Annotated in this window: 45 protein-coding genes and 1 pseudogene (2 of these 46 cut by a window edge); 12 read left to right on the top strand and 34 right to left on the bottom strand. The window is 54.1% G+C overall.

The window, feature by feature from the left end:
* The 4 genes in view from M6D81_RS02300 to M6D81_RS02285 are tightly spaced (at most 40 nt apart) and all read right to left on the bottom strand, a layout consistent with a single transcriptional unit that may run on beyond the window.
* Positions 1-357 carry the 5' portion of a cache domain-containing sensor histidine kinase gene (locus tag M6D81_RS02300; protein WP_262675185.1) on the bottom strand. 1,479 nt of this gene lie to the left of the window's left edge, so only the first 357 of its 1,836 coding nucleotides appear in the window; it begins with the start codon at positions 355-357; the stop codon falls past the left edge of the window.
* Entirely contained in the window at positions 354-1,376 is a 1,023-nt protein-coding gene (locus M6D81_RS02295) for a response regulator transcription factor (RefSeq protein WP_262675184.1), read from the bottom strand. Before M6D81_RS02295 ends, M6D81_RS02300 begins: the two co-directional genes overlap by 4 nt.
* Before the next feature lie 40 nt (positions 1,377-1,416).
* Positions 1,417-2,313: a carbohydrate ABC transporter permease gene (locus M6D81_RS02290; protein WP_262675183.1), complete on the bottom strand. Its 897-nt coding sequence runs from the start codon at positions 2,311-2,313 to the stop codon at positions 1,417-1,419.
* Positions 2,313-3,260: an ABC transporter permease gene (locus tag M6D81_RS02285; RefSeq protein WP_262675182.1), complete on the bottom strand. Its 948-nt coding sequence runs from the start codon at positions 3,258-3,260 to the stop codon at positions 2,313-2,315. The genes M6D81_RS02290 and M6D81_RS02285 overlap by 1 nt, the downstream gene beginning before the upstream one ends.
* 240 nt (positions 3,261-3,500) lie before the next feature.
* Here M6D81_RS02285 and M6D81_RS02280 point away from each other — a divergent pair, with 240 nt between their 5' ends.
* Together M6D81_RS02280 and M6D81_RS02275 are read left to right on the top strand one after the other, a co-directional pair.
* Positions 3,501-5,084, top strand: a complete 1,584-nt coding sequence (locus M6D81_RS02280; protein WP_262675370.1) for a type 2 periplasmic-binding domain-containing protein — start codon at positions 3,501-3,503, stop codon at positions 5,082-5,084.
* 106 nt (positions 5,085-5,190) lie between these two features.
* Positions 5,191-6,780, top strand: coding sequence for an extracellular solute-binding protein (locus M6D81_RS02275; protein ID WP_262675181.1), 1,590 nt, complete (start codon positions 5,191-5,193; stop codon positions 6,778-6,780).
* A gap of 76 nt (positions 6,781-6,856) precedes the next feature.
* On the opposite strand, the gene M6D81_RS02270 is transcribed toward M6D81_RS02275, so the two are convergent.
* The 4 genes from M6D81_RS02270 to M6D81_RS02255 all read right to left on the bottom strand — a co-directional run bounded on the left by M6D81_RS02270 (position 6,857) and on the right by M6D81_RS02255 (position 13,219).
* Positions 6,857-9,994: a discoidin domain-containing protein gene (locus M6D81_RS02270; RefSeq protein WP_262675180.1), complete on the bottom strand. Its 3,138-nt coding sequence runs from the start codon at positions 9,992-9,994 to the stop codon at positions 6,857-6,859.
* Between the two features lie 266 nt (positions 9,995-10,260).
* Positions 10,261-10,698: an RbsD/FucU family protein gene (locus M6D81_RS02265; protein WP_262675179.1), complete on the bottom strand. Its 438-nt coding sequence runs from the start codon at positions 10,696-10,698 to the stop codon at positions 10,261-10,263.
* Positions 10,699-10,727: 29 nt separating this feature from the next.
* Entirely contained in the window at positions 10,728-11,387 is a 660-nt protein-coding gene (locus tag M6D81_RS02260; RefSeq protein ID WP_262675178.1) for a class II aldolase/adducin family protein, read from the bottom strand.
* 50 nt (positions 11,388-11,437) lie between these two features.
* The gene (locus M6D81_RS02255; protein WP_410795684.1) at positions 11,438-13,219 is read right to left on the bottom strand and encodes an L-fucose isomerase; all 1,782 of its coding nucleotides are present in this window, start codon (positions 13,217-13,219) and stop codon (positions 11,438-11,440) included.
* 150 nt (positions 13,220-13,369) lie between these two features.
* Between M6D81_RS02255 and M6D81_RS02250 the strand changes: the two genes are divergently transcribed.
* Positions 13,370-14,383, top strand: a complete 1,014-nt coding sequence (locus M6D81_RS02250) for a LacI family DNA-binding transcriptional regulator (protein ID WP_262675176.1) — start codon at positions 13,370-13,372, stop codon at positions 14,381-14,383.
* Between the two features lie 20 nt (positions 14,384-14,403).
* On the opposite strand, the gene M6D81_RS02245 is transcribed toward M6D81_RS02250, so the two are convergent.
* The 14 genes and pseudogenes from M6D81_RS02245 to M6D81_RS02175 form a co-directional block, all read right to left on the bottom strand.
* On the bottom strand, positions 14,404-14,622 hold the full coding sequence (locus M6D81_RS02245) for a hypothetical protein (protein WP_262675175.1): 219 nt from the start codon (positions 14,620-14,622) through the stop codon (positions 14,404-14,406).
* Positions 14,623-14,730: 108 nt separating this feature from the next.
* On the bottom strand, positions 14,731-16,863 hold the full coding sequence (locus M6D81_RS02240; RefSeq protein ID WP_262675174.1) for a glycoside hydrolase family 31 protein: 2,133 nt from the start codon (positions 16,861-16,863) through the stop codon (positions 14,731-14,733).
* 29 nt (positions 16,864-16,892) lie between these two features.
* The gene (locus M6D81_RS02235) at positions 16,893-17,870 is read right to left on the bottom strand and encodes a Gfo/Idh/MocA family protein (protein ID WP_262675173.1); all 978 of its coding nucleotides are present in this window, start codon (positions 17,868-17,870) and stop codon (positions 16,893-16,895) included.
* A gap of 15 nt (positions 17,871-17,885) precedes the next feature.
* Positions 17,886-18,905 carry a glycoside hydrolase family protein gene (locus M6D81_RS02230; RefSeq protein ID WP_262675172.1) on the bottom strand — a complete coding sequence of 340 codons (1,020 nt, stop codon included), beginning with the start codon at positions 18,903-18,905 and terminating at the stop codon, positions 17,886-17,888.
* Positions 18,906-19,001: 96 nt separating this feature from the next.
* Positions 19,002-20,204, bottom strand: a complete 1,203-nt coding sequence (locus M6D81_RS02225) for a glucuronate isomerase (protein WP_262675171.1) — start codon at positions 20,202-20,204, stop codon at positions 19,002-19,004.
* 17 nt (positions 20,205-20,221) lie between these two features.
* Positions 20,222-20,380, bottom strand: coding sequence for an alpha-galactosidase (locus M6D81_RS02220; RefSeq protein WP_317259086.1), 159 nt, complete (start codon positions 20,378-20,380; stop codon positions 20,222-20,224).
* Between the two features lie 194 nt (positions 20,381-20,574).
* Positions 20,575-21,996: pseudogene (ltrA, locus tag M6D81_RS31760) on the bottom strand (group II intron reverse transcriptase/maturase).
* Positions 21,997-22,440: 444 nt separating this feature from the next.
* Positions 22,441-24,039 carry an extracellular solute-binding protein gene (locus tag M6D81_RS02205; protein WP_262675170.1) on the bottom strand — a complete coding sequence of 533 codons (1,599 nt, stop codon included), beginning with the start codon at positions 24,037-24,039 and terminating at the stop codon, positions 22,441-22,443.
* A gap of 151 nt (positions 24,040-24,190) precedes the next feature.
* Positions 24,191-25,060 carry a carbohydrate ABC transporter permease gene (locus M6D81_RS02200; RefSeq protein ID WP_262675169.1) on the bottom strand — a complete coding sequence of 290 codons (870 nt, stop codon included), beginning with the start codon at positions 25,058-25,060 and terminating at the stop codon, positions 24,191-24,193.
* Between the two features lie 39 nt (positions 25,061-25,099).
* Positions 25,100-26,005, bottom strand: coding sequence for an ABC transporter permease (locus tag M6D81_RS02195; protein WP_262675368.1), 906 nt, complete (start codon positions 26,003-26,005; stop codon positions 25,100-25,102).
* A gap of 69 nt (positions 26,006-26,074) precedes the next feature.
* Complete coding sequence (locus M6D81_RS02190; protein ID WP_262675168.1) at positions 26,075-27,856, bottom strand: glycoside hydrolase family 36 protein; 1,782 nt, start codon at positions 27,854-27,856, stop codon at positions 26,075-26,077.
* A complete protein-coding gene (locus M6D81_RS02185; protein ID WP_262675167.1) occupies positions 27,853-28,227 on the bottom strand; it encodes a cupin domain-containing protein in 375 nt (124 codons plus the stop codon). Before M6D81_RS02185 ends, M6D81_RS02190 begins: the two co-directional genes overlap by 4 nt.
* A 41-nt stretch (positions 28,228-28,268) precedes the next feature.
* Entirely contained in the window at positions 28,269-29,225 is a 957-nt protein-coding gene (locus M6D81_RS02180) for an aldo/keto reductase (protein WP_317259085.1), read from the bottom strand.
* A 246-nt stretch (positions 29,226-29,471) separates the two neighbouring features.
* Positions 29,472-30,371, bottom strand: coding sequence for an AraC family transcriptional regulator (locus tag M6D81_RS02175; protein WP_262675165.1), 900 nt, complete (start codon positions 30,369-30,371; stop codon positions 29,472-29,474).
* 179 nt (positions 30,372-30,550) lie between these two features.
* Here M6D81_RS02175 and melA point away from each other — a divergent pair, with 179 nt between their 5' ends.
* The gene (melA, locus tag M6D81_RS02170) at positions 30,551-31,849 is read left to right on the top strand and encodes an alpha-glucosidase/alpha-galactosidase (protein ID WP_262675164.1); all 1,299 of its coding nucleotides are present in this window, start codon (positions 30,551-30,553) and stop codon (positions 31,847-31,849) included.
* Between the two features lies 1 nt (position 31,850).
* Here melA and thpR read toward each other — a convergent pair whose 3' ends face one another.
* From thpR to M6D81_RS02155, 3 genes are all read right to left on the bottom strand, one after another.
* Positions 31,851-32,402, bottom strand: a complete 552-nt coding sequence (gene thpR / locus M6D81_RS02165) for an RNA 2',3'-cyclic phosphodiesterase (protein ID WP_262675162.1) — start codon at positions 32,400-32,402, stop codon at positions 31,851-31,853.
* Positions 32,403-32,507: 105 nt separating this feature from the next.
* Positions 32,508-33,290 (bottom strand): alpha/beta hydrolase, encoded by a 783-nt coding sequence (locus tag M6D81_RS02160; RefSeq protein ID WP_262675161.1) that lies wholly within the window; start codon positions 33,288-33,290, stop codon positions 32,508-32,510.
* A gap of 123 nt (positions 33,291-33,413) precedes the next feature.
* Positions 33,414-34,010 carry an ATP-dependent DNA ligase gene (locus tag M6D81_RS02155; RefSeq protein ID WP_262675160.1) on the bottom strand — a complete coding sequence of 199 codons (597 nt, stop codon included), beginning with the start codon at positions 34,008-34,010 and terminating at the stop codon, positions 33,414-33,416.
* 129 nt (positions 34,011-34,139) lie between these two features.
* Here M6D81_RS02155 and M6D81_RS02150 point away from each other — a divergent pair, with 129 nt between their 5' ends.
* From M6D81_RS02150 to M6D81_RS02140, 3 genes are all read left to right on the top strand, one after another.
* Entirely contained in the window at positions 34,140-34,349 is a 210-nt protein-coding gene (locus M6D81_RS02150; RefSeq protein ID WP_262675159.1) for an alpha/beta-type small acid-soluble spore protein, read from the top strand.
* A 206-nt stretch (positions 34,350-34,555) separates the two neighbouring features.
* Entirely contained in the window at positions 34,556-35,746 is a 1,191-nt protein-coding gene (gene fabV / locus M6D81_RS02145) for an enoyl-ACP reductase FabV (RefSeq protein WP_262675158.1), read from the top strand.
* A gap of 327 nt (positions 35,747-36,073) precedes the next feature.
* On the top strand, positions 36,074-37,009 hold the full coding sequence (locus tag M6D81_RS02140; RefSeq protein ID WP_262675157.1) for a ribose-phosphate diphosphokinase: 936 nt from the start codon (positions 36,074-36,076) through the stop codon (positions 37,007-37,009).
* A 1,488-nt stretch (positions 37,010-38,497) separates the two neighbouring features.
* Here the strand turns inward: M6D81_RS02140 and M6D81_RS02135 are convergent.
* Together M6D81_RS02135 and M6D81_RS02130 are read right to left on the bottom strand one after the other, a co-directional pair.
* The gene (locus M6D81_RS02135; protein WP_262675156.1) at positions 38,498-39,436 is read right to left on the bottom strand and encodes an aldo/keto reductase; all 939 of its coding nucleotides are present in this window, start codon (positions 39,434-39,436) and stop codon (positions 38,498-38,500) included.
* Between the two features lie 21 nt (positions 39,437-39,457).
* Complete coding sequence (locus M6D81_RS02130) at positions 39,458-40,477, bottom strand: Gfo/Idh/MocA family protein (RefSeq protein ID WP_262675155.1); 1,020 nt, start codon at positions 40,475-40,477, stop codon at positions 39,458-39,460.
* 131 nt (positions 40,478-40,608) lie between these two features.
* Here M6D81_RS02130 and M6D81_RS02125 point away from each other — a divergent pair, with 131 nt between their 5' ends.
* A complete protein-coding gene (locus M6D81_RS02125) occupies positions 40,609-41,466 on the top strand; it encodes a helix-turn-helix transcriptional regulator (protein WP_262675154.1) in 858 nt (285 codons plus the stop codon).
* A gap of 7 nt (positions 41,467-41,473) precedes the next feature.
* Here M6D81_RS02125 and M6D81_RS02120 read toward each other — a convergent pair whose 3' ends face one another.
* Genes M6D81_RS02120 through M6D81_RS02110 form a run of 3 tightly spaced genes read right to left on the bottom strand, consistent with a single transcriptional unit; the run spans position 41,474 to position 45,319 of the window.
* Positions 41,474-43,030, bottom strand: a complete 1,557-nt coding sequence (locus tag M6D81_RS02120; protein ID WP_262675153.1) for a glycine betaine uptake BCCT transporter — start codon at positions 43,028-43,030, stop codon at positions 41,474-41,476.
* 52 nt (positions 43,031-43,082) lie between these two features.
* Positions 43,083-44,039, bottom strand: a complete 957-nt coding sequence (locus tag M6D81_RS02115; RefSeq protein ID WP_262675152.1) for an NAD-dependent epimerase/dehydratase family protein — start codon at positions 44,037-44,039, stop codon at positions 43,083-43,085.
* Positions 44,036-45,319: a UDP-glucose dehydrogenase family protein gene (locus tag M6D81_RS02110; protein WP_262675151.1), complete on the bottom strand. Its 1,284-nt coding sequence runs from the start codon at positions 45,317-45,319 to the stop codon at positions 44,036-44,038. Before M6D81_RS02110 ends, M6D81_RS02115 begins: the two co-directional genes overlap by 4 nt.
* A 226-nt stretch (positions 45,320-45,545) precedes the next feature.
* On the opposite strand from M6D81_RS02110, the gene M6D81_RS02105 reads away from it, so the two are divergent.
* Together M6D81_RS02105 and nagZ are read left to right on the top strand one after the other, a co-directional pair.
* Entirely contained in the window at positions 45,546-46,358 is an 813-nt protein-coding gene (locus M6D81_RS02105; protein WP_262675149.1) for a UTP--glucose-1-phosphate uridylyltransferase, read from the top strand.
* A 199-nt stretch (positions 46,359-46,557) separates the two neighbouring features.
* Complete coding sequence (nagZ, locus tag M6D81_RS02100) at positions 46,558-47,892, top strand: beta-N-acetylhexosaminidase (RefSeq protein ID WP_262675148.1); 1,335 nt, start codon at positions 46,558-46,560, stop codon at positions 47,890-47,892.
* Positions 47,893-47,931: 39 nt separating this feature from the next.
* Here nagZ and M6D81_RS02095 read toward each other — a convergent pair whose 3' ends face one another.
* The gene (locus M6D81_RS02095; RefSeq protein ID WP_262675147.1) at positions 47,932-48,861 is read right to left on the bottom strand and encodes an AraC family transcriptional regulator; all 930 of its coding nucleotides are present in this window, start codon (positions 48,859-48,861) and stop codon (positions 47,932-47,934) included.
* Between the two features lie 142 nt (positions 48,862-49,003).
* On the opposite strand from M6D81_RS02095, the gene M6D81_RS02090 reads away from it, so the two are divergent.
* Complete coding sequence (locus M6D81_RS02090; protein ID WP_262675146.1) at positions 49,004-50,080, top strand: Gfo/Idh/MocA family protein; 1,077 nt, start codon at positions 49,004-49,006, stop codon at positions 50,078-50,080.
* A gap of 50 nt (positions 50,081-50,130) precedes the next feature.
* Here M6D81_RS02090 and M6D81_RS02085 read toward each other — a convergent pair whose 3' ends face one another.
* Positions 50,131-51,030: an AraC family transcriptional regulator gene (locus M6D81_RS02085; RefSeq protein WP_262675145.1), complete on the bottom strand. Its 900-nt coding sequence runs from the start codon at positions 51,028-51,030 to the stop codon at positions 50,131-50,133.
* A 162-nt stretch (positions 51,031-51,192) separates the two neighbouring features.
* Between M6D81_RS02085 and M6D81_RS02080 the strand changes: the two genes are divergently transcribed.
* Positions 51,193-55,809 (top strand): carbohydrate binding domain-containing protein, encoded by a 4,617-nt coding sequence (locus M6D81_RS02080; protein WP_262675144.1) that lies wholly within the window; start codon positions 51,193-51,195, stop codon positions 55,807-55,809.
* Between the two features lie 120 nt (positions 55,810-55,929).
* Here the strand turns inward: M6D81_RS02080 and M6D81_RS02075 are convergent, their stop codons facing one another.
* A complete protein-coding gene (locus tag M6D81_RS02075) occupies positions 55,930-57,276 on the bottom strand; it encodes a TrkH family potassium uptake protein (RefSeq protein WP_262675143.1) in 1,347 nt (448 codons plus the stop codon).
* 14 nt (positions 57,277-57,290) lie between these two features.
* Positions 57,291-57,671 carry the 3' portion of a potassium channel family protein gene (locus M6D81_RS02070; protein ID WP_262675142.1) on the bottom strand. It continues 282 nt past the right edge of the window, so only the last 381 of its 663 coding nucleotides appear in the window; its start codon lies beyond the right edge, outside the window; it ends in the stop codon at positions 57,291-57,293.

The following is a 57,671-nucleotide window of genomic DNA, read 5'->3' as shown; positions in this document are numbered from 1 at the left end:
GATAATGTAAATAACCGCAATGTCCGGCTGCCGAACAAAGGAAGGATAGGCGTATTCGTCCCGAATGAGCGAGCGGAGCTTGTAAAAATCGTATTCCGGCCGCTCTTCCGGCAGGTCGATCAATTGCTTGATCTCCCTGCTGGCCAGCAGCGACACGATCGATCTCTCGTAGGCTTTCAAATATAAGTCCGTCTGATGCACGATATTGCTTACGATCTGCTCCATATGACTTTCGGCGAGCACATCCAGCTCCTTGGAGGCAGACAAGTACGTGAACACGCCTGCACAGAGCAGGGAAATCAGGATAATCATGAAGAAAGAAAGCATAAGCTTGCGGTACAGACTGAATTTTTTCATCGTATCCCCAGCTTCATGCGGTAATCGGATGGCGATATGCCGTAACATTTTTTAAACGTTTTGGTGAAATGGGGATAGTCTTCGTAACCGACTTCGGATGCGATGTCGAATATGCGGTAATGCGGGATGGCGAGCATCTCCTTCGCGCGTTCCATCCGTTTCTTGATCCGGTATTGCACGAATGTTTCGCCCGTCACCTTCTTGAATAGCGCGCTGAAATAAGTCGGTGTCAATCCAACCAGATCCGCCACCTCGTCCAGCGTCAAATCCTGTTTGAGTCTCTCGTCGATATAATTTCTCGCCTCTTCCATCGGGTCCTTGTACTTCCCCGTTCTGGTCGCGGCAAGGTGCTCGACGATGCCGGACAGCACTTCCTCGAACTGGTCCATCACATTCTGGGCTCCGGCGGCATGCAGCTTGAGTCCGCCCTTCACAGCGGGCGTATAGCTTCTCTCTTGCAACTTCTGCCTCAGCAGCTCCAGACAGTCGGTCAGCACATCCTTCAGATGGCTGGCGTTGCGGCTGGCGGTCAGACAATATTGTCTCCATTCCGCCATCAACCCCTTCAATTCATCGTTCTGCTGCGACCATATGCAGTTCTCTGCCTTGCCGATCCATTCCATATATCTGGATACGGGAATGTAGCCTTTGTTGGATTCCTGCGCCAACTGATCGATAATGGCGAACAGATCGGACTTGGAAACCGGTTTCAACAAATAGTGCTTGACGCCGTACTGAATGCACTTCTGCGCATAATCGAAATCGCTATACCCCGACACGACAATCGTCTGAATGAGGGGATAGCGCTCGCTCATCTGCTTGCAAAGCTGCAGCCCGTCCATTCTGGGCATGCGGATGTCGGTCATGACGATGTCCGGCTGCGCCGTCTCCAGCTCGCGAAGCGCATCTTCGCCGTTGCCCGCCGTACGGATTTCCGTAAAGGAAGGCTCATAGGATGCCGCCATAGCCAGCAGCCCCTTGCGAATAACGGGTTCATCATCCACGATCAGTAAGCGCATAACGACAATCACTGCCTTTCCGAAATGGAGTAGCCGGCTCTTACGATTTGATGGAGCCGATAAGCAAGCCCTTGACGAAATACTTCTGCAAGAACGGGTAAACGAAAACAATCGGCACGGTAGCGACGACAATGACCGCCATCTTGATGCCTTCCGGAGATAACTGGACATAAATTGCCGAGAGAGGGTCCGTCTCGTACACATCAGCAACGATGATCTCCCTCAGCCGCACCTGCAGGGGCATCAGCTTGCGGTCGTTCAAATAATAGATCGCCTCCGCGTAGCGATTCCAGTGCCCAACGGAAAAGATGATCGTCATCGTCGCCAATAAAGGCTTGGACATTTTCATTACGATATGCCATATTATACGCGCTTCTCCGCATCCGTCAATTCTGGCGGCATCGATAAGCTCAACTGGCAAATGCATGAAGAACGAGCGCATAACAAATAATGTATAAGCGCTGATCGCCATAGGAATCATGAGCGCCCATAGCGTATCAAGCATGCCCAGACTTTTGATAACCAGAAAATTCGGAATGAGCGGAGCCGAGAAAACGAGCGTAATGAGAATCATGACCAGAATCGGCTTGCGAAGCACGAATTCCGTCCGGGATAGCGGATAGGCAAGCGTCGATGTCGCAACCAGATTGATCAGCGTGCCGACGGCCGTGATGATGGTGCTGATTAGAAACGCCCGCCAAATTGAAGAATCCCCCAATATCACGCTGTAGTTCGCTATCGTGAACTCAACGGGCCAGAAGGATACCTTCCCCGTCGCAATCGCTTTATTGCTGCTGAAGGATTGTGCAACGATGTGGACTAGCGGCAAAATCATGCTGAACCCCAATCCGGATAAAAATATCAGGTTACATGCGTTGAAAGCTCTCTGCCATTTCGTCATTGTCATGCCTGCTGTCGCCCCGATTCTGTATCCCATTAATACAACCCGCTGCCGGTAGCCTTCTTGCTGAGTGTATTGCCGATCATTAGAAGCGCCAGGCCAACGACGGATTTGAACAGGCCGATTGCCGTCGTATAACTGTACTGCTGGCCGACCAGTCCCGCCGTGTACATATAAGTATCGATAATTTCCGCATTCCCCTTGTTGAGCGGATTCAGGAAGATATATACCCGTTCAAATCCGTAATCAAGAAAGTTGCCTACATGCAGCAGAAACAGGATGACGATGGTCGGCATGATGGACGGAATCGTAATGGAGAAGGCTTGCCGCACGCATCCTGCCCCGTCGATTTGCGACGATTCGTACAAGTCGGGATGAATACCCGCAATAGCCGCCAGATAGACGATCATTCCCCATCCGCTTTCCTTCCATATGCCCGAGCCGATAATGATGGAACGGATAAATGCCGGCTCTCCCAAGAAGTATACTGGCTCCGCCCCGAATAGCGAAATCAACTCGTTGACCAGTCCCGTCGACGGCGACAACAGCCCGATAATCATCCCCCCGACAACGATCCAGGATAAGAAGTGAGGCAAATAGAGGGCCGTCTGAATGAACCTCTTCAGCATGACGAGACGCAGCTCGTTCAGCAAAATGGCTAAAATGATGGGGACAGGGAACGCAAAGATCAAATCGTAGGCGCTAATCAACAGGGTGTTTTTCAAGATGAGCAAAAAATCGGTAAAAGCGAACATCCGCCGGAATTGGTCAAAGCCTGCCCAGGGACTGCCCGTGATTCCTTTGAAAATACTGAAATGTTGGAACGCAATCGCGGACCCCAGCAAAGGAATATAGCGAAATACAAGGAAGAAAAGAATGCCGGGCAGTGCCAGCACGTATAAAATCCAGTATTTTCGCATAAATCGTAGGAGCTGCCACGTCGTGTCGAATAGCCTCTTCTGCCCAGCCCCAGTACTTGGCATAATGTTCCTCCCGTCCGTCATGGGCTCGTTCACCATTGATATTACTATGCAGGGAACAGGCATGCACATGGCGAAAAGTATAAGTTGATTGTGTTTTTTTACGATAAGCACAGCCGTAAGCGATTGCAACAATCGTAAAAAAACACAATCATAAATAATTTTCTCCATTCTCCGCGTATTCGAAGCGATAGTACAATTAACAATATATATGTATAGAAAGAAGGGGATAAATTGAAAAAGGTGTGGCTATCCTTTCTCCTTCTGCTCGCTTTCACCGTGCTGGGTTGCTCGGTCAATATGGCTGGCGCCGGGAAAGCGGACAAAGGTTCGACAGCCGCAGACAAGACGAATACAGACAACATGTTGCGCTTTTCCATCTCTTATCCCACTACGATTGCCAGCGGCTACCCGTCTCGTGTAGACTTGCAGAACGAAAAATGGATAAAGAAACAGGAAGAGCTGTTTAACGTTTATATGGATACGCGAGTTGTAGAGGATGTCAAAATGGGACATATGTTCGCGGGAGGCTCGCTTCCGGACGTGGTCGGCGCAATCGGAACGCCGTCCAACCCGTCCATGTCGGGCTCTGTCGAAGCGGGATTGTTCCAGCCTTTGACACAGCTGCTCAAGGAGCATGTGCCCGACCTGTACCATTACGTGCCTGAAGCGGCCTGGGATGCTGTGACGCTGAACGGAGAAATATACGGGCTGCCTGGCTTCCTCAGCAATCCGTCCCGAAGAGCCACCTTTATACGGATGGATTTGCTGAAGAAGACCGGTAAGGAAGTACCCAGAACGATTGAGGAATTCGTCGATGTGCTGCGGGCGTTCAAAACAATCGGCGTTCAGCATCCTTACGCCATGCGCGAAAACTTCAAATATGCGGACATCGTGCTGGGCGCTTTCGACGTACTTCCCTATCGGGATCAATTCACGGTCATAGACGGCGAAGTCGTCCCAAAGTTTTTTCAGACGGACAAAATGATGCAGGCATTGCAGACGCTGAAGGACATGTACGACGAAGGCCTTATTGCGAAAGATTTCGCGACGCTTACCGCATCGGATTTCTTCAATAATATAGAGAGCGGCAATGCCGCCATATGGTCGCAAAATGCGGTAGCTCTTACCGGGTTCTCGAACAATATTCGCCAAGTCGAGCCAGCCGCCGAAGTGCGGATTATTCCTTCCCCCATCGGGCCCGACGGCGAAGGCGGCTATTTCTACTATTCTCCTGTCGTCACTTCCTTCTATATTAATAAAAACGTTGAGGAAGAGCGGGTTATCGCCATATTGAAGTTTTTTGAATGGCAAGCGCTATCCGAGGAAGCGCAGCTGTTCTATACTTTCGGTGTGGAAGGCGAGACCTATGCCGTCAATGATGACGGCAGCATCGATTATTATGGCGCTCCCAAGACGAGGTCGGGTTGGCAGGAAGAAAGCTGGCGCAGCGGCGTGCTGTGGGCCGTCCGCGATATGACGATGAACCGTCTGCTGTATGAGACGACAGAGGACGGACGCCAGATTATGCAAGCGTTCGATTCCATCCTGCAGCATGAAGGCAGGGGAGGAATCGGCTTCTATCCCGAGCTCGAGACGATAACCGCTTATCCGGAGCTGGCATTCCCGCAGCAGGATGTAGGTCCGTCATTCATAATCGATAATATGGTGCAGATGGTGTACGGGGCAAGACCGATTGCCGATTGGCCGAAGGTGCTGGAGGAATACCGCGCAAGAGGCGGCGACGAGATTATACAAGAAGCTACGACGCGCTATTTTAACGAGGAAGGCACTATTCATCTGCAGGAACAACGATTACGTCCATGAAGACGCAGCCGGCAGTCCGTGACGCATTCACGACTGCCGGCTCTTGCATGCCCATCATCGTTATTCTTTACAGCTATGAACAGAGTAAATAGGGAGGAATCGCTTCATGAAATGGAGACGCAATATATTGTTTATATGCATCTACATTATTGTCATGTCCGGCTGCTCGTGGTGGGACAAGAAGTCCCAGAGCGGCTCGCCCGCTCCTGCGAATCCCCCTCAGCATGCATCGAACTGGCTATTGCAGAAGCCGCTGGCATTCACGATCTCATTGCCAACTACGAAGAGCGGCGGCTACAGCTCGAAAGTGGATTTGCAGCACGAGAAATGGCTCGACAAGCTTTACGATCACTTTGGCGTACGCATGCATGTGCAAGTGACCGAACAAGATAAGCTGCCTCTGCTGTTCGCAAGCGGACAAATTCCGGATGTCGTAGGCGTCTACGGCACGCCCTCCACTCCCGCTATGTCCGGTTCAGTCGAGGCCGGCGTTTTTCATCCGCTATCGCAGCTGCTGAAGACGCATACGCCGAAATTAATGGAGCTGATACCGGAAGCGGCATGGAAGGCCGTATCGATGAATGGAGAAATATTCGGCGTCCCGTCTTATCTAAGCAATCCTTCGCGCAGAGCAACCTACATACGGAAGGACTTGCTGCAGCAGACCGGATTGTCGCCTCCGCAGACCGTCGAGGAGTTCGTAGCCATGCTGCGGGCGTTCAAGAAGCTTGGTGTAGCCGCGCCATATGCCATGAGGGAGAACTTCAAGTATGCCGATCTTGTGTTCGGAGCATACGACGTTCTCCCCTATAAGGACCAGTTTACCGTCATCGGAGATGAAGTCGTTCCTAAGTTTTTCAAGATCGAAGCGATGCAGCAAGCGCTGCGCACGATGAAGACGATGTATGACGAAGGATTAATCGCCAGAGACTTTGCAACGATCACCGCATCCCACTTCTTCAAGACGATTAATAGCGGCGAAGCTGCGATGTGGTCGCACAATGCCATTTCGTTAAATACCTTCGCAACTACGATCCAGCAAGCTGTGCCGGATGCCTCGGTCGGCATCATTCCTTCACCGAAGGGCCCGAAGCATACGGGCGGCTACTTGCTGTATACGCCCGTGCTCACCTCCTATTACGTGAATAATAAGGTGGAGCCGGAACGCGTGATTGCGATTCTGAAGTTTCTGGAATGGCAGGCGACTTCCCGTGAAGCGTCCATGTTCTATACGTTCGGCATTGAAGGAGAAACCTATTCGGTCGACCGGGACGGGTCTATCGATTATTACGGAGCACCCGTCACGCTGGAGGAGCAAGACGAGGAAGTGTGGCGCTCCGGAACGTTATGGCTCATTACAGACTCTGCAATCAATCGGGACAAGATCGCAACCATGAAATACGGTCAAGAAATCATTCACGCTATGGACCATACTCTCCGCAAGGAAGGATTAGGCGGAATCGGCTTCTACCCCGAGTTGCCCGCATTCATGAAGTACCCGACGCTTGCGCCTCAGCAGGATGTCGGTCCCTCCTTCATCGTGGACAATATGGTCCAGATGATCTACGGCGTCCGGCCGATAGAAGAATGGCCCGAAGTGCTGGAGGAATACAGGGACCGGGGAGGCGACGAGATTATTGCGGAAGCGACGGAGCGCTACTTCAACAACGACGGCGTGATTGAATTGACCCGTTAATCGATGAATGAAATGAAGAAAGGGCGTCCCTTGGTCAAATATGATATGGGGAAGCCCCTTTCTTGCAGCTATATTCTCACTCCAATTCGATACTGATTAATCCATATAAAGCAGCGTCGTCCAAGGTTGCCATGGCATCTCCCCCGGCAACATCGCCCTCCCAGATCCGGATCGATACCTGACCTCCACCCAAAGCCGGCTTGAAGGTTAAGCGAACTGTATAGATCAAGCATTCCTTATCGTATGCAATGCCTTGTACGACCGCTTCCTGCTCAGTCAGCTTCAGCAGCTCGGAGGTCGCTATATCCATAGAGATGTAATCGCCACTCGGGACGTCGTACATTGTCATGAATCCGTCAAGCTGCCCGGCATCGTCTGTGAACATGCTGCCTTGCAAACGCAGCTTGTTAGCCGTAAATCCGCCTGCCGCCAACGCATCCGCATCCCGGATTATTCCGAACGTTCTAATCTTCCCGTCCCCCGAAGATTGCGGCGGCGTTCCTCCTCCTATCAGAATCTCGATCAAATTATGCCAGTTGTCCCGATCGCCTGTGTCCGTTGTTGCTCCGTTGCCAGTATAACGAACGTAACGGGCTTCGTTCTGTTTGAAGGCGAACAGCTCGAGTCCTTCGCCTTCGTTCGGAATCGTATCGGGATCGTTCGCCAGCATCGTGCTGTCTCCATCGAAGACAGTCGTCCATTGCTCACCGTCCACCGACAGCTCCAGCTTAAAGTGCATATTGCGGTTGTGGGCGTTCATATGAGAAGCCAGTATATAGCTAACAGGCTTCACCTCTCCCAAATCGTAGACGGACCAATGCGGGCTGTTCGTGACGCTAACCGCCCATCTCGTCATGCTTTTGCCGTCTACCGCATTGGAAGCGGGATGGCTGCCGTGCTGGCTGCTGTAAGTCACCTCTTGCACGGGATACAGTGTTGTATTCTCCGGCACTGTGGTACCTGGCCTCAACGCAAGCCCTCTGAACACGATAGAATACGTAGATGTGATATCGGCATGATCCTTATGCGTCACATTGATCGTCGCCGTTCCATAGAGCCCGTCGCTCTGGATCACTTCAATGGCATGCTCTCCGGACGCCTCCACGACAGGTACGTCCGATGTGTCTAACGGCCACTCATAGACGTATTCGAGCGTATCTGCATGGAAATCGGTCAATGGCTGTCCATCGATGGTAATGGCGCCCAGCTTCGGTGGATCGATAGGCTGCTCGGGTAATTCCGCATCCGGGTCTGTCGGACCTCTTCCAACGAAAAACTCTGTCACATCCGTCCAATTGTTGTTCGTATTCGCCAACGCATTGTACCGTATGTATCTGGCGTCTATATCCACGAATGAGAACAATTGCGGGATTTGGATCTGATCGGGAGCAGCCACGGTATCCGCCATGACGCGAGTCCACGTCTCTCCGTCTTCGGATACGTCAAGCTGGAATATAAACGCATTGGGATTGTGGTAAGCGATCAGCACTCTGTTCACTTCTTTCACTTCGCCCAGATCGAAAGTGATCGACTGCTCCGTACCGCCTACCGTCCACTTCGTATTGCGGTCGCGGTCGATGCTGCCTGATGCCGGCCCGGAGCCGTGAGCCGCAGTAGCGCTGACAGCGGTGATGTCGTACATGTCGAACGGCTCCGGCAGCGATTCGGGATACGGGAATCCGGTAAAGCCAATCCGGTAAGTGACGTCCAGACTCGGCTCCAGCGGGTTGGATACCGTAATGAAGCCTTCGCCGAACCATTCTGCCGGCTGCTCCACGCTTACATCGCCGGATGCGGACATTGCCCCAATCGCTGGAACGTCAAGCATCGGCTGGAACGGCAGCTTGTACACATACTCATGAACGTTGGGATCGAAGCCGGCAAGCGGCTGACCGTTCACCGTCAATGTGTCCAGCCTGGGGACGATGGCGACTGCCGGAGGCGTCTCGCTAATGCTTACCGCGATTTTATCCAGCTTAATCCCGGAGCCTTCCTGCATCAGGTAAAGCATATTGTCGCCTGAGTATAGTTCGATCTCGGCGGTTGCCCAGCCCCACTCGTCCACCGGCAAAGCAACCTCGTGATAAGCGTCCGGGTTGTCCGCTTCCAGGCTTGCCGACAGTCTGCTTCCGGTGTCCGACTCTGCTTGTCCGTATACGTGCACATAGGCAGTCTGTCCGCTCGATGCATTGTCAATGCGGTAGCCCAAATACTCGCTTACGCCCTCATCCTCCCAGCCTTCCGGAACTTCCATATATGCACCTCCGGAACATTCCGGACAAGACTGCTTGAAGAAATGGCCATTGCGATCGCTGAACGTCTCCGCTTCGATGTGCGTATTGCCCGAGCTTGCGACTGTATGCGATTCGCCTGACTCTACGCTATGATTGATGATTTCGAAGTTGGCGAAGCGAATCGTGGCCGGACCGATATCCGGGAATACTTTGCGGTAGATGCCCCACTTCGGCCTGTTGAACTCGCCGCCCTCGCGCCAAGTCTCGCGCTCGCCGCTCCATTCCATAATGACGGAGCCGTCCAGATTACGCAGACTCATCGAGATAGCGCCTCCCTTGAAGCTGCCATCCTCATTGCGCTCATCGGTATTGTCCACCGTAATGGAAGCATACACCCACTTGTCCGTCACATCGCTCCAATTCGCCTCCGCCAGCACTTCCACTTCATCCATCGTGGCGCCGATGGGGCTGTGTCGGAACAGCAGCTTGCCGTCGGATAGCGTATAGGTCAGCACAGGCGCTCCCGCATCTCCGCCAACCATCTTCAATTGAAAAATATGGTTGAACGCGCCGCCGGGTGACATCGTGAATTCCTCTTCGTTCACTTTAAAGTACCAATTGTAGGTAAACGTCTGCCCTGGCAGCGCTTTCGTTACGAGCGGTGACGACCCGTATCCTTTCAACTCCAGACGCTGACGGTCTGTACAGCAGCCGTCCATCGCCTCTCCTTCTTCAATGTGGAACACAAAGTGATTGCCGATTACATCGTCCGCATCCTCATGAATATGGGTCGATCCCGGCCCATCGACAGGAGACGGGCCCAGCTTCTCCTGGAACAGCGCATATGCGCCCTTCCCGGTATCCGGCCCGTCCGATGCGATCTCGGACACGGAATACGCATAGCCGATCGCAGGGATGAGCAGCGCCAGCAGAAGAACGGCACTTCCCGTCAAGAACAGGCGTTTCATCATTCTAGTCATTCTTTTCCTCCTTTGTCATTGGCGTTGCTGCGGTGAACAGCATACTTGTCTTATTCATTCATTATTGCGGTTGAAAGCGCTGCAAGGAATGTAAACAGTTACGATACCAGTGTGTTTTTTTGAGAAATAACACTGTCGTGGGCCGTTAAACGCGCAAAGGACTGTCCCGCAAGGTGCACTTGCGGAACAGTCCTATTGTCATGCGAGTATGTCAACTCAAGCGAGCTGTAAGCCGCGAATGACGGCATTGCATGCGATTCGCCCGCTTACGGAGCGGGCTTGACGACACCTTTCTTCAAGATGAGATTGGCGTACAAAGCGCCTTCGCCGGTCGCGATGATCGCGTAGGCCTTCTTCGCCCGCTCATAGAAGGCGAACCGTTCAATCTGCTGGAACGGATCGCTCAGCCCGGCGCGCTTCCGGACAATATCCGCGTATTCCTCCCAGATCGGAGTCTCCGTCTTGTCGCCGGGCATAACCGCCATCAATCCTGCCGGCCGCTCTACATATTGATCCAGCGGGAATAGCTGCAATATGGCATCCAGCAGCTCCGGAATGCCGTGTCCATCGCAGCGGATAATTCTCTGCGCATGGCTCGCAGCCGGAAAGTTGCCGTCTGCCAGCACAATCTCATCGCTATGCCCCATCTCCATGAGCACCTTGAGGAGCTCCGGCGGGAGAATGGAAGGAATGCCGATCAGCATGTTGGCCACATCCTCTCATCTCAGAATGACTACTTCATTTTTTGCAGCAGTTGTATACGATAGGCTTCACTCTCCAGTGAAGCGATTTCCTCGAATTCTTCCTTCGTCAGCGCCTTTGGCTCCCGGATCGCTTTCGCGATGAGATAAATTTTGGCGCTCTCCTCCACAACCTCCGTCCGGTAGTATGCCTCGCGAAGATTGCGGCCGGTTGTGACCAGCCCATGATTGCCAAGCAGTACGGTGCTCGCTTGATTGACTACCTCTACATAGGCGTTCGCAAGCTCCTCCGTCGTCGGAAGCACATATGGAACGTACAGCGTCTTGCCCACCAGCGCCGCCTGATCCGGGAACATGATGGGCAGCTCCTGCTCCACCAGGGTGAAGGCGATGCAGTAAGGCGGATGCGTATGCACGATGGCGCCGATATCGGGATTGGCGCGATAAGCGTACAGATGCATCAGCACCTCCGATGACGGACGATAGCCGATGTCCGCAATCTCGCCGCTTGCAATGTCCACTTCCACCCATTGCTCGGGACTTACTTCATCCAGCGCGAAGCCGCTGGGAGACAAGTACATCTTGCCTTCGTGCCGCGCGCTGATATTGCCTCCCGGGCCTACTACCAGTCTGTTCTCCACTGTCTTGCGTGCATACTTGCACAGCTCCTCTCGAATCGCCGCGCTGCTCATGTTATAACCTCCATATCCGTAATTAAGAACGATGCCTGCTTCTTGTCATATTACTTGTACAGCGGACCGAAGTTGGTGCATGCGCGATAATCCGCGCCTTCCGGATCGGCCGTGCCGAACAGTCCCCAGGCGCGTGGACGGTATACCCGCTCCTCCGGCACGTTGTGCATATTGACCGGAATGCGAAGCATTGCGGCCAGCGTAATGAGGTCTCCGCCGATGTGCCCGTAGCTGATGGAACCGTGATTCGCGCCCCAATTGTCCATTACATCGTAGACGGAAGTGAAAGCTCCGCTTCCCGTCAATGTCGGTGCGAACCATGTAGTCGGCCAAGTGGAATCCGTGCGCTTGTCCAGAATGTCGTGCACGTCTTGCGGCAAGTCCACGGAATAACCTTCCGCAATCTGCAGTACGGGACCTACGCCCTTCACGAGATTGATGCGGGACATCGTCATCGGCATGCCGCCCCGCGTCAAGTAGTCGGAAGAGAAGCCGCCGCCGCGGAAGTATTCTACGGATGCCGGACGCCACGAGGTCGCATGCAGACACTTCTGCGCTTCCTCTTCGCTAATCTCCCAGAACGGCTTCATCGCAGGCTTCCCGTCTATCGTCTGCTCGCCCGTTCCGTCGAGTGTCGCCGGCCCGGAGTTGATCAGATGAAGCAATCCGCCGGACGCTTCGCCCGCAAGCCGATGGCCGGTTACGCGCTCTACAGATTCAGGACTCCAGTATGTGCGCACGTCCGCGAAGATTTGCGCCGTGTTCGTCAACAGATAGCCGAATAGCATAACAGCTCCGTTCAGGCTGTCATTCTCTGTCGCTACCATATACGGCGCGCGGATGCCGTTCCAGTCGAAGGAGGAATTCAGCATCGCTTCCAGGAAGTCGCCGTTAGGGAAGTGATCCGTCCATTGGCGCTGTCCCTGGAAGCCGGATACGATCGCGTCGTGTCCCATCGCTTCCTCGCCGTAGCCCAGCTCCGCCAGACGAGGGTTGCCGACCATTAGATCGCGGGCGATCTGTGTCATCTTGACGACCGTCTCCCAATCCTTGTCCTTCTGCTCCCGCGATGTCTGGATGTCTGCAGGGTTGTTGTCTGCTCCCTCCACACAGTTCTCCTTCACCCACGACAGAGCCCGCTTGAATTCCTCGTCGTCGTAGATGCCTTCATCCATACGGCGGACGAATTCCGTCATATCCACATATTCCGTTCTCATGCCGAGATACTCCTGGAAGAAAGCGTCGTTCACGATGGAACCGGCGATCCCCATGGATACGGAGCCCATGGACAGATACGACTTGCCCTTCATGATGGCTACCGCCAAGCCCGCTCTTGCGAAGCCGAGCAGCTTCTCGCGCACGTCGTCCGGAATCGACGTGTCGCCTGCGTCCTGCACGTGCTCGCCGTATATGCCGAATGCCGGCAAGCCCTTCTGCGCGTAGCCCGCAAGCACAGCGGCGAGATAGACGGCGCCGGGGCGCTCCGTTCCGTTGAAGCCCCATACCGCTTTCGGAACGGACGGGTCCATATCCATCGTCTCTGTGCCGTAGCACCAGCAAGGCGTTACCGTAATAGAGACGCCTACTCCGGATTTGGCGAACTTGTCCGCACAGGCTGCCGCTTCCGCCACCCCGCCGATGCACGTATCCGCAATGACGCATTCCACCGGCTCGCCGTTCGGATAGCGAAGATTGTCGGAGAGCAGCTTCGCCGTCGCCAGAGCCATATTCATCGTCTGCTCCTCCAGCGATTCCCTGACGCCTTTCCGTCTGCCGTCAATCGTCGGGCGAATTCCTATTTTGGGAAATCCCGCTTTAAAGCGTACATTCATCTCAGTCATGTGTATCCCTCCATACCGAATAATTGTAGTTATGTTACCGATAACCTTAAAGTAACAGCTAAAATAGTTGATGTCAACGCTTACTTTTTTGTATGATAGAAATCATGAATAATGGAATGTACGGGATAAGGGGCGCTAGAAATGGTTACGATCTATGATATTGCCGCGAAAGCCAACGTATCGGCAATGACAGTATCCAGAGTTATCAATAACACTGGGAAAATCAGCGATAAAACGAGGGCGAAAGTGAAGCGGGTCATGGAGGAAATGAATTATGTGCCCAATCAGACGGCGCGCAGTCTCGTGCTTCAGCAGACAAAGCTCTTGTTCCTGCTCATTACGGATATTATGAATCCGTTCTATACGACTCTGGCTCGCGGCGCCGAGGATGCGGCGATGAAGCATGGTTACCGGCTGCTGTTCGGCAACAGCGATGAAAATCTGGAGAAGGAAGCGGATTATGTGACGACGATTCTGACGACGCGGGTGGACGGCGTGCTGCTTGCCCCTGCGGGCGATCCCTCCTTGCCCCATCTGGAGTCGCTGCAGCGCCACAACGTGCCGTTCGTCCTGCTGGACCGCGAAGTGCCGGGCATTCAATGCGACATCGTGCTGGGAGACAGCAAGGAGGGTGCCCGACAGCTCGTCGATCATCTGGCGGCGGCGGGGCATCGGCGAATCGCGATCGTGAACGGCTCTTCCTCCATCTCCAGTGCCCGACTGAGGCTGCAGGGGTTCAAGGAAGGCATGAAGCTGAATGAGCTCCCGTTCTCCGAAGACGATATCTATGAGACTAGCTTCGGTTCACTGAACGACTTGTCCGACATGGACCGCTGGCTGGACAGTCTCGCCCCCATGCCTACGGCCATTCTGTCCGGCAACAATGTGCTCGCCATCGAAGTGATGCGACTGCTGACACGAAGGAATATGCGGGTGCCGGAGGATATATCGATTGTCTGCTTCGACGATCTCGGTCCGCACACAGAAGTGGAGCCGTTCCTCACCGTCGCGGCCCAACAAGCCTATCAATTCGGTTATATGGGAATGGAGATGCTGATCGAGCGAATCGGACAACGCGACGAGAAGCTGCCGTGGAAGAAGATCGTCTTGCCGGCAGAGCTTCTCGTTCGCCGTTCCGTCCGCCCGCTGAACTGAGCATTCGCTACAGTCGGGAGCTACTGCTCTTCTTCGCGCTCCTGCTTCTTCTTGCCACGTCTGTGGACAGCGAAGAGAAGCAACGGTACGTTCTCGGTCACGCTGTATCCGCTGTACAGTTCGATTGCGCCGTATATTTCCGCAATGCTGAATATGAGCAGAAAGGGCAGCAAGGCAATGGCGAACACTCCGATTAAGAACCCGATCGATACCGACTTGATCATATCTCTGACATTCATAATGCCATCTCCTCCCGCACGCATTTCTAACAGTGTATGCCCGGAACGGATGCGGGAGACTTTGTCTGCATTTATTTTTGACCGGCGGCACCCAAGAGCAACTCGTCGCTAATCCTTCGCAAGAACAGTCTGTCCCAGCTGCCATTGTACGCCGCTATAGCTGTGGAACGGCGTATTGCCGTCCTCCAACTCGCCCTGGAAGCTTCCGTCCTCCCGCATCTCGACGACTACTTTCCGCCACTTGCAATTCCCGCTCTCATAATCGAAGGATTCTCCGTCGTCATCGTAGATGAGACATTGCCCGGGCTTGCTGCCGAAGTGGACGAACGTCAACGGAACCTTCTCCCCTGACGCCGGCACATGAGACAAGGCAGGCATCATGGGAATAACCGCTCCTTCGCGCACGTAGATCGGGAGTCTCTCCAGACCGGGGCGCACTTGAACGACCGCCCGTCCCTCATGCCGTTCGCCCGTCTCTAGCTCTAGCCAGGAACCGGACGGCAACAGCACCTTCCGCTCGCTCTCTCCTGCGACAAGCGGCGCGATGAGCAGGTCGTCGCCTACCATATACTGATCGTCCCACGCATTCACCGCGCTTCGGCCGTAAGCCGCATCCGTCGTATTCAGCACGCTCACTTCCTTCATAGCATGCCGCTTCTCCGCAGCGGCCCTCTCTTCCTCCGACATGACAAGCGGCATTGCGCGGAACGGAGGCAGCCCCGTCTCCCTATATTGTGCGAATGCGGTATACAAGTAAGGAAGCAGCCTCATTCGCAATTGAATATAATGCCGGATGACAGGTTCCGCCTCCGGGAACGACCATGGCTTCGTTCCATCGCCCCACGCATTGAGCATGGCCAGCGGCGAGAAGCAGACCGTCTGCATTCGGCGAATCCAATCCTCCGCATTCTGCGCGCGGCGCACCTCCGGCGTCCACAGCAATCCGCTGAACGAAGCATTGCAGAGCGCCCGGATGAACTGCTTATGATCGTACAGATCGGAATAGAGCACGTACGGCATCGGCGAAGCGGCTGCATTGGAAGCGCGCACCAGTCCATACGTTCGCCGGTTAGCCTTGCGGAATAGCTCGTCTCCCATCTTCTGGAACATGAGCCCGTACAGCTGTCTCACCGTCTCGCCGTTCAAGCCCGACGGGAATCGCGCATGGGCCGGGAACATCCAGGAATTGTTCGTCAACTCGCTGCCGTCGCACTCGTCATGTTTGTAGCCCGACACGCCGAGGGCAACATGCCTCTTCTCGTGCTGCTTCATATAGTGCGTTCTTGCTTCCGGCATGACATAGTCGGGAGCAAGCCCTCCCCAGACGGAATAATTGCCGGAAAGCGACGACAGCTTCTCGTACAGCTCGCCTTCCGGTGCAACGTAAGGATGCTCCCACAGATTAATGCGGAAGCCATTCTCCTTCATCTCGCGAATGAAAGCTTCCGGCTGCGGGAACCGCTCGCCGTCCCACTCGTATGTGACGGGATAGCTGCGGCTGTGCCAGCCCGGCTCCAGCCCGATCACATCGCACGGGAACTCCCTTCTTCTGAATTCCAGCGCTTCTTCCATCACCTCTTCATCCCTGTACAGAGTCGGCACCCTGTGCCAGAAGCCCAATCCCCATCGCGGAGGCAATGCGCCGCCTCCGCAATACAGGTTGTAACGGCATATGACGTCGGCGAGCGCCGGCCCGCCGAACAGATACAGATGCGCTCCTTCGGCCGGCAACTTAATCTCGATTCGGGATGAAGGCAGTGTGGCCCGCCACCCCTTGTCGCGATTCCGGTCGCGCACATCCTCGGTCCGCGTATGCTCCTGCTTCATTGTTGAGCCCAGGAACATCGTGACAATATGCGACGTATCGACGAGCAGACCGTAACCCTTGTCGCTGGCATAGAACGGCACAGGGGCATGCGTCTCGCCGGTATCCTGCTTGGGATCGCTGTTCACCCTCATATAGCGGGTCTTTCCCCGCTGATTCATGCGCATGAATTGCAAGCCCGTACCGTACAGCTTCTCTTGCTCTTCCAATGGAAGCTCAAGCATATATCCGCCGCATGGCAATCGTTCCGCTCCGATATTGTCCATCAGTCCGGGGACCTCCGAGTGCGGCATCGTCCGCAGCTGTTCCCTTCGCGGCTCCGCCCCCATGAATGCAAGCGGACTAAGCGTCTGCGGATGTCCAATCGTGCTTCTCCATACTCCCGGGGCTGCTTCTTCCCATTGAATAGTTGTCATGCTGCTTCCCCCTATTTTCTACTGGCTTGTCATGCCTCGTCCTTGCCGTGCAGCCGGACTTGCAATCGGCTGCATGACACGCTGGACGCATTGGCGCAATGAACGAGCGCTTGCGTCTTCAGATAATCGGCACCGCTTGTCTCCGCCTCGCGGCCTTCGTGCAAGGAGGAGAGGAATTCGTCAAGCGTATCCCGCTGCCGAATATCGCTATAATCGTCAATCACGGTGGCATCTTGTCCCCGGTACAGCGCAATCTCTCCGTCCCTTAACAGCAGCGCCCCTTCCGTTCCTTCGACACGCCAGTTCCCACTCCATCCCGTAGCCGGCCCTCTGGACGCGATCGATGCGGTATAGCTTGCGGTTATGCCGCCTTCCAGCTCTATCGTGGCGTAGCATTGAAGCGAAGCCCCTTCCTCCTGCCACCCCGCAATGGGGTCGTAGAGTCTGGCTTGCACCGCTACTCCTTCCCTGCCTGTCAAGTAGCGGAGCATATCGAAGTGATGTACGCCGATATCGTCCAATATACGGACGGCGTAGTTCCGCTTCACCTGATGGAAGCGATGGAAAGCGATCTCGACTGTGGAGAGCTCGCCGATCGCTCCGGACTGGATAAGTGCCTTTAATTTGCGCACATAAGGAAAGTGACGGTAGTTCTCTGCAATCATGAACGGGATATTCTCCCGCTTCGCCCTGTCAACGATCTCCACGCTTTCCGCAAAGTCAAAAGAAATCGGCTTCTCGCATAATACCGGCAGCTTGTAATCGAATGCGGCATGATTAACCGCCGAATGCGCCGAAGGCGTCGTCACATTAACCAGGAAATCCGCCGCTTCCGCTTCGTGCCTCAGCGCCACCTCGAGAGAGGTATAGAACGGATAAGGATCGTTCCCCATTTTCTCCTTCATTGCCTCATGACTTTCCACGACCGCATGCAGCATGCCGCGGTCCCGCAGTCGCTTGTACCAACCGAATCCTGCGCTGCCAAGCCCGACCAGAATCGCTTTCATTCCTCTTCCTCCTCGTCAGGCCAATGGGATGACCATATTCCATGTGCGTTCGGCTCTATCGAAGCCTCCCGGTCCGTCTGCGGTAGCGGCGAACAGATGGGTCGGCTTGCCGTCCTGGAACAGCAGGAAAGGCCTCTCCAGACTGCCCATCGTCCTTACGGTACCATCGTCCCAGCTGATCGTCCGGGAGTAAGCGTGCGGCGCACTCGACAGCTCCCAATGCAGGCCGTCCCGGGATAAGGCGTGGATGCCGCCATGCTTCTCGCCGCATAACGTACCGTCCATATCTTTCGCAATCAGCTCATACCCCTCTGCGGTATGCCATATGTAAGGGTCTTCAATATGAAAGGAGTCCGGCAAAAATATCGGCTCGTCGGAGATGACCCGATAAGGACCACTCCAGTGATCGGCAACCGCTGCTCCGATCGTCATCTTGCCATGCTGATGCCCTTCGTATCTTCTGGCCTTGTAGATGAGCAGCACCGAACCGTCCTCCTTCACGCAAGGAGCCGGATTGGACGTCAGGAAGCTGTCGTACTTCCCCGGCCGGGTAGGCAAGAGAGGCTCGTCCATCCTCTTCCATGGTCCGAACACGCTGTCCGCTACCGCAAGGCCGATTCGCTTGTTGGCCCGTGCCACGATCGTATGGGGATCATCCAGCCCGATGTCCGTGGCGGGATCTCCGAACGGATGAGTCGAGCCCATATAATAGAGCAAATAATGGCTGCCATGCTTGACAATATGCGGATTATGCGTACTTCTTCCATCCCAGTATTCCGCCCCTCGGGCAGGCAGCACGACCTCTTGGAACTCATAAGGCCCCTCGGGCGTATCCGCCGTCGCCCGCACAATCTCGGATGCGACCAGCCAGCCGGGATGCATGGGCAGGCTCTTCGGCCAGCGGGAGGCGAACATATGGAAGCGCCCGTCCTCCCCCTTGACGACCGAGCCGCACCAGACCCAGTATCCCTCCATCCGGAAGCCTCCGCTGATGGGAGCTTCGCACATGGATTCCATCAATAATCCCCTTCTCATGAGTATCCCTCCATTATGTACGATTAATGTTATCGATAACCTTAACGTATCAGCGCACATGCCGGATGTCAACACTTGCTTGCATTTCATGACGAGTCATCGGATCAAGTGGTACCGCTTCATAGCGCTGCCGTAGAGCCACTGCTCCGCTGTGCGAAGCGCGGTCCCTTCATCAATCCACCCTTGTGTTAAGCGCTCCCACAGAAAATCGGCGGCCAGCCGTTTAATGAGCCATATCTTCCCGTAGCTCCATTCGATGCAGCGCGCATCGGATACGACAAGCGAGCATTTGCTTGCCGGCAGTGCCTCCAATCTGTACTGCATGCTATCCTTGTACGTGCTTGCGCGGAAGTTGAACCACCACATCCCGCCGATATGCACATTGGGGAAATTCCATGCCGCCTGTACGGCGTCCAGATTGTTCAGCTCCGAAGCGAGCACAAGCTCGAACGGACAGCTGTACACTTCGAATAACGGCAGAAGCTTCAATATGCGCTGCGGGTCGTTGACTGGCGTCGCCTCTCCGCACCAGGAACGCTCCACGCCGAGGAACAATTGCACGAGCAGTCCATGCCGCTCGGCTGCGGCGCATACTTCGTGCAAGAACTCCATCATGACTACATCCCGGCTGCTGCCGGGGCCGACCGTTCTTCGTTCCTTGGCCGACACCCCGTAATGCGGCAACGTCGTCATCACGCCGGGATATCCCCGATCGGCATATTCGCGAAGCAAGCGATCGATGACGGACACCGTCTCCCGATATATCCCTCCCGGATCTTCCGAAGCCTCCACGGCGGCTAACCACTTCCCCATCTCGCCATCAATTCGGGGCATGACGACGGCATCCTCCCTCATCCCCTGGAACGGTCCGTGCTGCGGATAATTGACGACCGAACGGCGTATCGCCATTCGATCGGCCACCGTCTGCGCCCAGCCGGCATCCGCTTGCGCGGCTTCTACAACCGCAATCGCCCTCCTGACGGAATCCCCATCGTGGATCGCAACTCCGTACAACTCGCTCATTATCCGAGTGAACGCGATATTCATAAGCGTCGTTCTCGTCTCGTCATATGCCGCGACGAACGCTTCGATACGCTCATCAAGCGGCAGCTTCTCCGCATCGGCGGGGTAACCTCCCGCCTGCAGCTCGCGCAGCAGCCAGAAGTAATGGGCGATCTGCCAGAAATCGCGCGCAGCAAGCGAATCGCCAATCAGATGCGTGTGCGTATCCAGCACCGGCAGCTCCATCACTTTACTCATAAAGGCATTTCTGGCTTCCGTGTGTTCCGTTCTCCTCATTCTCTTCTCTCCCATCGCTAAGACTTGCAGCTCTGCACCAGCATACGCAGTTGCTTGTAGAGCGCGATCTGAGCAGATATAGCAGCTTTATCCTCCGCCGCAAGCAGCGTCAAATCCAGCTCGTAGCCGAAATTGCCGGACATGGCCGCATGCCCTCTCATACTGATCGGAGTCATCCGGCGCCCACCAGCTGCATCACATAACTGCATCGTTTCCCTTGCAAATGAAATATCCGTGTCTCTCTGTCATAACTGATCGTCATCGTCCCTGTCTCCTTCAACTCGCCATGAATCGGGTAGGAGGCTACCCATTAGTTGAGTAGCCGACCTCCCACACCACCGTGCATACCGTTCGGTACACGGCGGTTCCATTAGGAATGTGCAGTGACTTGTCGATAGTAGTCTGAAAAGAATAGGAATCCTAAACCTTTGATGGTTTTGTTATCGAGGGACTTAGAGAGGATTGGGCTATTGGAGGTTCTCCAATAGCTCTTTCTAGTGTTGGCGTATTCCCATGCCTTCTGTTTCTGGATACCGAGGGATTGTAGTCTGTCAAGTCTCGTCCTCACTCGTTTCCATTGTTTCCAGTAGATCATGCGGATTCGCCTTCTCATCCATTCATCCGTGATTTGAAGTAGTTTCTTCATGTCGGCAAGTTTGAAATAGTTGACCCAGCCCGTGATATAGCGTCTAAGTTTCACGGCTCTGGCTTCATTTCCCATTCCGTTGCTTCTTGAAGTAAGCTCTCTGATCTTGTTTCTCATCTTCGCGATGGATTTCGGATGAATTCTTACTCTCGTTTGACCCTTGTATGAGTAGAATGAGAAACCTAGAAATTTAACTCTTCTCACATCGTCCACAACGGTTTTCTCCCGATTAACCTTAAGGAATAGTTTCTTCTCAATAAACGGAAGGATATTTGTCAGTGTACGCTCTGCGCTCCTTCTGCTCTTGCAGAAGATGAGCAGATCATCCGCATAGCGGACAAATTTGTGTCCTCTGCTTTCCAGTTCCTTGTCCAACTAATTTAGCATGATGTTACTAAGTATTGGACTTAGGTTGCCGCCCTGCGGTACGCCGACTTCGGTTTCCTCAAACCGATGTTTTACGATAACCCCAGCTTTTAGGTATTTGTGTATGAGTGAGATGACTCGTCCATCCTTGATGGTTCTCGATAATACTTCGACGAGTTTACTTTGGTTCACTGTGTCGAAGTATTTCTCTAAGTCCATGTCCACTACATATTTGTGCCCTTCCTCTATGTTGCTTTGACTTCTCCTAATGGCATCGTGTGCACTCCGCTTGGGTCGAAACCCGAAGCTGTTCTCTGAGAATTGCTTCTCGTAGATCGGCGTGAGTACCTGGGCGATTGCCTGCTGGATTACTCGATCCACTACAGTCGGGATTCCTAGATTTCTTTTCTTCTTCCCGTCTTCTTTCGGTATTTCTACCCTGCGAACGGGGTTCGGACGATATTTACCGTCCAGAATGGATTGCTTGAGTGCTTCTCCGTTCTCTTTGAGATATTGTAGAAGTTCATCTACTCCCATCCCATCGATTCCGTGTGAACCTTTGTTTGCTTTGACTCTCTTGAACGCATGGTTCAGATTATCTCTGCTGACAATCTGCTCAAGAAGTCCACTCTTCAACAAGCTTGCGTTGGTGTTGTCTCTTTTAGTTATCCTTACAGGATTGTGCACTCCCGCATATCCTTTGTGTTCCGCACTATTCTTTTGCGGTGAGCCTTCCGCTGGAAGTTGGCTGCCCTTCGCTCCTGTCTTGGTAACATTCATTGACTAACACCTCCTAAGGGTTCGGCCCTTCCCCGTGTCGTCGACTACATCGGGTACTATGGCTTCTGCTGACTTCTCATGATAAATCTTGTTTCAACCGTGATTCGAATATATATCTCCTCACGTCCATGAGACCTCCCACGGTAAGACGATTCACTTTCCTTCCATGTACCCGCATCATTTACACTGACATGTCCGTGTAGTTATTGGACTTTGCTTTGTTCAGCAAGCTCATCCCATGTCATATGCCTGATGATGTTCGTGTTCCTCGGGTCGGAATTTTGCCTCCGGCTTCCTTCAGATTCCACCTCGCGATGGACACCCTTGCCATTGACTAGTGGTTGGTAACTACAGACCCCCACAGTGGACTTTCACCACCTAGTTAATCGCCATGCGTGGCACACTGACATGAATCCCCCTCCGCAGAGGGGGATTGCATTCGTCTTATTCCGTTGTAATGTTAACGACGCCTTGCTTGCTGTTCCATCTCTCATTCGCTTGCTCCAGAATTTCCTTGCCGCCTTTGGCCAGATACTCCTCGATAACCTTCGGCCAATCCGCAATATCTTCCTTGCCATAGATCATGCGAACCATATGGTCGACGATCAGCTTCGAGCCCTGGTCTCCGCGTGGCGTCAGATCGGGATACTTGTTGTAAGCGTCCAGCTCCGGATAGAAGCCGATGCCCGGAAGCCCTTCGAACGGCAGCAGCTCGTCGAACGCCTTCAAGACGTCGGGACCGCTCGGGTCCATCATGACTTCCAACTTGTTCAGCTTCGCATCGCGCACGCCCCATAGCGTGTTGCGGAACGACGCTTCTTCTTGCCCTTCCTTATCCGTCGGCTTCTCGTATACAATATTGCCGTTCGCATCTTTCGTGTACGTATCGCCTTCGATGCCGAACGAGAAGAACGTAGCAGCTTCGTCAGTCAGCATCCAATCGAAGAACTTGATGATGTTGACAGCCGTATCCTGATCCACCTTGCTGTTAATATAGAAGGAACGGATGAGCGGCGGATAGTAGAAGTAACCGCCCTTGCCTTCAGAACCGACCGGCGAAGGAATGAGATCGATCTGCGCTTCCGGCACCGCACGGGCGACAGAGGTGCGATAGCTCATCAGCGAAGTGGCGTTATGCGACCAGATGCCCGCGTTGCCCGCTTCCAGACTGTTGCCGAAGTCCGTTGACGAGATCGTTGCGAACTCTTTAGAGATCAGCCCTTCCTGATACATCGTCTTCATCGTTTCCAGCGCCTTCATCATGTTCTCGGAGTCGAAAAATTTAGGCTGGATTTTGCCGTCGACCACTTCGAACTGATCTTTATACGGCAGCACGTCGAACGCACCGAAGACAAGGTCTGAATATTTGAAATTTTCACGCATTTGATAAGGTTCCTTAACGCCCATCTCCTTGAATGCGCGAAGGACGTCCAGGAACTCGTCAATCGTCTTCGGCGGCTGCAGTCCCGTCTGCTCCAGCAAGTCCGTACGGATAAATGTGGCACGGCGGGAAGGATTGCTTAAAAATTCCGGCAACCCGTAAATCTTGCCGTCTACCCGGACAATATCCCATACATTCTCCGGTACTTGCGCCAGCAAGTTGGGCCCATGCTCCTTAAGCAGATCATCCAGCGGCATGAATACGCCGCTCTCCACCGATCCGGCCATCGCCTTGTCGCCGGGACCTCCTATAGCGCCTACGACATCCGGAATGTCATTGCTGGCGAACATGACGCCGTATTTCGTATCTTCCAGTACACTAACCTGCAGTTCCGTATTCGTCCGCTTCTCCAGCTCCGTTACCCACTTCGTCTCGCTCAGATTCGGCACTCTCGTATGATAGCCCGAGCTTACGGTCGTAGGATATACGATCGAGAATTTCGTCGGCCCTTTTGCCTCCTGCTCACCCGTATTGTTTTTTTGTTCATTGTTTGCGGGCTTCTGATTTTCTTTTGGTGTATTGTTTTTGTCATTGCCCGCACAGCCCGCAAGCAATCCCGCAATCATTGCCACCGATAGACCGATTCCTGTCAGCTTCTTCATGGTTTACCCCTCTTTCGTATTTTGGTGAAAACGTTTGCTTGTTACAAGTACATTATAATTTTTCCATTAATAATAATGTATGTCATTTTTTATTGTCCCTTGTCGTTTTTTCACTGCATTAAACAATAAAAGAACGATAATTATGACACTATTAGGATTTAATTGAACCGACTAGCATCCCTTTAATAAAATACTTCTGCAGAAACGGGTACACCATCATAATCGGAACGGTAGCGACGACGATAACCGCCATCTTGATGCCCTCCGGCGACAGCTCTGTAAAAAACTCGGACGTTATATCTGCCTGGCCGAGCTGATCAGCGAATACAATCTCTCTCAATCTCACCTGCAGCGGAATCCATTCCCGGTCGCTAATGTAATAGACGGCGTCTCCGTACCGGTTCCAATGGGCAACGCCATAGATGATCGCCATCGTGGCCATAACAGGCTTGGACAACGGCAGCACGATACGCCAGAACGCCATCAGCTCGCCGCACCCGTCCATCTTCGCGGAATCCAGCAGCTCGCTGGGCAAATTCATGAAGAAGGAGCGCATAATGAACATATTGAAGGCGCTGATCGCCATCGGAAGCGTAATCGCCCATAGCGTATCCAGCAGTCCCAGGCTTCGGATAAGCAAGTAATTCGGGATGAGCGGCGCGCTGAATATTAAGGTGAACAGGACGAAGATAAGCACGCCTTTCCTGAACAGGTATTCCGGCCGCGCGAGCGGATAAGCCAGCATGGATGTCATAAGCAGATTGAGCAGCGTTCCGAATACCGTCACGATCAGACTGTTCCGGAAGCTCTTCCATATGGAAGGATCGCCCAGAATAAGCTCATAGCTGCCCGTCGTGAAGTTCACCGGCCAGAAGGCGACATCCCCCGAGACGATCGCCACGTTGTTGCTGAACGATTGCGCCACGATATGAATGAGCGGCAGCACCATCGTCAAGCTGATCGCTCCTAGGAAGACAACGTTGAACAGGTTGAACAGCTTCTGTCCTCTCGAAATAATCATCGGTAATTCCCTCCGTTTTCACCGTATCGGTTGGCAGAGCTAGTACAGCCCTTCACCCGATACCTTCTTGCTGAATCGATTGGCTATGACAATGAGAAGCAGCCCGACGACCGATTTGAACAAGCCGATGGCGGTAGTGAAGCTGTATTGGCGTTCAACGAGACCGGCTCTGTACACATAGGTGTCGATAATCTCTCCATTCTGATTATTCAGCGGATTCAGGAAGACGAATACGCGCTCGAAGCCGAAATCCAGAAAATTTCCGATCTGAAGCAGGAACAATATGACGATCGTCGGCAGGATGCACGGGATTGTAATCGATATAATCTGCCGGAACCGGTTGGCTCCGTCAATCTCCGCCGCTTCGTACAGATCGGGATTGATGCTGGCGATCGCCGCGAGATAGATTATCGTCCCCCATCCGCTGTCCTTCCAGATGCCGGAACCGACCAGAATCGTTCGGATGTAAGATTCCTCGCCAAGGAAATAGATCGGTTCGAAGCCGAACAGGCCGATCAGCTTATTCACGATGCCGGTGGAGGGCGACAGCACGCCTACAACGAACCCGCCGACGATGATCCATGACAGGAAATGCGGCATATAGACGACGGTCTGAATAATCCGTTTGTATACGACGAGCCGCAGCTCATTCAACAGCAAGGCCAGTATAATGGGCACCGGAAAGGCGAATACGAGATCGTATACGCCGATCAGCACCGTATTTTTCAGAATTAACAAGAAATCGGAATATTGGAACATGCGCTGAAAATGATACAGCCCTACCCAGGGACTATCCCACATCCCCTTGAAAATGTTGTAATCCTGAAACGCGATGACGGAGCCGAGCAACGGAATGTATCGGAACAATGCGAAGTACAGAATGCCCGGTATCGATAAGACATAAAGCGGCCAATACTTGCGCATGAACTTCAGTCGCTGTCCCATCGAATTGAATGTATACTGCTGATCGTTAGGTGATGCCGATCTGGATGCCATTAGAATTCCTCCCTTCTTCTAGGATTGCCTCAGGCAGATGCGAGCGCTGCCCGATGGCGGTATCGGAAGTTCATGCGCTCCTTGCGACAGCATGAGATTGAACGTATGCACCACGTCGCCGTAACAGTCCCGAATGACTACTTCGGCCTCGCCCGCCGGCTGTTGAAGCCTCGCATAGACGCCCGCTTCCAGACGGCCGTTCACAATGCTCCATTCCTTGCAGGAGGACGGCTCGGGAAGCGTCACCAGCGAATCGTAATAAGTGACGATAACGGCGCGGTCTTGCCCGCTTGCAATCACGCACGGATAGAGCAATTCCGGATGCAGCGGCGCAAGCTTGCCGTCCAGCAGCTGATCCCGGTTGTCGTTCCAGAACGACAGCCAGTGCTTCGTCATGCGGCGATGCCCGTCCGTCATATCCGCCAGCTTCATGGATACCTGCGGGACAGAGAACAGCGCGTTGATCAGTTGCAGCGCCGCACTTTCCGCCGGCTCCTGCGGATGCCACATCATCATGTCCGCATGAGCGGCGGTATTGCCGCACAGCAGCCGGATATCCAGCGTCCGCACACGGTTCTGTATGCTGTCGTTCGGACAGTCCGAAGCCCGGAACATATTGCCGTACTTGCGCATCGCCGGACCGATATATGGCTGGCGGAACTCGATCATCACATCCGGCTTCAGCTGTCTCAATCGGCTGATGCATTCCGTCAGCAGGCGGTCCACCGCTGCAGGCACCGAATCGTAATCGCGCCCGGGAGCGTCGGACGGGGTCTCTCTATCCGGCGAATAGAACTGATCGACGAAGTCAAGCTTGAAGCCGTCGAGATTCCAATCCGTTATCGCTCTCTCGTAGGTGCCGATAATGTATTCCCGCACCTCCGGATAACGGGGATCGACGACGCCCGCCCCCATACCTTCGCTATACCGGAGGAACTTGTCCTTATACCGATGCCACGCTTCGCTATGCTTTCCGACGAACGGCACGGCGTACCATAGCATGATTCTCATGCCGAGCGCATGAATCGCTTCGACATGCTCCCTCATGTCCGGGAATTTCTCCGGGCATGGCTGCCAGTCGCCGGTGTAGGCGTATCCCCGCTGATTGTCCGAAGTCTGCCAGCCGTCGTCGACGATGACCGCTTCCATGCCCAGCGGCCTCGCCAGCCGGCACTCCGCTTCCACCTCCGCCGCCGTCACATTCTGATGCATGCTGTACCAGGTAGAGTACATGGCCGATCGAGCCGTCTCCGGCACATGTGCGGGTCTGTACTCCGCCATGCGGCTCCACCAGTCGCTCGCATCCGTCAAGCAATCGTAATAGGGGATATCTCTCGTATCCATGCGCAGCGTGGCGACATAATGGTCAAGCGGCGCGGTCTGTTCCTGGAACAGACGCACGTGCAGCTGGAACATGGCCGACTCTTCCCGGATCGCTCCTCTGTAATGAACGGTATGAAGAGCGTCGGAATACGCGAACGTCAACCGATTGCTGCCGTTCGCGCTGAACAGTGAATGCACAGGCGCCGACGTCGCGGCGTTGGAACGGTACTCCCGCATCCAGTCGGCCTTGAAGCTCTTGTTGCGATCCGCGGCGGGATGCCAGCTGGCCCCGATGTCGTCGGCCGGATGCTCCCAGCTGATCGTGAGCGGCGCAGGCACCGTCGCCTCCTTCGCATCCAGCATGATGTGGATCAAGTCGACGCCGTCCCCCTCCTTTTCCGTTACAACCTGGATGCGGAACCGCTCGTCCACCCCGCTCAGCGTGAACCGGTGCGTTCCGGTAGATATAAACGTCATGATATTCCTCCTGCTAACTGGTTTCTGTGCCGATGTTCCCCTGCATGGAGCCATAATGTAACGATCGGGTCGCGTTCGTCGGAGATGAGATGATGGTCCTCGCCGGGTTCGATCACGATAATGTCGCCCGGCTTTACAGCGTGCATCCCGCCATCCACTTCCATCAGTCCTCTGCCTTGCAGAATGACGAACGCTTCGCAATCCTTGTGCGTATGATAATCCCGCCCCCCAGGGCCGTCATGGCTATGGCTGCGCTCGCCGGGCTTCGCGAAGGCTAACCCGCCGTGCGACAAATACTTGCCTGGCAGCCATTCTTCCAATACATGCTCCAATGCCCCATCCTTCAACTCGTATATGCTGCCTCTTAGCAAGTGCTTCCCTCCTTTGTCCGTTGTATCGGACCTGACTGTCGTCAGCCGGCCAAAATCTGCTCAATCAGGTCCAACTCCTCATCGCTAAACTCGGATTGCTTCAGAAATCCGGCGATATCATCGATTTGCTCCGCACGGCTAACCCCAATGAGCGCGGATGTCACGCGGCCTTGCCTCAATACCCAGGCGACGGCCATCTGAGCCAGCGTCTGGCCTCTCTCCGCCGCAAGCGCATTCAGCTTGCGCGACTTCTCCACCTTCGCCTCGGTTACATCCTCCCGCTTCAGGAATACGCTCCCGCCGGCCGCTCTGGAATCCGCGGGGATGCCTTTCAGGTAACGATCCGTCAGCAGTCCTCTGGCAAGAGGGCTGTAGGCGATGGTTCCAACTCCTTCCTCTAGAAGCACTTCCTGCAGACCTTGTTCCAATCTGCGCTCGTACATGGAATAATGCGATTGATGAATGAGGCACGGCGTGCCGAGACTGCGAAGAATGGCGATCGCCTCCCGCGCCTGTTCCGGTCCATAGTTGGATATTCCGACGTACAGCGCCTTGCCTTGCCTTACTGCCTGATCCAGCGCCGACATCGTCTCTTCCAGCGGAGTCTCCTTGTCGAAGCGGTGGGAATAGAAAATATCGACGTATTCCATCTTCATACGCTTCAGACTCTGATCGAGACTGGACAGCATGCTCTTGCGCGAGCCGAATTCGCCGTACGGTCCAGGCCACATTCCGTAGCCCGCCTTAGTCGCGACGACCATCTCGTCCCGGTAAGCCTGGAAATCCTGCCTCCACAGCTGACCGAACATCTCCTCCGCAGATCCGGGAGGCGGTCCGTAGTTATTCGCCAGATCGAAGTGGGTTATGCCCAGATCGAACGCCCGGCGCAGCATATTTCTCCCGTTCTCCCTGGAATCGTTCCCTCCGAAGTTGTGCCACAGGCCCAGTGATATCGCCGGCAGCTTAAGTCCGCTATTGCCGCAGCGACGGTAGCTCATCCTTTCATATCTGCTTACATCCGCCAAGTAAGGCTCCATACTTTTCACCCCGATTTTTATTAGTAAGTCCATAACTATATGATGCAAGTATACGGATTGCGGCAATTTGGCGGTATGGCGTAACTTCAGTCAGGTTGTCTTTTTTTACGAAAATGAAAAATCCCGATCTCGTGGGCCAATAGGCTCACAAGATCGGGATAATATTATTAATGAGGATTGCAAAGGCCATTATGGATGACTGGCGAATTATTCGGACGAAGGCTGCCGCTCCTTCCGGAATGCCGTCGGCGACCTGCCGCTCCATCTGCGGAATTGCTTCGAGAAGAAGAGCGGATCGCCGAATCCGACGGATGCCGCCACTTGCGCGATCGTCAGATCGCCCTCCAGCAGCCGCTCCGCCTTCTTCATTCTTACCTTGAATAAATATTGGGCCGGAGACAGGCCTGTCGCCAGCTTGAACAGCTTCGTCAGATGGGAGCGGTGATATCCCAGCGTCGCGGCTATCCCTTCAATCGTAAGCTGGTGAGCGTATTGCAAGTTCATCAGCCTGACCGCCTGATCGATTCGGCTGTACGAAGGCTGGTGAAGCACATCGGCGTCTTCCCCGTCACCGTTCATGGAGCTTTCCCCTCCATGCTCCGACTGTCGCCGCTGCATCCCCATGCCCAACTCATACAGCAGCAGCCTGAGCCAGCCGGCCGACTCCGCATTGCCTAACGACGGCAGCGAATTGCGGTCCAGGCTCTTCCTGAGCATGCGGAACAACCGGCGCAATCGCGTTGTCCTGTCGCTTCTGATCACAGTGCAATCCGGAGTAATCCCGAGCTCCGACAATGCCGCATCCGCAAGCCCGCCCGAGAATGCCACCCACACATAGCTCCATGGATATTGCATATCGGCTTCATACTTGACAAGAATGTCCGGGAAGATGACGAATACGTCCCCCTTCCCCAGCCGGTAGCTTTCCCCCAGCGTCTCGAACGTGCCCTCGCCTTCCAGCACAAGATGAATCAGATAGAAATCGTGTACCGCCGGCCCGATATAGTGGCCCTCCATAGGCCGCCCCTCCCCGCTGAACAGCACCGAAATCTCTTCCTTCAACGGGGATTTATTCATCGATATGGAAAAATGGTAATGTGTGTCCACATGCGCCCCTCCTGCCTTCCCCTTCTCTATCCCCAACTCTATCATGCAACAAAACTCCATACAACCACTTCTTCATTCCATATGAATGCTATTGGATCAATCGTATACTAATGGTGACCAACGACTGGCGCGCAGTTGCATGTTGATCATTCCATAATCATGAAGGAGGATAACCTCACATGTCCAAAATGACGTTCATCGGTGCAGGAAGCACCGTTTTTGCCAAAAATATTCTTGGCGATGTGATGATGACCCCGGCTTTGCAAGAGTTCGAGATTGCACTGTTCGATATCGACGAGACCAGATTGCGGGATTCCGAGCAAATGCTGCTCAACGTTAAGCGCAACAGCGGCAGCACTTGCCACATCCAAGCGTATACCGATCGCAAAGAAGCGCTTCGCGGCGCCAAATATGTCATTAACGCCATTCAGGTAGGCGGCTACGATCCTTGTACCATTACGGACTTCGAAATTCCGAAAAAATACGGACTGCGCCAGACGATAGCGGATACAGTCGGCATCGGCGGCATCTTCCGCAACCTGCGGACGATCCCTGTTATGCTGGACTTCGCCCGCGATATCAATGAAGTATGTCCCGACGCGCTGTTCTTGAACTATACAAATCCGATGGCGGTATTGACGAATGTCATGAACACCTACGGCGGCGTCAATACGGTAGGCTTGTGCCATAGCGTGCAAGTATGCGTGCCTCATCTGTTCGATCATCTGGGCATGGATACGGAAGGCGTCAAATGGAAGATCGCGGGCATCAACCATATGGCCTGGCTGCTTGAAGCGACCAAGAACGGCGTAGATCTGTATCCGGAGATCAAGCGGCGTGCGGCGGAGAAGCAGAAGGAGAAGCATCACGACATGGTCCGTTATGAGATGATGCTGAAGTTCGGTTATTACATTACGGAATCGTCGGAGCACAATGCGGAATACCATCCTTACTTCATTAAGCGGAACTATCCGGAGCTGATCGACCGCTTCAACATTCCGCTGGACGAATATCCGCGCCGCTGCGTCAATCAGATCAACCGCTGGGCTTCCATGCGCGAATCGCTTGTCAACGACGCGAATCTGGAGCATTGCCGCAGCCATGAATACGCTTCCTACATGCTGGAGGCGATAGAGACCGACAAGCCGTTTAAAATCGGCGGCAACGTCATGAACACAGGGCTCATCACCAACCTTCCGAAGGAAGCTTGCGTAGAGGTGCCTTGCCTGGTCGACAGAAGCGGCATTACGCCGACTTACGTAGGGGATCTTCCGCCACAGCTGGCGGCATTGAACCGCACCAATATCAATACCCAGCTGCTGACGATCGAAGCGGCCATCACCGGCAAGCGCGAGCATATCTACCATGCCGCCATGCTGGACCCGCACACTTCCGCAGAGCTGTCCATGGATGACATCGTCGCGATGTGCGACGATCTGATCGAAGCGCACGGCAGCTGGCTGCCTGGTTATAAGTAATTTATTCAAGATTTCTGAGCGGATACTCTCCGATCGTTTCATACATTGGCGATTTGTCCATATGTGTACGCATCAGCACAAATCGGTCGGCGGTCCACTTCGTCCCGGCCGGAATAGCACGCAGCGCTTCCCGGTTGAAGCTGCCGTCCGCTCCGGCGTAACGGCGGGCTAACGTAATGTGCGCGGCGTAAGGGCGATCCTCGGATGCGAATCCCAGCGGCTGCGTTGTCCGGACAACCGCCTTATGAAGAGCGGTCAAGGCATCTGTCTCTCCTGACACGGCTGCCCATAATACGCGCGGCGCTGTTGCCGGTCCGAACGTGCCGGCGCCGTGAAGGGACAGCTCGATGGGTGAAGCCGTAATGCCTTGCAGCGCAGCTTGCAGCTGCTCGGCCTTGTCTGGCGGCGTTTCTCCAAGAAACTGCAGCGTAAGATGGTAGTCCCGCCAATGTGTCCATTTGCGAAAATGCAATGTATCCCGGAAGAGCTGCGTCCACAGATGCAGCTCTTCCGCAATGCTTGCCGGAAGCGGCAAAGCTGTAAATAATCTCATACGATCACCTTTCGCGAAAAATTTCTATCCCCTCGAACAAAAGCCTCCGGACCACATGAATCGGCATGAATTGTGGTGCCAGAGGCTTTTTATTGTATTATTATGTCAATCAAGCGCCATCCAATTCAAGAAGCTTCGAATCTGCTGATCCCAGTAAGCCCAGTTATGATCCCCGGGACCTTCTTCGTAAGTAAGGGAGTAGTCCGGCTTGGCTGAACAAGCTGCACGGAAGCTTGCATTGTGGTCATACAGATAATCCTCCGTGCCGCAGCACTGGTACAAGGCGGGCTTGGGCTGTCCGTTGCCGGAAGTTGCAGCGAGCAGATGCAGCAGATCGTGCTTGGTGCCCGCAATCGGTTCGCCGCCGAAGACGAGCTCCAACGTCCGCTTCTTCGCATCATCCATATTCTCCTGGCTGTACTTGACAATATCCAGAACGCCGGACAAGCTGCCCGCCGCGACGAAGCATTCCGGCTTCGACAGCGCCCACTTGAATGCGCCGTAGCCCCCCATGGACAGACCTGCGACGAAGTTGTCCTCTCTCTTATGTGACAGCGGGAAGAAAGAGCGCGCCACAGCTGGCAATTCTTCGGTCAAGAAGCTCCAATATGCGGCGCCGTGCACCATATCCGTATAGAAGCTTCTATGTACCTGCGGCATAATGACCGCGATGCCCAACTCGGCTACATACCGCTCCACCGACGTCCGGCGCAGCCATATCGTGTGGTCGTCGGAAAGCCCGTGCAGCAGATATAGCGTTTTGTGCTTCGTCCCACTGCTCTTGTTGCTCATGCCGATCTGAGTTAACGTCTGCTGAGGCAATATCGCCGTCAATGAGGTGCTAAGCCCCAATACTTCAGAGTAATAATTACATGTAATGAGTGCCATCGATTATTCATCCTCCACAGTCATTCAAATAATCCTTCACATGTAACAAATACCACATCGAAGCAGCATATCCTTCTGGGAATAATGAGTTCGTGTATTGAAATAAGTAGTATGCAGGCACCGTTACATCGCCTCTTCCACTTCCACTTTAATCCAGCTCTCGCTTCGCCCCGATGTATAAGGACCTGTTATCTCCTTGCCGATCACGCCTTCCAAACCGCAGCGCCGGGCCATCTTGTGCATGGCGATGCCTTCATGCTTCATGCCATTAAGCAATTTGATCGAAGGACTGTCTTCCATGATCGCTCCCAGCATCGCTCTCCGCTCCAGCAGCGGGTAATGGCGCACATCCTCTCCGTTGCAATACAGCATGTCGAATATGAAATAAGTGAGCGGATACTCCTGTCTGGCTTCGCGGATAGCTGGCAGCTTGCGTTGTCTGAAGCGGTATTGCAGAATATCGAAGCATGCCTTTCCGGACTCCGGATCGATGTAAGCCGCTTCCCCGTCCAACACCACATCCACCGCTTCCTTGAGCGGCACTTGAAGCAGCTCGGGATACTGTCTGGACACGTCGTTGCCGTGCCGGGTCAGAAGCTGCGTCCTGCCGGATCTGACGATAAGCTGAAGACGCTGGCCGTCGATCATCGGTTCGAACCAGTACCGGTCATCGTCGAACGGCTCCCCGCTTGCCGCCGGCAGCATTGGATCAATAAACATATCGCGTTCCTCCCCTTCCCCATCCTATCATGAAATCATGCATGAATTCGTCGGTAAATAAAGGGGTAATTAGCGAATAATCCTTCATGTCTTGTCGCATAATATGGACCAGAAGGAGGATGATAACAAGTGGCTAACAACAACACTAACTCACTGGTAGTACCCCAAGCCCGCGCCGCATTGGAGCAAATGAAGTATGAAGTCGCGCAAGAACTGGGCATACAGCTTCCCCAAGACGGCTACTACGGCAATATGACGACGCGCGATATGGGTTCCATCGGCGGTTACATAACTCGCCGCCTTGTACAGATGGCTCAACAGCAGCTGGCAGGGCGCTAAAGTATCGCCGTTCACTTGCAGTCAGCAAAGTATGATAGTAACTATGATGAGCTTTTGCCCGCTCCTGCCGGCATCAGCTCATTTTTCGCATGCATTCCGAAAACTTGCAATACTTCTTTCTTTTGCTCGCAATTATCGGTAAAATGAGAAAGAGCTCGTCTATTACATAGACCATGTGAATGACAGGAAAGAAGGGAATAACCAATATGATAATCAAACCGAAAACTCGCGGCTTTATATGCACAACCGCTCACCCGGAGGGCTGCGCCCGCCAGGTGCAGCGCCAGATCAATTACGTGAAGGGACAGCCATCCATCGACGGCCCCCGGAATGTGCTTGTCGTAGGCGCATCCACCGGCTATGGACTTGCTTCGCGCATCGTATCCGCCTTCTCTGCTGGCGCTAATACGGTTGGCGTCTACTTCGACAAGGGAGCGGAAGGCTCCCGTACGGCGACTGCAGGCTGGTACAATTCGGCTGCATTCGAGAGCGCTGCGGCGGAAGCGGGCTTGAAATCTTACAGCATTGTCGGCGACGCCTTCTCCGATGAAATCAAGGACAAGACGATCGAGCTGATCCGCGAAGAACTGGGCAAAGTGGATCTGGTCGTCTACAGCGTCGCTTCGCCGCGCCGGACGCATCCGAAGACTGGCGAGACATTCTCCTCCGTTATTAAGCCGCTTGGCGATGTCTATACGAACAAGACAGTCAACTTCCATAACGGCGACGTGACGGAAGCGACAATTGAGCCGGCAACGGAAGATGAGCTGCGTCAGACGATCGCCGTAATGGGCGGAGAAGACTGGCAGATGTGGATCGATGCGCTGCAGGCTGCGGGCGTGCTGGCAGAAGGCGCAACGACTGTCGCCTACTCCTACATCGGACCCTCCATTACACACGCGGTGTACCGCGACGGCACGATCGGTGCGGCCAAGAACGATCTGGAGGCTACCGCCCATCGCCTGCACGAGCAGCTTGGCGCCAGCGGCGGACGCGCATTCGTCTCCGTGAACAAAGCGCTCGTCACGCAGTCCAGCTCGGCCATTCCTGTAGTGCCGCTGTACATCTCCGCGCTGTACAAGGTCATGAAAGAACGCGGCCTGCATGAAGGCTGCATCGAGCAGATGTACCGGTTGTTCAGCGATCGGCTGTACAACGGCGGAACAACTCCTGTGGACGAGAAGGGACTGATCCGTGTCGACGATTGGGAGATGAAGCCGGAAATTCAAGAGGAAGTAGCGAAGCTTTGGGCGGCGTTGACGACGGAGAACGTCTATGAGCTTTCCGATCTGGAAGGCTATCGCAAGGAATTTTTCGGCCTGTTCGGATTCGAGACGGACGGCATCGATTATGAAGCGGAAGCGAATCCGGATGTCGCCATTCCGAATTTGCGCTAATGATCTGAGCACGGAACGTTACGAATAAGCCGGTACGACGAAGAAGATCGCCTATCTCCCCTGCTTGTTCAGGTGGCCGGCGATCTTCTTAATGTTTCCGTTGGACCGGCCGGGAGACGATACTTGTATCGCTTCCCGGCTTTTTTTGATTTATCTACTTTAATTGAACGACGCTATCCTCCTCTTCTTTTCTTTGCGCACCTTCAGGTTTGTCCCTGTCTCCTTCTTCAGATTTGTCCCTGTCTCCTTCTTCAGATTTGTCCCTGTCTCCACCTTTTGGTATGATGAAGAATAAGTATGTTTATCGATTTGAAATTGGAGGAAACTATGTCTAACATTAAAGTCTTTTCCGGCTCGTCGAACCTGCCCCTGGCCAAAAAAATAACAGAACAGCTGGGCGTAACACTTGGCGAAGTCACGATATCGCGTCAGCAAAGCGGTGAAATCTACGTCTCCTATGACGAGTCGCTGCGCAATTGCGACGTCTTCCTCGTCCAGTCGCTGTCTCATCCCGTGAACGAGCATCTCGTGGAGCTGCTCATTATGATGGATGCGGCGAAGCGCGCTTCCGCGAAAACAATCAACATCGTGATGCCCTATTACGGTTATGCCCGTCAAGAAAGAAAATCCGCGCCGCGAGAACCGATTTCCGCCAAAATGGTCGCAGACGTGCTGACTACTGCAGGAGCGAATCGCATCATTACGATCGACCTGCATGCCGATCCTATCCAGGGATTCTTCGATATCACGGTGGATCATCTGACGGCATTGGATACGATTATTGACTATTTGCGCTCGAAAAATATTGTAAATCCGGTCGTCGTATCTCCGGACGCTGGCCGCGCGACAGTCGCTGAAAAGCTGGCTGGGCTGATCGATTGTCCATTCGCAATTATGATTAAAAACCGTCCGGCGCATAACCAGTCCGAGATTACCCATATTATCGGCGAAGTGGAAGGAATGACGCCAATCATCATCGAGGATCTGATCGACACCGGCAGCACGATTGTGAACGTCGTGGAGGCGCTGAAGAAGCGCGGCGCCCATAACGCCTTCATCTGCGCAACGCATGGACTGTTCTCCAGCAACGCCGTTCAGAAGCTGGACCACCCCAACATTGAAGAAATCGTTATTACAGATACGATTAACCATGATGGGGAGTATACGGACAAATTTGTCGTTCTGCCAATGTCACCGCTGATCGGTACAGCGATCAAAATCATTACGGAGGGTGGCTCGATCGCCACGTTATTCAAATCGTAATCTGCTGAGTCACTTTGTACGATTTTTCATACAACTGTGGCGCGGTGGCTACTGTTTCGGGACACTTTGTATGATTTTTCGTACAACTGTGGTGTGGCGGCGGCTGTTTCGGGGCACTTTGTACGATTTTTCGTACAACTGTGGTGCGGCGGCGGCTGTTTCGGGACACTTTGTACGATTTTTCGTACAACTGTGGCGCGGCGGCTACTGTTTCGGGACACTTTGTACGATTTTTCGTACAACTGTGGCGCGGCGGCTACTGTTTCGGGACACTTTGTACGATTTTTCGTACAACTGTGGCGCGGCGGCGGCTGTTTCGGGGCACTTTGTACGATTTTTCGTACAACTGTGGCGCGGCGGCTACTGTTTCGGGACACTTTGTACGATTTTTCGTACAACTATGGCGCGGCGGCTACTGTTTCGGGACACTTTGTACGATTTTTCGTACAACTGTGACGCGGCGGCGGCTGTTTTGAGGCACTTTGTACGATTTTTCGTACAACTGTGGCGCGGCGGCTACTGTTTCGGGACACTTTGTACGATTTTTCGTACAACTGTGGCGCGGCGGCGGCTGTTTCGGGACACTTTGTACGATTTTTCGTACAACTGTGGCGCGGCGGCGGCTGTTTTGAGGCACTTTGTACGATTTTTCGTACAACTATGGCGCGGCGGCTACTGTTTCGGGACTTTGTACGATTTTTCGTACAACTGTGGTGTGGCGGCGGCTGTTTTGAGGCACTTTGTACGATTTTTCGTACAACTGTGGTGTGGCGGCGGCGGTTTCGGGGCACTTTGTACGATTTTTCGTACAACTGTGGTGCGGCGGCGGCGGTTTCGGGACACTTTGTACGATTTTTCGTACAACTGTTGTGGTGTGGCGACGGCGTATTATTTCTTGCTGCAATCATAACATAACCATCCAATCCAGACTGAAATTATGGCTTACTGGGATGTAGGCGGAAGCTTTTCTTATTAACCAATATTTCGTTTTTGTTACTACGAAGCACAATTGGTTACTTTAGACCTCGTTAGTTACTACGAAGCACATTTGATTACTTTAGTCCTCTTTAGTTACCTTGAGGCACAATCGGCTTCTTCAGACCTCTTTAGTTACTACGAAGCACAATTGGTTACTTTAGACCTCTTTAGTTACTACGAAGCACAATTGGTTACTTTAGACCTCTTTAAGTTACTACGAAGCACAATTGGTTACTTTAGACCTCGTTAGTTACTACGAAGCACATTTGATTACTTTAGACCTCTTTAGTTACTACGAAGCACATTTGATTACTTTAGACCTCTTTAGTATAACTTCAAAGCACAAATGGCTACATTAATTCTCTTTAGTTACCTCAAAGCGCAATTGGTACTTAGACCTCGTAGTTACGATTACAGCCAAATTGTCAAATGTGGTCGTCCGGTCGACATCGTGAAGCGACGCACCGCGCGCTGGGAGCAGAGCGCGGTGCGAAATCGCATTGGTCAATCTTATTGGGGATCGGAAGACATATCAAGCCAAGCCAGCTCTTCCGTAGACAATGTAATGGCGGAGCCTTCATGGCAGGAGCGAAGCTCCTCGGCCGTCTGGGCGCCGATCAAGGCGCAAGTCGGGAAAGGCTGATTCAATACGTACGCAAGAGCGATCTGAATTGCCGATACCCCCTTCTGCTCCGCGAGCTGCCTTGCGCGATCCAACCGTTCCCAGTTGTCGTCGCTATAGAATACTCTGACCAGATCCGCATTGTCGCGAACCTCCGGCGTGAATCGTCCCGTAAAGAAGCCCCTCGCTTGCGAAGACCAGGACAACAGCGGGAATTGCTCCTGCTCGTGCCATCTGCACGTCTCTTCGTCCGCAGATACGCAGCCCGGCCAGAACGGCTCGTTCGCCTTGGCCAAGCTTAGATTGGGACTGCTGAAGGTGAAGCCGGCCAATCCATGGTCGGCTGCGTAGCGATTCGCTTCCTGAATGCGCTGCCAAGTCCAGTTCGATACGCCGATAGCGCCGACACTGCCTGACGCCACATGCTCGTTCAGCGCTTCGATAATAGCGCCCACCGGAGTAGCCGGATCGTCGCGATGCAGCGCGTACAGATCGATAAAGTCCGTCTGCAGCCGCTCCAGACTGCATGCCAGATCCGATGCGATCGCCTCCCTGTTCACTCTGGGACCGCTCGCGTCGTGATGCGCGCCCTTAGTCAAGATGACCAGAGCATCCCTGTTGCCGCGCTCCTTCATATAACGGCCCAGCACTTCTTCGCTTTGCCCTCCGCAATAAATATGGGCGGTGTCGAGAGAATTGCCGCCTATAGCAAGGAACGCGTCCATATTGGCTGCCGCTTTCTCATAGCTGTCATGAAAGAAATAATCAGTCCCCTTCATCAGCCTGGATACCGGCTTGCTGCAGCCTGCAATTGAAATGTACTCCATCTTGTCTCCTCCTTTCTTCTATTACAAGCGACTCAGACTCGCTCCCAGCTCGACACGGTTTCTCTCTCTCGCCGAAGCGAGGCAGGCATCGATCACCGCCATGTTGCGCACCGCATCCTGCGGCGTATAACGGAGCGGAGCCTCACCGCTGATCGCGCGGGCAAGCGCATCCGCCTGAGCGGCATATACGTTCATGTCCGCTACGACGACTTCCCTCCGCTGACCTCCTGACTGGACGAAGAAGCTGCCGCTGCCGGGCGAGCCCGTCACATATGCGGAGGGCACTTCAATGATGCCTCCCGTGCCAAGCACCTCCAGCGGATTGCGGAAGGCAGCCCACATGCCGCAATCGAAGGTCAACGATACCGAACCGGCGAATTCAACGAGACCAGATGCCATCATATCGACATCGCCGTGCCGTTCCGAGAACAGCGCCTGCACCGTCACCGCTTCAGGCTCCTGACCGAGAATCAGTCTCGCCGCGCTGATGGGATAGCAGCCTACGTCGTAGATGGACCCCCCTCCCCACTCTCGCTTATACCTCACATTGCTCATATCCTCCGCATTGTTGAACGTGAATGCGCTGCGGATGCCGCGAAGCTCTCCGATCTCTCCGGACGCGATAATCTCCTTGATTGCATCGTATCTGGGGTGCCAGCGATACATGAACGCTTCCGACAGCTGCACGCCGGCGTCAGCGCAAGCCGCCACCATCTCATCCGCTTCCGCTGCGGTAAGCGCCAGCGGCTTCTCGCATAATATATGCTTGCCCGCCTGGGCAGCGCGAATCGTCCATTCTCTATGCAGATGATTCGGCAGCGGTATGTAGACGACATCTATGGAATCGTCTGCAAGCAGCTCCTCGTAGCTGCCGTAAGCGACCGGAATATCCAGCTCTTCTGCGGTGCGGGAAGCCTTCTCCGCATCTCTGCTGGCGATTGCGGCTACTTCATTGCGTTCGGATGCACGAATGCCCGGAATGACAGCTCGCTTGGCTATGGAGGCGCAGCCCAATATGCCCCACTTTAATTTTTCACTCATGAATCATTAGCCCCTTTCGCATGAATAAGATTATATTGTGATTATAAATCGGATAAGTTAAATTTAATATAATAATATTTTGATCGTCGTTAACACAATATTGTCATTCAATTTGAAGGGAGAAGCACACAATGGAACGGCAAATTCACTTGTTGACATTGCCCCAAAGCCCTTACTTCTGCATGCCGGAATCGATCGGGCATTATTACGATCATCCGGAGCATCATGTGTACCGCAGCAAGGATGCCATTAACAACTTCAATATTCACTATGTCTTATCGGGGAAAGGATATGTGGAGGTTGAAGGGGAAATTCATACGTTAAGCGCGGGACATGCCGTACTGTACTTTCCTCGGCAGGAGCAGCACTACTACAGCAGCAAGGACGATCCGTGGAATATTAGATGGTTTCACTTCTATGGGGACGGAATGAGAGACTACCTCGTTCAGCAAGGGATGCACCTCAGCCAGCTGTGGACGCTCAGACAGCCGCAGCAATGGGAACGGGCGCACGAGAAGCTGCTGGCGGAAGGGGAGCAGCACCGTATGCTCAGACCATTGCGGCTATCCTCGCTCACCTATCAGCTGCTGGCCCTGTTCCTGGAACAAGCCGTTCCACTCAGGAAGGGCTCCGGCGGAGAGGCAGGATCACGGATTCTGGAGCTGCTTCCGGCGATGCAGCAGCAGGCTACAGAGCCCTTCGAGCTTCATAAGTGGGCAGAACTGGCAGGCGTCAGCACCCACTACTTCTGCAAGCTGTTCCGCAGCGCGATGGAGATGACGCCCGTCGCATTCATTACCCGATGCAGGCTGCAGATGGCCAAGCAATGGTTGCTGGACCGCAAGACGGCCTCCATCGGCGATATCGCCAAGGAGGCCGGTTATCCCAGCGTCAGCTACTTCAACAAGCGATTCATGGAGCACGAGGGAATGACGCCTTCGGAATACCGCCAGCTATATGCTGCGGGAGGTGGGGCAAGAAGACGCTAGCCGACATTTACGTACGCGCTCTCCTCCTGCGGCTAAGCCAGCTCATATATTCCGCCTGGCTCATCCGATCCGTATCTGCGCCGGAGCTCGTGCCGCCCTTCTCGGCATGGAACGACTTCAGCAAGCCGATCGTCATCAGAATCAGTACGATGGCTAGCGGGAAGCCGCTGACGATAATCGCCGTCTGGAACCCGGACAATCCGCCGGAAGCCATCAATACTGCGGCGGAAGCCGACAGAACGAAGCCCCAGACGAACTTGACGGATGCCGGCGGCTCCAGGCTGCCCCGCGTCGTCTGCATCCCCAGCACGAACGTGGCGGAATCTGCGGATGTAATGAAAAACGTGCTGACGAGAAGCAACGTGACGACAATCAACGGCATGGACATCGGCAGATGCTGATATACGTAGAACAGCGCCGTCTCCAGGCTCTGTCCCGATACGTCAAGGCCCTGCTGGTATTCCATATAAATTCCGGTTCCGCCGAATATACCGAACCAGACGGCACAGACAATCGTCGGGATGATCAGGACGGCGATGACGAATTCCCTTACCGTTCTTCCCTTCGATACACGGGCGATGAACGTTCCTACGAATGGCGCCCAGGCAATCCACCACGCCCAATAGAAAATCGTCCAGTTGCGAAGCCACTCCGCATTTTCTTTATTAAAGGGAGCGAGCCTGGTTCCCATCACCAGCAAATTTTGCACATATTCCCCGAACGTCGTCGTCAGCAGATTCAGCAAAAAAACGGTAGGCGCCAACACGAAAACAAGGATGAGCAAAACAAGCGCCAAGCCCATATTGGCGTTGCTCAAATATTTGATGCCCCGCTTCACGCCCGTACCTGCCGAGATGAGGAACAGAACGGTGACGATGGCTATAATAATCAATTGCACACCGTACGTATTGGGCAAGCCGGTCAAGTAGTGAAGACCGCTGTTGATCTGCGCCGCTCCCAGTCCCAGGGATGCCGCTACCCCGAATATCGTCGCAATGACGGCGGTCGTATCAATAACGGTGCCCATCGCTCCCTTCGTCCGCTCACCGAGAAGCGGATACAGAGTGGCGCTCATCAGTCCGGGATGGCCTTTCCTGAACTTGAAATAGGCCAAAGCGAGCGCAATCACAGCATAAATCGCCCAGGCGTGAAAACCCCAATGCAAGTAAGTATAGCGTAGCGCAATGCGCGCCGCCTCCCCTGTTCCCCCTTCGCCCACCGGAGGACTTGCGAAGTGCGAGATGGGCTCGGAGACGCCGAAGAACAACAGACCGATGCCCATGCCCGCACTGAAGAGCATTGCGAACCATGTAGGCCGGTTGAAGTCGGGTTTATCTTCGTTTTTGCCGAGCTTGATTTTACCGTAACGGCTGAAAATAAGGAACAAGGCAAAGAACAGAAAGTACGTGGCGGCCAGTTGAAAAAACCACCCGAAATTGACCAGAAAAAAACGTTGCATGACAGCCATAGCCGATTTCAGCTGATCGGGACCGATAACGCCCCACAAAACAAATACGATGGATATCGCCAGCGCAATCCAAAATACCTGTGACACTTGCTTCATACCGCTCAAGCCCCCTTTGTATCCAGTTTCTTCATTGGAGGCTTGAATTATGCTAATTTTGATGATTCAGCAAACCTTTTATATAGTGAATTTCCTCCAGGATGCCCTCCTTCAGACTAACCCGGGGCTTATAGCCGAGCAGCTTCTTCGCCTTCGCAATATTGGCCCAAGTATGGAGAGGCTCGCCAACCAGCCCACCGCCCGACTCGATTCGGGCGCTCTTGCCAATCAGCTTCTCCATCATTGCGATCACTTCCCGGACTGAGGCGCGTTCCCTTCCACCTACATTGATCACTTCGCCGACCACATTCGGCTGCTCGATTACGGCAGCCGTTGCCGCGACACAATCGCTCACAAAAGTAAAATCGCGCGTCTGGCAGCCATCGCCGAACAGTGTAATCGGCTGATCCTGCAGAATGGCTTTAATGAAACGGTGAAACGCCATATCGCTTCTCTGGCGAGGCCCGTAGACGGTGAAATAACGCAATATGACGACCGGCACGCCCGCTTCGCGCCTGTATACCTGGCATAAATGCTCAGCGGTCAGCTTCGTTACGCCGTATGGAGACAGAGGAGCCGGCAGCCGCTTCTCCGATACACGTCCAAGCACCTCTCCGTATACAGATGAGGTGGAAATAAACACGAATTTGCGCAGCTGCTCCTTGCCTCTGCAGGCTTCCAACAGCCGTTGCGTGACGGCGATATTATTATGCAAGTATTTCTGGAACGATGCGCCCCAGCTGTCTCTTACCCCCGGAACTCCTGCCAGATGATAGACGGCATCCGCATTCGTCAGCAGCGCATCCCAATCCACGCTTCCCATATCCTCCTGCAGGAAGACGAATCGGGGGTGATCCAGGATGGCGTCAAGATGAGCCTTTCCGATCGCCCATAGCTCATCCCTCACGAGACTGTCCACACCAATCACATCATGTCGCCCCGTCTGTACCAAAGCTTCGCACAGATGCGATCCTATGAACCCGGCTGCGCCCGTTACGATAATTTTCATGGCCGGCCTACCCCCAAATACCGCAATCCCGCTTCTTCAATCAGCTTGCGGTTAAGAATGTTGCGACCGTCCAAAACCATAGCGCCGCTCATGCGCGCCTTCACTTCCTTCCAGTCGATGAACTTGAATTGCGACCATCCCGTCGCCAGGACGAGAGCTTCTGCTCCCTGGACGGCGTCAAGGGCCGACCCGGCCCAAGCTACACCCGGCAGGACAGGAGCGACGATGGGATCGTATGCGGTAATGGCGCAGCCTCTCTCTTGCAGCCTCTCCATCAGCACAATAGCCTGGGACGAGCGGATATCGTCAGTGTCTTCCTTGAATGCGGCCCCCCACACCGCAATGCGCGTTCCATCCTTCAGTCCGCCCAGCTCCGCTTCCAGCTTGCTCACATAGATATCGGGCTGCGATGCATTCACGCCCGCAGCCGCCCCCAGCAACGGCATCTCCACTCCCTTGGCCGCCGCTGAGCCGATGAGTGCGCTGACATCCTTCGGCAGACACGATCCGCCGTATCCGATGCCGGGGCCGAGAAATTTGTGGCCGATCCGGCTGTCCAGCCCGATGCCGATTGCCACTTGCATAATATCGGCACCGTATGCTTCGCATACTCTGGAGAGCTCATTGATGAAAGACAGCTTCGTCGCCAGGAACGAGTTGGAGCCGTACTTGATCAATTCGGCTTCCCTTCGTCCCGTGCGTACCACCTCCCCTTCAAGCCTCTCGTACATGCCGCATACCTTCTCCGCGGCTCCTTCATGCGCGGCTCCGATGACAATTCGCTCCGGATGAAGGGAGTCGTAGAGTGCCGTCCCTTCCCTTAGAAACTCCGGATTGGAGACGACGTCGAATTGATGAGCCGCAATTCCTTTTTCGAGCAAATAAGCCTCCGCCCAATCGCCGGTTCCCGGCGGTACCGTACTCTTCATAACGATTGTCAAATGTCCGTTCATGACTCCAGCTGCCATGTCCAGCACGCTCTTCACGTATGTCATATCAGCACGACCGTCTTCAGACGGGGGTGTGCCTACAGCGATGATAAGGATGTCGTTACCCGCTATTGCAGCGGGGACATCGTGAAGGAATCTCATCTGCCCGCACATTCTGTTGCGCTGAACCATCTCAGGCAGACCGGGCTCTAGAATCGGCATAACGCCACCGTTCAAGCCTTTGATTTTATGCTTGTCAGGATCGGCGCAGCAGACAGAATGACCCAGCTCCGCCAGCACGGCGGCAGTCGTCAAGCCTACATAACCCGCACCTGCAACACATATATTCATGAGCAGCATCTCCTCTGTTGCATCCAAGTTGTACACTATCATGTGCGGATAAGCAGGAAAGGGAAACGGCGTTTGCTCAGCGCTTTTACAAAACTTTAATGATAGGACCTGTGCCCATGCATGCGAATGAGGCTGTATGAATGCCCGATTTCGATACGGACATGCTTCATATGGAACATTCTGAAGTATACTGAAGCAATAGCGCGTCAGAAGAGAGGTGTGTCGATTGATTCGCAAAGCCATTATTCCCGCCGCCGGTTACGGCATACGCAATCTGCCCGTTACGAAGGCTGTTCCGAAGGAAATGTTCCCGATCGCAGGCAGGCCTACCATCGCATACATTGTGGAGGAAGCGATTCAGGCCGGCATAGAGGAAATATTGATTATCCTGTCGCGGAATAAAAGCGGTATTATGAACTACTTCGATCGTTCGATCGAGCTGGAATGGTTCTTGACCAGCCGCAAGAAGGAGCATCTTATCCCTTCAATCAAACCGCCGGCGGCAGAAATTCATTATATTCGTCAACATGAAGCGCTGGGGCTGGGACATGCCGTACAGCTTGCCGAATCATTCGCTTCGGGCGAGCCCTGTGCCGTGCTGCTGCCGGATCAGGTGAGTCTGGAGGCAACTTCCATGCTGACTCCCTTGATTAAAGCGTATGAGCAGCATACTGCCAATGTCGTCGGATTGCAGCGGGTCAAGCCGGAGCTGCTGCAAAACTACGGCGTAGTAAGCGCATCTCCGATTGACGACCGTCTGCACGGCATTCATGCGATTGTAGAAAAGCCCAAGCATAATCCGCCTTCCGATCTTGCCGTTATGGGCCGTTACATTCTCATGCCGGAAGTGTATCCGCTGCTCAGAAATACGAAACCGGGGCACGGGGAAGAAATTCAGCTGACAGACGCTTTGAACAGCCTGTGCGCCGACAGCAAGATGATCGGTTATGAATATCGGGAGCGCTGGTACGACACCAGCATCGAAGAAGACTATCTTCGCATACAGCTGAAGGCTTATCAAATCAATAAACGAAAATAACCGAAACATCACCTGCGATGATAGCGAATATGAGGCTGCTGCTGAAGGACGGCATGCGGCCTCTTGCGGCGCCGCCATATGCCCATCCTTGTATGCGTTTGAGAGCAGTGCAGTTTGACCTTTAGCCCACTGCGCTCTACAATAAAGGTGAAATCGATTAACGATTGGCATGGCCAATCAAATGCCGGATGGGGGTATTATGACAGAAAAGCGATACGTAACGCGGCAAGTGAAGCGAACATTAGCGATGATCATACTGATAGCCTTGGTCATCGTAACAGGCTGCTCCGGCGCCATGCAAAATAAGGCGGGATACAACGGGTCAGCTAATGAGCAGTCAGAAGCGGAAAGGGACCATGCAGGGAGCGATAACACTCTGCCTAACGACGATGATGCGATAAACGACGGGAGCGACGACGCCGAGCCTCCCCCGGAAGATCCCATTACGGCTCAGATCCGCAACATGACGCTGGAAGAGAAGATCGGGCAGCTTATGATAATCGGGCTCAACGGAACCGAGCCCGACGCATTCGCCAAAGAGATGATTCAAATGCATAAAGTCGGCGGGTTCATCTTATACGGAGACAATATCGATAACGCAGAGCAGACGCTTGCGCTGCTCAACGGGCTGAAGGAGTTGAACGCCGCAGAGGATGGGATTCCACTTCTGCTGAGCGTCGATCAGGAAGGAGGGCGGGTAAGCAGGCTGCCGGATGAATATCGCCCGCTTCCGAAGGCCATGTCCGTAGGCAGCAAGGACGATGAGCGCTACACCCGCTTGACCGGACAAGCGCTGGGCATCGCCGTGAAGTCGCTTGGCTTCAATATGAACTTTGCACCGGTGCTGGACATTAACAGCAATCCCAAAAACCCCGTTATCGGCGACAGAGCCTACGGCACGGATGCCGCCAGCGTCACGGAGCACGGCATGCTTGCCATGGAAGGGATTCGTTCGGAAGGCGTGATACCGGTCGTCAAGCATTTCCCTGGACATGGCGACACATCCGTCGATTCGCATATCGACTTGCCAGTCGTGGGCAAATCGCTGGAGCAGCTGGAGCAGTTGGAGCTCGTACCGTTCCGTGAAGCAATCCGGCAGGATGCGGACGTCATTATGGTCGCTCATCTGCTGCTGCCGCAGTTGGACAAGGATTATCCTTCCTCCCTGTCCAAGGAAATCGTCACCGGTCTGCTTCGCGAGCAGCTCCAGTACGACGGGGTCGTCGTGACCGACGATATGACGATGGGAGGCATTACGGACGGTTACGGTGTTGCCGAAGCGGCTGTGAAGTCGCTGCAAGCCGGTACCGACCTTATTCTCGTCGGGCATAACAACAAGGATCAGTTGGCAGCCTGGAACGCGATTAAACAAAGTATAGAGGATGGGCAACTGTCTGAGCAGAGACTGGATCAGAGCGTCGATCGCATTATGCGTCTGAAGCAAAAGTACGAATTAAACGACGGCTCTATCGAGAGTATTCATCTGGATGCGATTAACGAAGTCATCGAGGAAGCCGTGAACGCTGGGCAATAATGACTCCTTGATCGGCAGAAGCAAAGGGCGACGGCGCTTTCATATGCGCTGTCGCCCTTTATTCATGCCCCCATTGCCCGCTACTCTCGCATGCACGGTACGCGAATATTCCGTCAGTGTCATCCCGGTTATCAGCTTGAACTGGCGGGAGAAGTAATGAATGCTGCTGTAGCCGAGCCATTCCGCCATTTGCGTATAGTTCAAGCTTTCCTCGCGAATGAGCACTTTGGCTCTATCGATTTTAATTCGTGTGAAATACTCCATCACACCCATGCCCTTCGCTTCCTTGAAGCGCGTCTTGAGCAAGCTCTTGCTGACGGAGCACGCGGCACTGATCTCCTCCAGCGTCAAATTATGCTGCACATGCTCTTCCATATAGGCAATCGCTTCCGCTACAAGATGGCGATCCCTGTTCTCCTTGCCGATTAGCGACGGCTTCCATTCCGTATCGAGCGTAGCAGCCCGGCGAATAAGACCGATAAGCAAAACTTCCAAGTAGTTTTTGATCAACTGCTCGCATCCGAAGGGAGAATCCGCCTTGCGGCCCAACACCTTCTTCGAAAGACGAAGGGCGATGGAAGGCTCGAACGCTGCCATCCCTTCCTCCACAATATGCGCCAGCAGCGCCCTTTCCCCGTCGTTCAAACGAAAGCTGCGGTCTTCGAAGAAGCGCATGGCCGGCGATTCGCACTCAAAGGATAAAATGATCAGGTTGGGCGCCGTCTCCTCTCTCGCGCCGCCGCTATGCATCTCATTCGGCTTGTAGAAGATGATATCCCCTTGCTCCAGCAGCCGCTTGCCGCTGTCTGTCGAGATCGCCACCTTCCCCTTGTCCACATAGACAAGCTCCCAGAAGTCGTGTTTCTCTTCCTTGGACGTAAACGTACGATCCAGCTCGAAATAATGAAACGTAACAAGCCGGCCAAGCCGAATCTGTTCTTGCAGCTGCAAACGATGTTCATAGGCCATCCTCGTCCCCCCTCCCTGTTCCGATGCTCAATTGTGCAAAACTTATGGCTTTTCTGATAAAGCCTCTTCGCTGCAGATAGTTCTATTATAATGATGAGCTTGGAAGAAAGAAACTTCTAACCGGAAGGGGATTGCCGATTGTATGGATAAAATCAGATTAGGCGTCATCGGCTGCGGAGGCATGGCATCCACGCACACAAAAAGCTATGCGGAGCTGTCTGACTCGATGAAGGTGACTGCAGTGTGCGATATCCTACCGGAACTCGCGGAAGCAGCGCGCGAAGCGATCGGAGCGGATAAAGCCGTAACGGACTACAGGGAGCTGCTTGACGATGTGGACGCGGTATTGGTCGTGCTGCCGCATCATCTGCATTTCGAGGTGGGCATGGCTTGCCTTCAAGCAGGCAAGCATGTGCTCATGGAGAAGCCGATGTGCAATACGGAAGAGGAATGTCTGACGCTGATCGAGACCGCGGAACGGGAGAAGCGGGTGTTAATGACCGCTTATCCGGTGCGTCACTGGCCACTGGTCATCAAGCTGAAGGAGCTGCTGGATACGAAGGCGTACGGAGAGTGCTTCCAACTGTCTATCTGGACGGAGCAGTTCACGAAGTACCATGAAGGCCACTGGGCCCATTCCGCTGCAACGCTGGGCGGCGGACAATTCTTCAGCCACGGCTGCCATTATGTAGACATTATGCTGTGGATGCTCGGCCGTCCCGTCAAGGGAACGCATATCGGCACGAACAAGGGAACGCCATGGATGGAGAAGGAAGGCACCAGCAATGTGACGATTCAGTTCGAAAACGGCGCGCTGGGCTATCACTTCGGCACATGGGGGGCACGTGGCACTCGCCTTGGCTGGAGCATTCATGCGCATTGTACGGAAGGCATGCTGGAGATCAATCTGGCCGACCGCCAGCTCGTTGCCCATACCGGAATGAAGAAGGAGAAGGCGAATCTGGATACGGCATCCGTCAAGCAGGTATTGATGGAGGAGGATGAGAACGGCAAGTTCACCCACTTCGAAATCCAGCATTTTCTGGACTGTATACGGACCGGCAAGCAACCTGCCACCGACGGTCCCCGCAGCCTGCAGGGGCTCCGGGTCATATGGCGGCTCTACGAGGCGGAGCGCAGCAATTCGGTAGCGGATCTGCGCGGGCTGGGACTGGACGAGGACTGGACGGCCTCTGAGGCCGCTGCGGCCACCCGATAAATACAGATGGGGCTGTTTCCCGGCAATTGCAATGGGAACGGCCCCCTTTGTCACCTCTGCTGGCGCAATCTCGCCTTCACCGAACGCGCGTATTCCGTCGGCGTCATTCCCGTCTTCCGCTTGAAGCTGCGAGAGAAGTAATGCACGCTGCTGTAGCCAAGCCTCCCCGCAATCTCCGTGAAATTGTACTTCTCTTCCCGGATTAGCGTCTGCGCCGTCTTCACTTTCATCCGGCTAAAGTACTCCATGACGCCGAAGCCCGTCCGCTCGTAGAAGATCGCGGTCAACTGCGATCTCCCTATCGCAAATTCCCTGCATAGCAATGCATGCGACAAGTCCGATGCGATATGCCGCTCCATATAAGCCAGTATGCTCTCCACGATATCCTTGTCCCGATTCTGCTTGGCGGCCAGAGTGGCAGCCGTCCTCCCCTTCCTTTCCTGCCTCCCATTGCGAATGAGGCGAATCAGAAGCGCCTCCAGCGTAATTTTCACTAGCTGCTCAGAGCCGAAAGGGCTCGGCGTGCGGCTCGCAAGGTTGACGGTATCGCGGGAATCGACGGCGGGATCGAAGCAAGCAAGCCCTTCTTCCAGCAGTTCGGACAGCATCTCTCTCTCCCTGTCGTCCAACTGCAGCGTCACGTTATTGAAGTGAGACATGCAAGCTGCATGGCACTCGAATGATAGGATCAACAGCACCGGCGCGGAACCGTTGCATGCTCTTCCTTCATGAACGACATTGGGCGGATAGAAGATCATGTCCCCTTGCTTCAAGTGACGTCGGCCGCAATCCGTAACAATTTCAATTTCTCCTTTGTCGACGTATACCATCTCCCAGAAATCATGACGCTCCTGCGAGGCAATAAAAGAAGCTTCCAATTCGAAATAATGAAAAGAATAGAGCTTGGTTATGGCCAATTCCTCGCGCAGCTTGTAGCTTTGGAATTCCATCTCATCAACTCCCATCGCTGGTCCCGGTATGCAAAAAGTGTACAATGATCGGCGAAAGTGTCAAATACATCGGCTTCAGGCTGTATTACTCTTATCATAATGTCACGAAAGGAGCTGATCAACCGACCATTGACATTAATCGATGAGGAGGAGATTGAACGCATGTCCATATCAATCGCAAGGAGCCATTCGATATACTTGAAGTGCATTTCGCTGCTCGTTACCGCAACTCTCATATGCTCCCTCATGCCAATGAAGGGGGAAAACCGGGCGACAGCCTCGCCGGCTAATCTGATTGCCAATCACAGTTTTGAAAGCGGTGTCAACAATCCCGATCCATGGAGCTTCCTTCAAGTCGGAACTTCGGGCAGCTGGCAGTGGGAGGATACATCTTCGCATGAAGGATCAAAATCAATAAAGCTGACTTTATCCGCAACGACCGACAGAGCGGTGATGGATCAGAAATACATTCCCGTCACAGCCGGCCAATCATACCGGTTCATTAATTATGCCAAAGCGGAAGCGTTCACGGGCCAGGCCTTCTCGGTCATGTACTGGTACGACGCGAGCAAAACGCTCATTCGGACGGAACAAAATATACCTTGGCAGGAGCACTTGCCTCTTACCGGTCTCGGGACGGATTGGAGCAAGCACGAGCTGATCGTAACCGCACCGTCCAATGCGGCTTATGCGCATGTGCAGCTGCATACCTGGAGGGGAACGGGAGATGTGTGGTACGACGATATCCGGCTTGAGCCTTATACGTCCGCCGATACGATTGCTCCCCGCAGCGGAACATACAATAAAGCGCTGGCTGAGTCCGTGCCGCTGCGCATATGGCACACGCCGGTGAACAATGCTACGATCGAAGCCGTGCAATATGACGGGGCACTATTGCAGGAAGGAGCGGACTATGAGCGGAGCGGAAGATTGATTAGCCTCTCCCCCTCCTTCATGAATGCGCTCCCTGCCGGGCAGCATGAGCTGCTGCTCAAGCTAAGCAGCGGCGGCATGCTTCCCTATAGTCTCACCGTCATCGAGCAAGTGCCTCCGACGGCCAATATGACACATAATCCGGGCTTCGAGGACGGAACAGCTGCTGATCCAGATGGTTGGGACACCAGCGGAGAGGAATACGGCTACTGGAGCTGGGACGATGATGCGTTCGAAGGAAGCAGAGCCGTCAAGCTTGTGCTGGAAGACGAGACAGGACGACTGGCCCTTAGTCAACAGCATCCCGTAACGGGCGGACTCGCTTATCAATTGTCCGCGCAATATCGCAGCCATATGATTAACGGCGCTCCATCGCTGCGGATTCAATGGCTGGATGCCGCAGGCGTTCTTCTGTCGGAATCCAAGGCGGAAGGACTGAGGACGGCGGATGAGTGGTCGAAGCTCTACCACGAGCAGCTCGCCCCTTCCGCTGCCGCGTCGGCCGTCATCTCCTTGCAAGTGGAAGAAAGCACGGGAGAGGCTTCGTTCGATGGCGTCGTCTTCCAAGCCCGCAATGAGCTGGACAATCCTTACTTCGCGAATGGCGAAGCTTCCCCCTACTATTGGTCGCTGGAAGCGAGCGGCGCAGGTCAGGCTTCGACCGAATTCATCGGAGCAAGCCGGCACATTGTGCTCTCCTCTCCGGACAGCAGCAGCGAGGATCGGGCGGCACTGCTTACACCTGTGATGAGCGTTCAGCCTGAGAAAATGTATGCGGCCAGCTTCTCTGTCCAATCGGACGGAACGGCGATACCTGCACTGTCCATCTTCTGGCTGAATGAGGATGGGGAAGCGGTAGGCGCCCTCCGCGAGAAGGGGGTACCCTCATCAGACTGGACATCGCTGTCCACGGTGCAGTTCGCGCCGAAGGGAGCGCGCTATGCGCTGTTGACTGTTGACTTCGCCCAAGGCGCAGGACAGCTTCGCATCCGTCATGCCGAGCTGCGCGAGACGCTCATCAGCGGATACAAGGAACTCATACCTGTAACCGATGTAGAGGATATTCGCGAAGAGCTGGCTCCTGCCGACTTCTGGACGAGGTTCCCGACTTCGCAATTGGATTTGGATGTTCCTGATACTTCGGTATGGAGTCAGGATGTGCTGCGCAACTTCTTCTTCGGTCCATCGCTGAACCTGGAGATCGAATATCCGCTTAGCATATCCGAGACGGTAGCCAGCCGGGATCAGTCCATTCCGGAGCTGGACGGATTGCTGGGGCAGCCTGTCGGGTCGGGCCCGCCGCTGGCGGTCGCCGGCGACATTCCCCACCGGCCGTTCATGAAGTCTCACTTCTACCACAGCGACCGCTATTATCCGCGTCGTCCCAGCGATCATCTGCTGAAGGAGTACTTCCCCTCCTACGTGATGAGCGGCGACGAATCCTTCAAGGAGAGAGCGCAGGAGATTATTGCATTCATGGACTATTCGCAATGGAAGGAAGACGGAAGCAATGCCTTCGTCGAGGATTTCTATCCCGAGGAGTACACGCCCCGGCCGGAATGGGCAGGCGGCTGGGATTTCCTGTTCGATTGGAGATGGACGGACGCTTCCGGTTATACATGGGAGCTGCACGAGCCGGATCACCATGTCTTATCTTCGGCAGCTATGTCACTGATGTACGCCTACGAAATGCTGGAAGCCGATGAAAACTATCTGGATATGGCGAGCACCTTCTTCTATCGCCAAATTCCGCGCTATGGCTTCCACAAGGGTGTCTGGAACAATCGTGCCTATTATTGGACGGAATATAATCCGAGCGGCCAAGCGCCGGACGTACCGGCCAATGATGCGATCGACAATATCCAGGCGCTGGTAGCAGCAGGCATAGCGATGGCCGCTTATTATGAGACGGACGAACAGTTGAAGCATCAATATTTGGAATTTGCCCGCGGCCTATTATGGTTCCTGGTAAGAGAATATACGTATGACGGCCGATTCTACTACTATGGCGCAGAGATTCCGAACAACAAGGATCGCGCGGTCAGCCATGACAGGGCAGTGCTTATCCCCGCCTATCTGGCGATGGTGTATATGTACAAATCGGGGATGGATGTGTCGGAGCTGCTCGAGGGGTTCTCGCAAGTGGAAGAGGAATATAACGAGATGTGGGCATTTCTGCAAAATCGCTCCTGGATGAAAGTATTCAAATTGTATGACGGAACACCGGCTCCGAACGAAGCGCTGACATTCACCACCTATGCGCAAATAACGAATGACGGCCTGCAGGATGTCCGCTTCAGGGATACGATATCCGCAGCCGACTTCCTCGTTCCGGCGCAGCTGAATGTTCGCATGTCCAAAGTGCTTCCTCCTGCGGCAGAGCAGCCTTACTGGAGTATCGATCCGGAACACGATATCGTATGGACTGTCTCCCCCGAGGAGCTGCAGAGCGGCGTATCCGTTCCCTTCGAGCTGGAGAAGTGGGATATCGTGAAAATATCGTATGAGCTGACGGCCGGCGAAGCCTTCAATCGGCTGGAAGCGCAGGACACCGACTCCGAGCTGTTCGGCTGGAGCATCGATGGCGCCAATCGGGCGGCATTCATCAGGTCGACCTCCGGGTCGGGCGGCAACAAGCCTCATGCGCAGACGATGCCGCTCCGTCTGTCGCTAAGCTTGAATGCGGACAACTTCCTGTCGTACAGCGCAAGGCTGCTGTTCCCGCTGGATGACGAGATTGCGGTAACACTGCAGCCGCGACCGGCGCCGGCCGCGCAGCCGTATACGGCTCCCGCCGCAGACGGGCCGTTGCACGCCAGCCAATATATCTATCCGGTGCAATCGCTTATGCCGGCTTATTCGACAAGCGGTGATGCGATCGTTGATGACTTCTACAATGACAGAGGGAAGCTGCTGCAAGCGGATGCTATAAGCGATCAGGCAACCTTCCGGTTCCCGCTTCCCGCTCCAGAGCAGGAATATCAAGTGCTGGCCAACTACTCCAAAGCGAAAAACCGCGGCATCGTATCGCTGCAGATAGACGGTGTACAGCAAGGCGACGTCATTGACGGTTATACGACTGCCGTACTGCCCCAGTGGGCGCAGCACGATAATGTTCTCGGCATTGACCAAGGGACGCGTGTGCTTGCGCCTGGATCGCACACGATTACGTACGAAATTACAGGCAAGAACAGCCTATCCTCCGGCTACTATGCTGGCATCTATGATGCGCTTGTGCTGAAGCCTCTTGCTTCAGGCGGAAGTGCAGGCATTCCCGGTAAACCGGTATTGTCCCACGACAACGGGTACGACAACGGCATAATGGACGGACGCTACCATATCGGGATGAATATGTGGTGGGGCAATAACGGCACGAACTACAAGCTCTACGAGAACGGCAAGTTGATTGATGCTGAGTGGCTGCATGACGGAGGGCTCTCCGCCCAATCCGTCAACACTTCCGTCTACGGCAGGAGCAATGGCACTTATCGCTACTACGCGGAATTAAGCAACGCCTACGGCGTGACGGCAAGCGACGAATTGGTCGTAACGGTCACGGATGCGAATCCGGCCAAGCCTGTACTTTCCCACGACAATTGGGACGGAGACGGACAATTCAATATGAACATGAACATGTGGTGGGGCACGAACGGCTCCGTGTACCGGTTATATGAGAACGGAACGCTGGTCGATACGCAGACTCTTGTCTCCACTTCCCCTCACGCTCAGCATGCGGCAACGGCGATGGCGAACAAAGCAGCCGGCATATATGAATATTACTGTGAGCTAATAAATGAGGCGGGAATAACGCGAAGCGACACGGTTATTGTTAGGGTAGAGCCATAATTCCTTCGTCTTAACCTCACGGGACTGACTGATCGCCCCTTCAGTACGAAAGGTCTGCCTTCACGCTTCCAGTCGGAAGTCGCGGTGGCAGACCTTCTTGCATTCCATATCTTATCTCCGTTAACCGACCAGCACCTTCTCCTCCGGATAGCCGATCTTGTTCTCCTGCTTGTGACGCGCCAGAGCATAAGCCAATGTAAGAGGACCTAGCCGCCCGATGAACATTGTCGCAATAATGATCAGCTTGCCGGCAATGGACAAGTGAGGCGTCACACCCAGCGACAGCCCAACCGTCCCGAATGCCGATGTCGCCTCGAACAGCAGGTCGATGAAGGGAATCCCCTGCTCCGTAATGGTCAGCAGGAAGGAGACGGCCATTACGACGCCAAGCGATATAATAATGACCGATAGCGCCCTTAGCACGATATCGTAGCCGATGCGGCGGCCGAACAGCTGCACTTGCGTTCGGCCTCTGACGCTGCTGTACATCGCAACCAGCAGAATCATAAGCGTATTCGTCTTGATTCCGCCTCCCGTCGATCCAGACGAAGCCCCGACGAACATCAGGAAGATCATGAAGAACTGCGTAGCGGCAAGCATGCCGACAAGATCGACGCTATTGAAGCCGGCCGTTCTCGTCGTGACGCTCTGGAAGTATGCGGACCATAACCGCTCGCTCCAGCTCATATCGCCGAATACGGCGGGATTGAGCAGCTCCAGGCAAAAAATGACGAGAAAGCCCGCGAGCGAGAGGAAGGTGGACAGCAGAAGCACAATTTTGGTATGCAGGGAATAACGGCGCCACTTCCTGTTCTTCATCATGTCTACAATAACGACAAACCCGATGCCGCCGCCGATGAACAGCAGCGATATGACGATGTTGACGACGGGATCGCCTACATAACCGCTGACGCTGTCCGGCCAAAGCGCAAAGCCGGCGTTGTTAAAAGCGGAGATGGCATGAAACACGGCATAATACGCCGCATCCGCCGCCCCCATATCCGACAGCCAGCGAAGCCAGAGCAGCAAGGCCCCGATACCCTCGAAAGCAAAAGCAATCGCTGTAATGCTGAATACGAGCCTGACCAGACCTTGAATGGAAGCGGACTTCGTCGATTCCTGAATCAATATCCGATGCTTGAGCCCCAGCCGCTTGCCTAGAATGACCGCGATCATAACGCCATAGGTCATAAAGCCGAGACCGCCGACTTGAATAAGCAGCATAATGACGATTTGGCCGAATACAGTGAAATCACTGCCGGTATCCAGTACGACAAGCCCCGTCACACACACCGCGGATGTAGAGGTGAACAGTGCATTGAGAAAGCCGATCGACCTGCCGTCGGCCGAAGCTGTCGGCAAGTCCAGCAGAAAGGCGCCCAATACAATGATGGCGGCAAAACCGATGACCATCCACTGATGCGGACTAATCTCCTTCTTCTTATATACTTTGAATGATTGCGTCATTGGGCCTTCCCCTCTTATTCTCCAATAAATTTCTCGAAGCGGTTAATATCGCGATTGCTGCCGATGAGGACAAGCAAATCCCCGGTGTAGATCAAATCGCTCGCTTGCGGCGACACGACCAGCTCATTGTTGACTCTGCGAATCGCCATAACGTTACAACCATATTTTGCCCTAATATTGGATTGCAATAACGATTTTCCGTTCAATCGCTGCGGCGCGATAATTTCGACCAGACTATGCTCCGGCGAAAGCTCCAGGTATTCCACCATATTTTTCGACGTGATGCGGTGCGCGACGCGTATGCCCGTATCCCGCTCCGGATGGACGATATGATCGGCTCCCACGCCTTCCAGCACGCGCTGATGGTAGTCGCTTGTCGCTTTGGCCGTAATATG

This window comes from Paenibacillus sp. J5C2022, from assembly GCF_025567625.1.
Classification (GTDB): Bacteria; Bacillota; Bacilli; order Paenibacillales; family Paenibacillaceae; genus Pristimantibacillus.
The sequence above is the reverse complement of the archived record's forward strand: the minus strand, read 5'-3'. Positions and strand labels throughout refer to the sequence as shown.

Bases quoted from the DNA above. Each gene is read 5' to 3' on its own strand.
- M6D81_RS02250 (WP_262675176.1), top strand. From the start codon at position 13,370: ATGGTTACGATCTATGATATTGCCGCGAAAGCCAACGTATCGGCAATG.
- M6D81_RS02295 (WP_262675184.1), bottom strand. From the start codon at position 1,376: ATGCGCTTACTGATCGTGGATGATGAACCCGTTATTCGCAAGGGGCTG.
- M6D81_RS02260 (WP_262675178.1), bottom strand. From the start codon at position 11,387: ATGAGCAGCGCGGCGATTCGAGAGGAGCTGTGCAAGTATGCACGCAAG.
- M6D81_RS02235 (WP_262675173.1), bottom strand. From the start codon at position 17,870: ATGAAAGCGATTCTGGTCGGGCTTGGCAGCGCAGGATTCGGTTGGTAC.
- M6D81_RS02265 (WP_262675179.1), bottom strand. From the start codon at position 10,698: ATGCTGATCGGCATTCCTTCCATTCTCCCGCCGGAGCTCCTCAAGGTG.
- M6D81_RS02270 (WP_262675180.1), bottom strand. From the start codon at position 9,994: ATGACTAGAATGATGAAACGCCTGTTCTTGACGGGAAGTGCCGTTCTT.
- M6D81_RS02225 (WP_262675171.1), bottom strand. From the start codon at position 20,204: ATGAGGAGAACGGAACACACGGAAGCCAGAAATGCCTTTATGAGTAAA.
- M6D81_RS02275 (WP_262675181.1), top strand. From the start codon at position 5,191: ATGAAATGGAGACGCAATATATTGTTTATATGCATCTACATTATTGTC.
- M6D81_RS02255 (WP_410795684.1), bottom strand. From the start codon at position 13,219: ATGAATGTACGCTTTAAAGCGGGATTTCCCAAAATAGGAATTCGCCCG.
- M6D81_RS02230 (WP_262675172.1), bottom strand. From the start codon at position 18,905: ATGAGAAGGGGATTATTGATGGAATCCATGTGCGAAGCTCCCATCAGC.
- M6D81_RS02290 (WP_262675183.1), bottom strand. From the start codon at position 2,313: ATGGGATACAGAATCGGGGCGACAGCAGGCATGACAATGACGAAATGG.
- M6D81_RS02125 (WP_262675154.1), top strand. From the start codon at position 40,609: ATGGAACGGCAAATTCACTTGTTGACATTGCCCCAAAGCCCTTACTTC.
- M6D81_RS02135 (WP_262675156.1), bottom strand. From the start codon at position 39,436: ATGGAGTACATTTCAATTGCAGGCTGCAGCAAGCCGGTATCCAGGCTG.
- M6D81_RS02110 (WP_262675151.1), bottom strand. From the start codon at position 45,319: ATGAATATATGTGTTGCAGGTGCGGGTTATGTAGGCTTGACGACTGCC.
- fabV (WP_262675158.1), top strand. From the start codon at position 34,556: ATGATAATCAAACCGAAAACTCGCGGCTTTATATGCACAACCGCTCAC.
- M6D81_RS02205 (WP_262675170.1), bottom strand. From the start codon at position 24,039: ATGAAGAAGCTGACAGGAATCGGTCTATCGGTGGCAATGATTGCGGGA.
- M6D81_RS02120 (WP_262675153.1), bottom strand. From the start codon at position 43,030: ATGAAGCAAGTGTCACAGGTATTTTGGATTGCGCTGGCGATATCCATC.
- M6D81_RS02115 (WP_262675152.1), bottom strand. From the start codon at position 44,039: ATGAAAATTATCGTAACGGGCGCAGCCGGGTTCATAGGATCGCATCTG.
- M6D81_RS02090 (WP_262675146.1), top strand. From the start codon at position 49,004: ATGGATAAAATCAGATTAGGCGTCATCGGCTGCGGAGGCATGGCATCC.
- melA (WP_262675164.1), top strand. From the start codon at position 30,551: ATGTCCAAAATGACGTTCATCGGTGCAGGAAGCACCGTTTTTGCCAAA.
- M6D81_RS02075 (WP_262675143.1), bottom strand. From the start codon at position 57,276: ATGACGCAATCATTCAAAGTATATAAGAAGAAGGAGATTAGTCCGCAT.
- M6D81_RS02285 (WP_262675182.1), bottom strand. From the start codon at position 3,260: ATGCCAAGTACTGGGGCTGGGCAGAAGAGGCTATTCGACACGACGTGG.
- M6D81_RS02200 (WP_262675169.1), bottom strand. From the start codon at position 25,060: ATGATTATTTCGAGAGGACAGAAGCTGTTCAACCTGTTCAACGTTGTC.
- M6D81_RS02155 (WP_262675160.1), bottom strand. From the start codon at position 34,010: ATGTTTATTGATCCAATGCTGCCGGCGGCAAGCGGGGAGCCGTTCGAC.
- M6D81_RS02130 (WP_262675155.1), bottom strand. From the start codon at position 40,477: ATGAGTGAAAAATTAAAGTGGGGCATATTGGGCTGCGCCTCCATAGCC.
- M6D81_RS02085 (WP_262675145.1), bottom strand. From the start codon at position 51,030: ATGGAATTCCAAAGCTACAAGCTGCGCGAGGAATTGGCCATAACCAAG.
- M6D81_RS02080 (WP_262675144.1), top strand. From the start codon at position 51,193: ATGTCCATATCAATCGCAAGGAGCCATTCGATATACTTGAAGTGCATT.
- M6D81_RS02190 (WP_262675168.1), bottom strand. From the start codon at position 27,856: ATGACGTTTATATCTACCGGAACGCACCGGTTCACGCTGAGCGGGGTG.
- M6D81_RS02220 (WP_317259086.1), bottom strand. From the start codon at position 20,380: ATGACTCCGATCAGTATGAGAGGGCATGCGGCCATGTCCGGCAATTTC.
- nagZ (WP_262675148.1), top strand. From the start codon at position 46,558: ATGACAGAAAAGCGATACGTAACGCGGCAAGTGAAGCGAACATTAGCG.
- thpR (WP_262675162.1), bottom strand. From the start codon at position 32,402: ATGAGATTATTTACAGCTTTGCCGCTTCCGGCAAGCATTGCGGAAGAG.
- M6D81_RS02160 (WP_262675161.1), bottom strand. From the start codon at position 33,290: ATGGCACTCATTACATGTAATTATTACTCTGAAGTATTGGGGCTTAGC.
- M6D81_RS02095 (WP_262675147.1), bottom strand. From the start codon at position 48,861: ATGGCCTATGAACATCGTTTGCAGCTGCAAGAACAGATTCGGCTTGGC.
- M6D81_RS02140 (WP_262675157.1), top strand. From the start codon at position 36,074: ATGTCTAACATTAAAGTCTTTTCCGGCTCGTCGAACCTGCCCCTGGCC.
- M6D81_RS02180 (WP_317259085.1), bottom strand. From the start codon at position 29,225: ATGAGCTACCGTCGCTGCGGCAATAGCGGACTTAAGCTGCCGGCGATA.
- M6D81_RS02195 (WP_262675368.1), bottom strand. From the start codon at position 26,005: ATGGGACAGCGACTGAAGTTCATGCGCAAGTATTGGCCGCTTTATGTC.
- M6D81_RS02240 (WP_262675174.1), bottom strand. From the start codon at position 16,863: ATGACAACTATTCAATGGGAAGAAGCAGCCCCGGGAGTATGGAGAAGC.
- M6D81_RS02245 (WP_262675175.1), bottom strand. From the start codon at position 14,622: ATGAATGTCAGAGATATGATCAAGTCGGTATCGATCGGGTTCTTAATC.